The organism is Rhizobium sp. B21/90 (genome assembly GCF_019355815.1).
In the GTDB taxonomy this organism is placed as follows: domain Bacteria; phylum Pseudomonadota; class Alphaproteobacteria; order Rhizobiales; family Rhizobiaceae; genus Rhizobium; species Rhizobium rhododendri.
In genome coordinates this window covers 514,056-569,687 of the sequence record NZ_CP072162.1, presented here as the reverse complement: position 1 = coordinate 569,687, position 55,632 = coordinate 514,056, and the positions used below count along the sequence as shown (strand labels likewise).

The window sequence follows — 55,632 nt, the reverse complement described above, 5'->3', positions numbered from 1 at the left end:
GGCCGGCCCAGGCGATCATCACGGCATTGTCGGTGCAAAGATGCAGCGGCGGAGCGATGAAACGGAAGCCCTGCTGGTTGCATAGCTCCTGCAGGGTCCGGCGCAATTCGAGATTGGCAGCAACACCGCCGGCAACGACCAGCGCCGGAAGATCAACGGACTGCGGAAACTCGGCCTTGAAGCGTTGCAGCCCGCGCCCGATGCGATCCTTCAGTGTCCGCGAAATGGCCTTCTGGAAGGAGGCGCAGATATCGGCGATATCCTGATCCGAAAGCGGCGCGATCTCCATTGCGGCCTGCCGCACGGCAGTCTTCAGGCCGGAAAAGGAAAAATCGAGCCGCGCTTCACCGACCAGCGGCCGGGGAAAGACGAACCGGTCGGCATTACCGGTTTTTGCCGCCTTTTCCACCGCCGGACCGCCGGGATAGGGCAGGCCCAGCAGCTTGGCCGTCTTGTCGAAGGCTTCGCCGAGCGCGTCGTCGATCGTCGTGCCCCAGCGCTCATAGACGCCCACGCCGCGCACCAGGATCAGTTGCGTATGGCCGCCGGAGACCAGCAGCATGAGATAGGGAAAGGCCAGCCCATCGGTCAGGCGCGCCGTCAGCGCATGTCCTTCGAGATGATTGATGGCATAGAGCGGCTTGCCCGAGGCACGCGCCATCGCCTTCGCCGTCATCAGCCCGACCAGCAGACCGCCGATGAGGCCGGGGCCGGACGTGGCGGCAATAGCATCGACGTCGGCAAGCGACACATTGGCGCGTTTCAATGCTTCTTCGATGAGCGTATCAAGCGCCTCGACATGGGCGCGGGCCGCGATTTCGGGGACCACGCCGCCATAGGCGCTGTGCTCCTCCATCTGGCTGAGAACGACGTCGGACAATACAGAGCACTGCCCGTCCGAACGGCGTTCGACAAGGGCAGCGGCGGTTTCGTCGCAGCTTGTTTCGATGCCGAGAATGCGGAGAAAGGGCGTCATGGAACCTGAACGTCGGATTGCGGTGCAGTCTAAACCTGTTTACGAGAACTGTCGGTAACAACGGATCAATACGGATGCAAACGAAACCTTTCCGGATCGGCACACGCGGTAGTCCGCTTGCGCTGGCCCAGGCCCACGAGGCGCGAGACCGGCTGATTGCCGCCCATGGCCTGCCCCCGGAAATGTTCGAGATCGTCGTCATGACGACGATGGGCGACCGCATTACCGACCGTTCGCTGGCTGAAATCGGCGGCAAGGGGCTGTTCACCCAGGAACTCGAACTGCGGCTTTTGACCGAGGACCTGGACTTTGCCGTGCATTCGGCCAAGGACATAGCCACCAATCTGCCCGAAGGCCTCTATCTCTCCGCCTTCCTGCCACGCGAAGATATCAGGGATGCCGTGATCGGCCGAACGGCGCCGAGCCTGATGGAATTGCCGCAGGGCGCAACGGTCGGCTCTGCCTCGCTACGTCGGCAGGCGCTGATCCGCCGCATCCGGCCGGATATCAATGTCATCGTCTTTCGCGGCGCAGTCGACACGCGGCTGCGCAAGTTGCACGAAGGCCAGGCCGATGCCACGCTTCTGGCCGTGGCCGGGCTGAAGCGACTGGGCAAGTTCGACGTGCTTACCGAGATACTCGACCCCGACGCCTTTCCGCCGGCGCCGGCGCAGGGCGCAATCGCCATCGAAAGCCGGGTCGGAGACATCAGGACCGACGCGTTGCTTGCGCCGATCAACGACATCCCCACCTTCGACACCGTCTCCTGCGAGCGCGGCTTCCTCGCGACGCTCGACGGCTCCTGCCGAACGCCGATTGCCGGCTACGCCACCTGCGACGGCGACAACCTGCGCTTTTTCGGCATGATTCTCACCCCGGACGGTCGCATCGAGCACAACATCACCGTCGAAGGCCGGCGCTCGGATGCCGAAGCCCTTGGCGCTGCCGCCGGCGAGGCGGTGCGCGACAAGGCCGGTCCGACCTTTTTCAACAGCTGGAGCTGACAGATGCGCGTGCTCGTCACCCGTCCCGCAGCATCGGGCGAGCGCACCGCGAAAAAGCTCGAAGCACGCGGCCATGAGGCGCTCCTTCTTCCGCTGACGGCAGCAGTCCACGATCCCAAGGCCGCATCGGCGGCACTGGACAACGCAAATGGCGCCATTGCCGTCACCAGCGCAGAGGCGCTCCGTGCATTGCAAGCCATCGGCCCGGCACTCTCCGCACATTTCGGACGACCGCTCTTTGCCGTCGGCAAGGCAACCGCCGAAAAGGCAGTCGCAGCCGGTTTCACCACTGTCCACCATTCCCGTGGCGATGGCGCCGAACTTGCCGATCTCGTGGCCAGCAAGAAATCCTTACTGGGTGATCGTCCGCTGACCTATCTCGCAGGCTCCCCCCGCGCGTCAGGCTTCGAAAAGCAGCTCTCCCTGCACGGCGTCCCGTTCGACTGCATCGAATGCTACCGCATGGAGCCGGTTGAGCCGCCTGAAACACTGCTGCAGCGCCTTTTCAGCGACGTTCCCGTCGATGCAGTGCTCTTCTACTCCAGCCACACCGCCAGACGTTTTTTCGGCCTCGATGCAGTATCCAGGCATCTGCAGCAGCTGAAAAAGACGCGGCTTCTTTGCCTGAGCGCGACGATTGCCACAATCGTCCCCTACCCGTTGCGATCAGCGGTCGAAATAGCGGAGATCCCGGAGGAAGACAGCATGCTCGGCCTTCTCGATCCCGATCCGAGCGCTAATTTGATCTAAGCTCTTTCCATAAACCGCTTCACTGTCTACCTTCTTCGCAGTGCATCACATGAGGACGCCATGATCCCCGGTAATCCGCCGCATCATACGAAGCCCGACGAAGAGCCCGTAACGATCGATCTGGAAGCCAACGAGGCTGACCGCCGCGAAGCCGAGATCGAAAGTCACAAGGACGAAATCGGCACCTCCGCCACGGACACAGTGGATATCAAGCCGCAGCCCGAGCCGGAACCGGAACAGGCATACGAGCCCGCCGGACCAACGCCGACAGAGCCACCGGCCCCGACAGCCACGGCACCCGCCAACAGCACCACGGGCCTGATTGCAGCCGGTATCGTCGGCGGTCTGATCGCGCTGATCGGTGCCGGAGCGCTGCAATATGCAGGCGTCCTGCCCGCCGCTTCCGGAAACGATAAGCAGCAATTCACGTCGCTGGACGCTGAGATCGACGGGCTGAAGCAGAGCGTCGCCAATCTGGCCACCTCTCCCGCAGCAACGCCGGATGCCGCGCTGGAAGCACGCATTGGCGCGCTCGAGACAGCCATGAAGAACAACCCGCAGGCGGCGACCGCCAACGGCGCCGTCGACACCGCCTCCGCCCAGAAAATTTCCGATCTGACGGCCGAAGTCGACCAGCTGAAAGCCAGCATGACGCAGACCACGCAGAGTCAGGCAACGACCGGCGCCGACATCAGCAAGCGGCTGGACGATGCTGAGAAAAAGCTGAACGACCCGGGCAAGGATGTCGCCGTTGCCCAGGCGATCGCTGCTGCCGGCCTCAAGGCGGCGATCGATCGCGGCGGGCCTTTCCGCGCCGAACTCGACACCTTTGCCGGCGTCTCTCCTAACGACCCGACAGTGGAAACCCTGGGCAAGTTTGCCGAAACCGGCGTGCCATCGCGCGCGGAACTGATCCGCCAGGTCCCGGATGTTGCCACCACCATCATCGGTGCGACAGAAAAGCCGGCTGAAACCCAGGGCTGGAGCGACCGCCTGATGGAAAGCGCCAAGTCGCTGGTGACCGTTCGCCCCGTCGGCAATATCAAGGGTGACGGAGTCGACGCCATTGCCGCCCGCTTCGAGGACAAGATCCGCAACGGCGACCTGCCGGGCGCTGTCAGTGAGTGGAATAGTCTCCCGGAAACCGGCAAGATGGCATCGGCGGCGTTCAAACAGTCGATCGAAGCCAGGATCAAGGTCGAGGATCTCGTCGGTGAAACCCTGTCGAAGGCGATTGCCGGCGCCGGCAAGCAGAGCTGAGGTAAGAACATGATCGTCAGACTGCTTGTCTTTATCGTCCTGATCCTTGCACTCGGCTACGGCTTCTCCTGGCTGGCCGACCGTCCGGGCGACCTGTCGCTGATGTGGGGTGGCGAGCTATATCAGACCAAGCTGATAGTCGCGGCCAGCCTTCTGATCGCTATCGTCGCCGCTGTCATGATCGTCTGGTCGCTGCTGCGGATGATCTGGACCTCGCCCCATGCCGTCAGCCGCTATTTTCGTGCCCGCAAACGTGACCGCGGCTATCAGGCATTGTCGACCGGGCTGATTGCCGCTGGCGCCGGCAATGCGCTGCTGGCCCGCAAGATGGCTGCTCGTTCGCGTGGCCTGATCCGCGCCGACCAGGAACCGCTGATCAGTCTTCTGGAGGCGCAGGCAGCGCTGATCGAAGGCAACCACGACGAGGCGCGCGCCAAGTTCGAGCTGATGGCCAAAGATCCGGAGACCCGGGAACTCGGCCTCCGTGGCCTCTATCTCGAAGCCAAGCGCCTCGGTGCCGATGAGGCTGCCCGGCAATATGCCGAACAGGCTGCAGACAAGGCACCCTATCTGCCTTGGGCGGCGCAGGCGACGCTCGAATATCGCAGCCGCGCCGGCCGCTGGGACGACGCTATCCGTCTTCTCGACCAGCAGAAGGTCGCAAGGGTCATTGGCAAGGATGAGGCGAACCGCCTGCGCGCCGTGCTTCTGACGGCACGCGCCACCGACCGGCTCGACGCGAACCCGACCGGTGCGCGCGACGACGCGCTGGCCGCCCTGAAGCTGTCCGACAATCTCGTGCCTGCCGCCCTGATTGCCGCCAAGGCGCTGTTTCGCGAAGACAAGATCCGCAAGGCAGCAGCGGTGCTGGAGGATGCCTGGAAGGTTTCTCCCCATCCCGAAATCGGCCGTGCCTACGTTCGCGCCCGCAGCGGAGACAGCGTGCTGGACCGCCTGAAACGCGCCGAGAAGCTGGAAGCGCTGCGACCCAACAATGTGGAAGCATTGCTGATCACGGCGCAGGCAGCGCTCGATGCAGGCAATTTTGCCGTCGCCCGCAGCAAGGCGGAAGCAGCCGCCCGCATGCAGCCCCGCGAGGGCGCCTTCATGCTGCTCGCCGACATAGAGGACGCCGAGACACGCGACCAGGGACGCACCCGCCACTGGCTCGCCCAGGCCTTGCGCGCACCGCGCGACCCGGCCTGGATGGCCGATGGTTTCGTGTCCGACAAGTGGCTCCCGGTTTCTCCGATCTCGGGCAAGCTCGATGCCTTCGAATGGCGGTCGCCTTTCAGCCAGCTTGAAGGCCCGGTCGAGGAAGGCACCGTCGCGTCTTTCGAGACAGCGCTCCGCAACCTGCCGCCACTGGCAGATCTACGTCAGACGCCTGCTCCAGTTTCCGCGCAATCTGCTCAGGACGCACCTGCAGCAGCCAAGCCCATGCCACCAGGACCATTGCCAGCCAGTTCACCGCCAGCCAAGCCCATGCCGGCCAGAACGCAGCCGTCGACGGCGCTGGTCACCGTGACAAAACCCGAAAGCCCGAAAAAGCCCGAGCCCCGCCCCTTCTTTGGCGGCGCCCCGGACGATCCGGGTGTCCGCACCACAAAGGCAGATCCGGAGCCCAAGACCCGGCTGAAGCTTTTTTAAGAATGAAACCGCATGTTTGAACGCTTCCAGGAATTCTTTCAAAGTCTGACGACAGATCATTCGAAACCCGGCCTTGCGCCCGACGATCCCCGGATCTCGGTGGCAGCGCTCTGCATCCAGGTGATGGAGGCCGACGGCAAGGTCGAGGCCAGCGAGAAGAAGGCGCTGCGCCGGTTGCTCAAGGACCAGTACGGCCTCGACGGCCGCGAGCTGGATGCGCTGATCGCGGCAGGCACCGAGGCCGAGAACGAGGCCGTCGACTATTTCCGCTTCACCTCGGATCTCAAGCGCCATCTTGACAGCGACCAGCGTATCGAACTGATCGGCATCCTCTGGGATATCGTCTATGCCGATGGCGAGCGCAGCGAGATGGAAGACGATGCCATCTGGCGCATCGCCGAGTTGCTGGGCGTGTCCGGCCGCGAGCGCATCATGAAGCGGCAGGAGGCAGCGGCACGGGTGCCGGGCCTCGCCGTGGAGGCTGACGATGCGGATTGAGGCGGCCAACAGCCGTCACCGGCGGCCGATCCTGATCGTGCTGCACCAGGAGCGCTCCAGCGCCGGCCGCGTCGGGCAGATGCTGCTGCAGAAGGGCTACGACCTCGATATTCGACGTCCCGTCCTCGGCGACCCCCTGCCGGAAACCCTTGAGGCGCACGGCGGCGCGGTCGTCTTCGGCGGGCCGATGAGTGCCAACGACCCCGATCCCTTCGTACGCTCCGAGATCAACTGGCTGGATGTTCCGCTGCGGGAGAACCGCCCGTTCCTCGGCATCTGTCTCGGTGCCCAGATGCTGGTGCGCCAGCTCGGCGGCAAGGTACAGGCCCGGCCGGATGAAAAAGCCGAAATCGGCTGGTATCCGCTGCATCCGACCGAGCGCGGACGTCAGCTGATGCGCTGGCCGCCTATGGTCTACCACTTTCACCGCGAAGGCTTCGATCTGCCCGCTGGAGCGGAGCTCCTGGCCAAGGGCGATACCTACCCCAACCAGGCATTCCGCTATGGCGACAACGCCTGGGGCCTGCAATTTCACGCCGAACTGACCCGTGCCATGATGCAGCGATGGGTCGTCCATGGTGCCCATCGCTTCGCACTGCCCAACGCCCAGCAGGGTCGAGATCATCTGGAGGGCCGTATGCTTTTCGACGGTGCGCTCAGGCAGTGGCTGTCGGAATTTCTCGATATCGTCTTCGAGACGCAGGTCGCGGTCGCGGCCTGAACCGATCAGGCTGACCCTGCGGCGTTTTCATCCGGGGCATCCAGCGCGTCGATCTTGCGCAGCTGCGGAAAGCCTATCGCCCAGATGATAGCCACTGCCAAGGTGCCGACACCGCCGATCACGACCGCCGGCACCGCCCCGAATACGGAGGCCATCGTCCCCGCACGGAATTCGCCGAGCTCGTTCGAGGCACCGACAAAGACCATGTTGACGGCATTGACCCGGCCTCGAACATGATCCGGCGTCCACAGGGCAATCAGGGTTTCCCGCACATAGACCGAGATCATGTCTGAAGCGCCCATGATCATCAGGGCGACGATCGACAGCCAGGGCGTGCTGGACAGGCCGAAAATCAGCGTACCCACACCGAACATCGCCACGCCGGCAAACATGTAGACGCCTGCCCGATGGCGTAGCGGATAGGTAGCCAGCAGCACCGCCGTGGCGATAGCGCCGACACCCGGTGCTGCCCGCAACAGCCCAAGGCCCCAAGGTCCGAGTGTCAAGATATCGCGGGCAAAGATCGGCATCAGCGCCACGGCGCCGCCGAGCAGCACTGCGAACAAGTCGAGCGAAATTGCACCGAGGACGACCTTCTCAGACCATATGAAGCGATATCCGGCGAGGATGGTGCTCCAGTTGGTTGCCATTCCCGTGCTCCGCTGGACGGGCTTGGCAATCATCTGGATCAGGATGGCCCCGAGAATGGAGAATACCGCGGCCACCGCATAGGCAAAGCTTGGCCCAAGACCGTAGAGCAGACCACCGGCAACAGGACCAACGATTGCAGCAGTCTGCCACGAGGACGAATTCCAGGCGACGGCATTCGACAGGTCTTCTGGCGGGACGAGATTGGGCGCCAGCGACTGTGTGGCCGGGCCAAGGAAGGCGCGTTCGATGCCCATGATGGTGAGAATGCCGAAGACCGGCAACGGCGCGAATGATCCCGTCGACGTCATCACCCACAGCGCCACGGCACAGAGCGCACCGACCAGCGTGCAGATTGCCACGATGTGGCGGCGGCTGTAGCGATCCGCGACCGAACCGGTGACCAGCGTCAGAAGCAGCGACGGCAGGAACTGCACGAGGCCGATAAGGCCCAGGTAGATGGCGCTGCCCGTCTGGTCGTACATCTGCCAGCCGACGGAGACACTGATGATCTGCGCGGCGAAGGAAACGAGAAAACGGGCAAAGAAGAAACGTGTGTAGGAAACATGGCGGAATGCGGCGAAGCGATCCGCAGACGAGATAAGCGACATGAACGGCTTTCCGTTAGCGACCGCCGTAGATCCCCCACGGCCGTTAAACATGATTCATCGTGCCGGCGGGCATACCACTTGCTCGCGCCTTCGCCAATGTCTACATGTCTGTCAATCGCGAAATGGAGACGTACATGTCCGGAATACTTCTGGCGCTCTTTCAAGTCATTGATATCGTCTTGCAGCTTTACGTCTACATCCTGATAGCCAGCGCCATCTTCTCATGGCTCTACGCCTTCAACGTGATCAATTCGAGCAACCAGTTCGTGAACTCGGTTGGCCGTTTCCTCTACAATGTCACCGAGCCGGTTCTCAATCCCCTCCGGCGCATCTTGCCGAACCTCGGCGGCATCGACATTTCGCCGATTGTCGTGTTGCTGATCATCTTCTTCATTCAGGCGGTCCTGCATAACACCGTCTACCCGGCCCTCCTTCAACTGACGATGTGAGCAGCGCCTGGCGCAAGCTTGCAGACCATGTCCGATTGTCCGTCCGGCTGACGCCGAATGGCGGCCGCGATGAGATAGACGGTATCGAGACCGGCGCCGATGGCGATGTCCATATCAAGGTGCGCGTCAGCGATGTGCCCGAAAAGGGCAAGGCCAACAAGGCGCTGATCGCCTTGCTGGCGAAAAGGCTCGGCCTGCCGAAATCCTCGATCAGCGTCACTTCCGGCGACACAGCGCGCAAAAAAATCCTCCGGATCGATGGCGACCCGGAGGAAATATGCAAGGCTCTCGATACTGTCGTAGAAGCCTGATCAGGCCTTCTTCTCGGCCGCATTGTGGCGAGCGATGGCTTCGAGGATCAATTCGCCAGCTTCCTTGGCACCCTTCCAGCCATAGATCTTCACCCACTTGCCTGGCTCCAGATCCTTGTAATGCTGGAAGAAATGCTCGATCTGCTTGATGGTGATATCAGGCAGGTCGGTGTATTCCTTGACCTTCTCGTAGCGCAGCGTCAGCTTCGGCGACGGGACGGCAATGATCTTCTCGTCCTTGCCGGAGTTGTCTTCCATCATCAGCACGCCGATAGGGCGAACGTTGATGACGCAGCCGGGAACGAGCGGCCGGGTGCTGGCGATCAGCACGTCGATCGGGTCGCCGTCTTCCGACAGCGTGTGCGGCACGAAGCCGTAATTGCCTGGATAAGTCATCGGCGTGTAGAGGAAACGGTCGACGACGAGCGTGCCGGCTTCCTTGTCCATTTCGTACTTGATCGGGTCGCCGCCGACCGGCACTTCGACGATGACGTTGACGTCTTCAGGTGGATTTTTACCAATGGAAATTGCGTCGATGCGCATGGGAGTCCCCTAAACTATGATAGCTGCCAGCCACTTAATCGGAAATAACCGGTAAGGCAACAGCGCTTCGAAAGCATGGCCTGCTTTGCGCCAAGGCCAAAAACCGCGACACCTACAAATGAATTGGCGGCGAAATTACGACGGCCGCCGCATTATGCCCGACCGCCGTGATCGCCAGCCGGTCTTACGGCCAGACAAAGCCGATCTTCTTCACCTGCTCGCCGCCAAAGGTCTCCAGCCCCTCGCAGAAATCGAGCCCGCCGTGGCTGCGATAGAAACGCTCGGCATTCTCGTTGTCTTCCAGGCACCAGACAACCATGCCCTTGCAGCCGAGCGACTTCAGCAGCCGCCGTGCCTCGCCGAACAGCAGACGGCCGAGGCCGATCCCTTGATATTCCGGACGGAGATAAAGCTCGTAGATCTCGCCTTCCTGCGGCAGCGCGCGCGCCCGGTTGAGGCCAAGTGTCGCATAGCCTGCAACGGTGCCGGCAACGTCGAGAACGAGCAGGGTCGCCGGTCCGCGCGTCGCCCGGCGCCACCAGGCTTCGCCGCGCCGCTCGATCATCTGCGACAGTGCACGGTGTGGAATGATGCCGGTGTAGGCATACTGCCAGGACAGCCGATGCGTCTCCGAAATGGCTCGGGCATCGTGCGGTTCAGCCCGCCGGACATCAATCGATAACGTTTTCATAACGCCTACTTTGGCCCGGCAACCGCAAATTAACCATCCAGCAATATTGCCGGAAACCATTTGCCCACAGGCTTTATGTGTGGACTAGCGCGAAACGTTAACTCTTTTTTAACGGATGTCACAAGAGGCCAAAAATCGAACATGTAAATAAAAAACCCCGATGCAAGCACCGGGGTTTGAGGTCTTCTGGGTGTCGAAAAGCCTTACGCGCTCTTCTTGCCGAAACGCTTGCGATCGTTCGGGTCCAGATAGGTCTTGCGCAGACGAATGGACTTCGGCGTGACTTCCATGAGTTCGTCGTCCTGGATCCAGGAGAGCGCCCGGTCGAGCGTCATACGGATCGGCGGCGTCAGGCGGACAGCTTCGTCCTTGCCGGCAGACCGGATGTTGGTCAGCTGCTTGCCCTTCAGCACGTTGACTTCGAGGTCGTTGTCACGCGTGTGGATGCCGATGATCATGCCGGCATAGACCTTTTCACCTGGCTCGATGATCATCGGGCCGCGATCTTCAAGGTTGAACATGGCGTAGGCCACGGCTTCCCCGGACTGGTTGGACAACAGGACGCCGTTGCTGCGGCCGCCGATTTCGCCCTTGAAAGGCTGGTAGCTATGAAACAGGCGGTTCATGATCGCCGTGCCGCGCGTGTCGGTCAAAAGCTCCGACTGGTAGCCGATCAGGCCGCGTGTTGGCGCGTAGAATACCAGACGCAGACGATTGCCGCCCGACGGACGAAGCTCGACCATCTCGGCCTTGCGCTCGGACATCTTCTGGACAACGATACCGGAATGCTCTTCGTCGACGTCGATGACGACTTCTTCGATCGGCTCCAGCTTGTTGCCGTTCTCGTCGTCATGCATGACGACGCGAGGACGCGACACAGCCAGTTCGAAGCCTTCGCGGCGCATGGTTTCGATCAGAACGGCAAGCTGCAATTCGCCGCGGCCGGATACGTAGAACGAATCCTTGGCTTCCGACTCTTCGACCTTCAGCGCAACGTTGCCTTCGGCTTCCTTCATCAGGCGGTCGCGAATGACGCGCGAGGTAACCTTGTCGCCTTCGGTGCCAGCCAGCGGGCTGTCGTTGACGATGAAGGACATGGTGACGGTCGGCGGATCGATCGGCTGGGCGTGCAGCGGCTCGGTAACAGCAGGATCGCAAAAGGTATCGGCAACCGTGCCCTTGGAAAGGCCGGCAATGGCGATGATGTCACCTGCGAAGGCTTCCTCGATCGGCTGGCGCTCGATGCCGCGGAACGCGAGGATCTTCGAGATACGGCCGGTTTCGATGGTCTTGCCATCAACGCCCATGACCTTGACAGGCTGGTTCGACTTGATCGAACCGGAATGAATGCGACCGGTGATGATACGGCCGAGGAACGGGTTGGCTTCGAGCAGCGTGCCGATCATGCGGAACGGGCCTTCGCCGACAGTCGGCTCTGGAACATGCTTGAGCACGAGGTCGAGCAACGGGCCAAGGCCCTGGTCCATCGGGCCTTCAGGAGCCGTGTTCATCCAGCCAGCACGGCCGGAACCGTAGAGGATCGGGAAGTCGAGCTGTTCGTCGGTGGCGTCGAGGGCAGCAAAGAGGTCGAAGACTTCGTTGACGACTTCTTCGTGACGCGCGTCCGGACGGTCGATCTTGTTGATCGCGACGATCGGGCGAAGGCCGACCTTCAGCGCCTTGCCGACCACGAACTTGGTCTGCGGCATCGGGCCTTCGGCAGCATCGACCAGCACGATAGCGCCATCCACCATCGAAAGGATACGCTCGACTTCGCCGCCGAAGTCGGCGTGGCCGGGGGTGTCGACGATGTTGATGCGAACATCTCTCCAGACGACCGACGTCGCCTTGGCCAGGATCGTGATGCCACGTTCCTTTTCGAGTTCGTTCGAATCCATCATGCGCTCAACGGTGCGCTGGTTGTCGCGGAACGAACCGGACTGCTTCAGGAGTTCGTCGACAAGCGTCGTCTTGCCGTGGTCAACGTGCGCGATGATCGCGATATTTCGCATAGACATATGGGCTACTCGGAGGGTTTGCGGGCAGCCAATAGCGCGGCCCTTATCTTCGGTTGAGGCGCTCATAGCCTGTTTTTCGCATTTGCGAAAGGGGGGGCGCGACAAAGCAGCGTCTTCCCTGCCCCGGCGCAATCGCATGGCTGGGACAGGGTATGCTGTTCAATTGATCAGCCGCCGGCACAAAGCCTTATGCGGCCAAGCCTTTTTGCGCCAGCATGGCATCCGGGCTCGGCAATTTGCCGCGGAACGCCCGGTAAGCATCTTCCGGGTCGATGGAGCCGCCGACCGAATAGATGTGAGCCTTCAGCTTCTCGGCCATCTCGGGATTGAAGGCGTCGCCCGTTTCCGTGAAGGCTGCGAAGGCGTCGGCATCGAGCACCTCGGACCACATGTAGGAATAGTAGCCGGCCGAATATCCGTCCCCGGCAAAGACATGCTGGAAATGCGGGCTGGCGTGCCGCATCACCATCGATTTCGGCATGCCGAGCGTGGCCAGAATCTCCGCCTGTTCCGCCATCGGATCCTCGACCGGCCCACGCGTATGGAATGCCATGTCGACGAGCGCCGACGATGTGAACTCGACGGTATTGAATCCGGAGTTGAAAGTCCGGGCGGCCAGAACCTTGTCGAGCAGCGCCTGCGGCATCGGCTCGCCGGTCTGGTAGTGCACGGCATAGGTCTTCAGGATATCGGGCACCGTCAGCCAGTGCTCGTAGAGTTGTGACGGCAATTCGACGAAATCGCGCGATACGCCTGTGCCGGCAACCGACGGGTAGGTGACATCGGAGAGCATTCCGTGCAGCGCATGGCCGAACTCGTGGAACAGCGTGTAGGCATCCCCCATCGACAACAGCGCCGGCTTGCCCTCGGCCGGCTTGGCGAAATTGCAGACATTGTAGATGATCGGCCGCTCGCCCAAAGCGCCGTTCTTCAACGGCAGCTTGTGCTGAGACTGGAAGGCACTCATCCAGGCGCCGGAACGCTTCGACGGCCGGGCAAAATAGTCGCCGAGGAACATCGCGATGAGCTTGTTGGAACGGTCGCGGATTTCAAAGACGCGGACATCCGGATGATAGGCGGGCGCATCGTGGATCTCGACGGCATGAAGGCCGAAGAGGCGGCCGGCAACGTCGAAGCAGGCTGCGATGATCTTGTCGAGCTGCAGGTAGGGCTTCAGTTCGGCCTCGGAAAAATCAAACCGCTCCGTGCGGATCTTTTCCGAATAGAAGCGCCAGTCCCAGGGCATGACATCGTGGTTGCCGCCGCCTGCCTTGATCAAGGCGGCAATATCCGTCTCTTCTTCCCGCGCCCTGGCGACAGCCTTGGCCCAGACCGTGGTCAGCAGATGGTTCACCGCCTCGGGCGTCTTGGCCATGGTGTTGTCGAGCTTCAGTTCGGCATAATTGCCATAGCCGAGCAACTTTGCCTTTTCGAAACGCAGCGCCAGCGTCTGGCGGATGATGTCGCGATTGTCCGTCTCCCCGCCGTTGCGGCCGCGCGCCACCCAGGCCTCAAACGCCTGCTCGCGCAGGTCGCGACGCTCGGAAAAAGTCAGGAACGGCTCTATGATCGAACGCGACAGCGTCACCGCATACTTGCCTGTATCGCCACGCTCAGTTGCAGCTGCCGCCATGGCCTCGGTGACAAACCCCGGCAGGCCGGCAAGATCGGCCGCGTCGGACAGCACCAGCGCCCAGCCCTTCTCGTCGGCCAGCACGTTCTGGCCGAAACTTGCGCCCAGGCCTGCCAGCGTCTCGTTGATTGCAGCAAGCCGCTCCTGCTCCGGTTTTGCAAGCTTTGCGCCAGAGCGCACGAAACCTTTCCAATGGCGCTCAAGCACGCGGCTTTCCTCGAGCGTCAGGCCGAGCGTATCTCGCATTTCCCAGAGCGCGTCGATCCGGGCAAACAGCGCGGCGTTCATGCCGATCTTCGAATAGTGGCGCGACATCTTGGGCGCGATCTCGCGCTCCAGGCCCTGGATCACGTCGTTGGTATGGGCACCGGCCTTGCTCCAGAACAGCGACGAGACGCGCGACAACTCGTCGCCGACGATCTCCAGGGCGACGATCGTGTTGGCGAAAGTCGGTGGCTCCGGATTGTTGGCAATCTGGTCGATCTCGCCGTCGTGCAGTTCCATGGCAGCATCAAAGGCTGGCCCAAAGTCGGCGTCATGGACGCGGTCGAAGTGCGGCAGTCCCTCATGCCCTGTCCATTCGACGAGGGCGGGATTGACGGAGAGTTGCGATGACATGGGACATCCTTTCGGCATCAGATTGGTCACGGGCATATAAGAACGCCGGACCGGCAATGGTATGGTGATCGCAGCCTGTCAGCAAAACGGTGCGGTGGCGACATGTTGGAGAGGTATCAGGCCCTGCGCCACCCGAGCAGCCCCGGCGCGGAATGCCAGAGCGCCTGCGCAGCAAAACCCATGAACAAAACCCCGGAGAAGCGCACGATGACGCGTTCGTGGGACCGATAGAGCCGCCGCACGGCGCCGGCACCGATGATACCGATCAGAATGATATCGGCGACCACGAACCCGGCAAAGGCAACGCCTAGCAGCAACGGAAGCTCGCTGAACTGCAAGGCACTGGCCGAACCGGCGACAAGCGCCGTGAAGGTCGCGAGCGCCACCGGATATCCCTTTGGATTGGTGGCGCCGAAGATAAGGCCGCGTCGAAAAGGGCGCTCGACTGCGATCATCGCCGCACCGTCGACCCGGGGCTTGGCAGTTACCGCGTGCCAGCCGATCCAGGCGAGATAGAGGCCACAGAACAAGCCAAGCAGATCGAATACGAGGCTGCCGATGGTCCGCGCACCGATGATTGCGGTCAGGGCCAGGGCAGACCACATGAGATCGCCGAACAGATGGCCGCACATGAAAAGCGCCCCCGCCCTTCGCCCCTGGCCAGCACCTATTCCCAGCAGCGCCAGAAAAGCCGGACCGGGAATGAGCACGTAAAACAGTGCGGCGAGGAAAGTGCCGGCAATCAGGGAGGAGGTCATGGCACGGTTTCCGCTTGATTTGCAGCCAGCTTAACGCCGGCACTGCGGGCGTCAAGGCGCCCTTGTCGCCGGCAAAGATTCAATTGTGTTCGCGCAATAGAGTGATTAAGGAAAACCAGAGAGAACCGCGATAAAGAGCCGAGAAACGCAATGAGCATCACAATAGATACGGATACGCTCGCATTTCTCGTCGCCGATTGCGCCCGGCTGATGCGAATGGCTTTCGAGAAACGCATCTCGTCGGCCGGGCTCGGCATCACCGCCGGCGAGGCAAGAACCCTTGTTCAGATTGCTGCGGTCAACGGCAGCCGGCAGCTCGACATCGCCATACGCATGGGGCTGGAGCCGATGACGGTGAGCGCTTTCCTCGACCGTCTGCAGGCCCGCGGGCTGATCGAACGCCAGCCCGACCCCCTGGACCGCCGTGCAAAGCGGATACTCCTGTCGGACGCTGCGGAAGACATGATCCGCGCCATCAGCATCGAAATCGCTGCCGTCCAGCAGGAAGCAACGATGGGGCTGGACGAGCAGGCTTTGTGCGACGTGAGCAAGGCTCTCAAAAGCTTCCGGCTCAACCTCCAGAAAGTCGAACAACCCGCAATCGAAAACGCCCCGATCACAGACGGCTGACTTTTCCCGAAAAAGAGACCCGCCACCATCTGCGGTGACAGGCCCTGCTCAGGCTGGGCTCAATGGCTCAGTTCGACAGGTTGCGCTTGCCGAGCGTGCGCAGGCGAAGGGCATTGAGCTTGATGAAGCCTGCTGCATCCTTCTGGTCGTAGGCGCCCTGGTCGTCCTCGAAGGTGACCAGCTTGTCGGAATACAGCGACTTCGGGCTCTCGCGGCCGATAACCATGACATTGCCCTTGTAGAGCTTCAGCGTCACTTCGCCCTCGACATGCTCCTGGCTCTTGTCGATCGCCGCCTGCAGCATCTCGCGCTCCGGCGAATACCAGAACCCGAAATAGATGAGCTCCGCATAGCGCGGCATCAGTTCGTCCTTCAGATGCGCAGCACCGCGATCGAGCGTGATCGATTCCATCGTCCGGTGGGCAGTGAGAAGGATCGTGCCACCGGGTGTCTCATAGACGCCGCGCGACTTCATGCCGACGAAACGGTTCTCGACGAGGTCGAGACGGCCGATGCCGTTGTCCCGGCCGTAGTCGTTGAGGGTCGCCAGCAGCGTCGCCGGGCTCATCCGGACGCCGTTGACCGACACCGCATCGCCACGCTCGAAGCCGACCTTGATGATGGTCGCCTTGTCAGGAGCGGATTCCGGAGAAATGGTGCGCATATGCACATATTCCGGCGCTTCCTGCGACGGGTCTTCCAGAACCTTGCCCTCGGAGGACGAGTGCAGCAGGTTGGCATCGACAGAGAACGGCGCTTCGCCCTTCTTGTCCTTGGCAACCGGGATCTGGTGCGCTTCGGCAAAGGCCAGGAGATCGGTGCGGGACTTGAAGTTCCAGTCGCGCCAGGGAGCGATGATCTTGATATCGGGGTTCAGCGCATAGGCCGCGAGTTCGAAACGAACCTGGTCGTTGCCCTTGCCGGTCGCGCCATGGGCAATGGCATCGGCGCCGGTCTTGCGGGCGATCTCGATCAGGTGCTTGGAGATCAGCGGCCGGGCAATCGACGTGCCGAGCAGGTAGACGCCTTCATAGACGGCATTGGCGCGGAACATCGGGAAAACGAAATCGCGGACGAACTCTTCGCGGACATCCTCGATGTAGATTTCCTTGATGCCCATCATCTCGGCCTTCTTGCGGGCCGGCTCGAGCTCTTCGCCCTGGCCGAGATCGGCAGTGAAGGTGACGACTTCGGCGCCGAGTTCCGTCTGCAGCCATTTCAGGATGATCGAGGTGTCGAGACCGCCGGAATAAGCGAGAACGACTTTTTTCACGTCTTTGTGCGATACCATGATGATGAGGTCCGTTTTTATGCGCGCGGCGCCGGACGCCGCAAATCTTGATGTCGCGGCACTTTTATCGAGATTAGCGCCATGCGCAAGAAAAACTGAAGCCTGCATTCAGCGCAGATGCGCAGTAATATTCATACGTTGATGCAGGATACGAATGATTGTGACCGCGCGCGCATCGGCTTTGTAAACGATGAAATGCGATTCGAACGGAAGAATGAAATAGCCGGTGATTATGTGGTCGATATTGCGGCCCTGCCTGGCGCCACGCGCCAGTTCCGGAAAGCATGACGTCAGCCGCCTTTAGTAGTCATTGGCTTGCTGAAGCGACCATTTTCGAGCGTGTATCTGAAAATTCCGTCCAGATCCCGGCGTGCCTTCGGCAGAAGCCGAAATTGGCGTCGCCTATCGGACATGTTTACGATGCATTTCGCTCAGAAATTCCCCGGTGTCGAATGGCTCGGCCTGGCCCGATTGCTCCCCTTCGATGATGGCAGCACGGATGGCATTGATTTCTGCTTGCTTGCGTAGAAGTCTCAACCCGGCGTCGATGACAGCGCTTGGGGAAGCAAAGTGGCCATGGTTCACCTGTTCGTCGACGAAATCCTCCATCTGTTCATCCAGCGTGACAGACTTGAGTTTAGACATGGCGTCCTCCGTCGTTTGACTTGGCTGGGCAAATTACCATATCTCGCAACATCATAACAAGGGCTGGAGAGGGTAGGCAGACCATGGCAAATATCGAGGACGTCTTCAAAAGTTCCAACGTCGCCGTCATCACCGGCGGCGCTTCCGGCATCGGCTTTTCCGCTGCCAAAAACTTTGCTGCGCGCGGCATGAGCGTCGTCTTGGCAGACCTCGGTGGCGACCGGTTGGCAAAGGCAAAGGAAGAGATCATCGCCCTTTCCAATGGTAGCGACGAACATGTCATGGCCATCGAGACCGATGTCAGTGACAAGGAATCGCTGGACGCCCTGGAGCGCACCGTCATCCAGCGCTTCGGCCGCGTCCATGTACTGATGAACAATGCCGGCATCGGCCCGGAGACATCGATCTTCAGCCCGCAGGCCGGCTGGGACAACATCCTCGGCGTCAACCTGATGGGCGTCATCAACGGCACGCGCACGTTCGGACAGCACATGATCGGCCATGGCGAACCTGGCATGATCATCAACACCGGCTCCAAGCAGGGCATCACCACGCCGCCGGGAAACCCTGCCTACAATGTCTCCAAAGCCGGTGTGAAGGCTTTCACCGAGGCGCTGCAGCATGAACTCCGCAACACGGAAGGTTGCCGGATCACCGCCCACCTGCTGATACCGGGCTTTGTCTACACACCTCTCACAAAGGGCGACCGCACGGAGAAGCCCGCCGCCGCCTGGACGCCGGAGCAGACCGTCGATTTCATGATGAAAAGTCTTGAGCGCGACGATTTCTACATCCTCTGCCCCGACAACGATGTGCCCCGTTCACTGGATGAAAAGCGAATTCTCTGGGCCGCTGGCGATATCGTCGAAAACAGGCCTCCGCTGTCGCGCTGGCACGGGGGGTACGATGACGCATTCAAGGCCTTTGTCGCCGGCAAGGGCTGATTGGCAATCGCCGCTAAACAAGGTAGGCATCCTGGAAACCTATGATCCGAGGAGCCTGCCATGGACTTCCTGCCGAGCTTTGCGACGGCGCTCGCCTTTGTCGCCGCAAGCCTTCTTCTGGCCGCGACGCCAGGCCCGGACATGACGCTTTCGATCAGCCGCGCCCTGTCGCAGGGCAAGACGCCTGCGCTGTTTGTCGTGCTTGGGACCAGCCTCGGAATCGTCGTCCACACGATGCTGGTGGCATTTGGGATATCGGCCCTGATCACGGCCTCTCCGGTTGCCTTCACCATCCTGAAGACCGGCGGCGCGGCCTATCTCCTGTGGCTCGCTGTTCAGGCCATCCGCTTCGGCTCGAAACTCAGCGTCAATGCTGTAGAAGAGCCGAAAGTGTCGCCGCTGTCGAACATGGCGAGCGGGTTTTGGGTCAACCTCCTGAACCCGAAGGTCATCATCTTCTTCATGACCTTCCTGCCGCAGTTCGTCACTGCCGGCGATCCGGCCGTCACCCAGAAGCTGCTGTTCTTCGGTTTTCTGTTCATTTCCGTCGGCATGCCGGTCAACGCCCTGGTCGTGCTCGCCTCCGACAGGCTGGCATCATGGCTGCAGAACAACAGGAAGGTCTTGCGCGGCATGGACTATACCTTCGCCGGCGTCTTCTCGATCTTCGCGGCGAAGATCCTGTTTACCCACGCGCGCTAGGTACGTCGCGTGGTCGGCCATCCCTGCGGGTGATATAGATCAACGCATCCGAGCGCACCGACCACGAAGATCGCAATTGCAATCCCGTCGAAATTGGTGGCCGTCAGTTTCGTCTGCTCGTTGCAAACGACTTCGCCCGTCGACCGTCAGTCTTCGCCGTGGTTGGCGATCATCATGGCTTCGAAGGCGAGGCGGTCGGTCTTGCGCATGCGCTCCGAATCCGATTTCAGCTGGCCGCAGGCGGCGAGAATGTCGCGTCCGCGCGGCGTACGGATTGGCGAGGCATAGCCGGCCGCATTGATGAAATCGGCAAATTTCTCGATCTGCTCCCAGTCCGAGCACTGATAGTTGCTGCCGGGCCAGGGATTGAACGGGATCAGGTTGATCTTTGCCGGCACGCCCTTCAACAGCTGGATAAGCCCCTTGGCATCTTCGAGACTGTCGTTGACGTCCTTCAGCATCACATATTCGAATGTGATGCGGCGGGCATTCGACAGGCCGGGATATTTGCGGCAGGCGTCGATCAGGTCCTTCAGCGGATACTTCTTGTTGATCGGCACCAGGATGTCGCGCAGATCGTCGCGCACAGCGTGCAGCGATATCGCCAGCATGACGCCGATTTCGTCGCCGGTACGGAAGATTTCCGGCACCACGCCCGAGGTCGAAAGTGTGATGCGACGACGCGACAGCGACAGGCCGTCACCGTCGGAGGCGATCAGCAGAGCGGTCTTCACGGCCTCGAAATTATAGAGCGGCTCGCCCATGCCCATCATCACCATGTTCGAGACCTTGCGGCCCTCGGCAGGCATGGCGGTACCCACAGGCGTATCGCGATCCGGGAAGTCGCCGAGCCGGTCACGCGCCAGCAGCAACTGCGAGAGGATTTCCTCGGCCGTCAGGTTGCGCACCAGCCGCTGGGTGCCGGTGTGGCAGAAGGAACAGGTCAGGGTACAGCCGACCTGGCTGGAGACGCACAGCGTCCCCCGGCCCTCCTCAGGGATATAGACGGTTTCGATCTCGACAGGTCGTCCTGCACCGCGTGCCGGAAAACGCATCAGCCATTTGCGTGTACCGTCGTTGGACACCTGCTCCTCGACGATCTCCGGGCGGGCGATGGTAAAATGCTGCTTCAGCATTTCACGCATGTCCTTGGCGACGTTGACCATGGCATCGAAATCAGACACGCCGCGCACATACAGCCAGTTCCACAACTGGCTGACGCGCATCTTGATCTGCTTTTCGGGAACGCCCTTTTCGCGCAGTGCCTGCCCCATCTCCTCGCGCGTCAGGCCGATCAAAGACGGCTTCGGTAGAGCTTCGCCACCGCGCACGACGGGCGCCGAAGCGGGCTTGGCAATGGTCATGGCATCTATCACGGACATGGGATCATCCAAAAGGTTGATGCCTGCCGTGCTTCGAGGAAGCTGCAGGCGCGATCTAGGGTATTGAAATTGAATTCGGTGACGGAAGGGGCGACAGTATCGCAGGCACATCCGCAGTTCGCGGCGGCAATAGCACTAATTTCGTCGCCCGTCATCCCCCTCAAAACGCCAGAGGCCGGCCAAAGGCCAGCCTCCATGATCTTGCGCCCGCGCTTTTCACACACGAAAAGCGGAAACCGGCCCAGCCTACTTGCAGCTCTCGATCTGCTTCAGCGAGGCGGAAATGCCAGCCAGCGAGTAGGTGTAGGACGTGCCCGTACCCTTCTTCGACGTTGCAGTGACGGTCAGGGAGTGGCCGGTCTTCATGGCCGAGACCAAAGCCGGCTCCTGTGCGGCGTTCTCGACCCATGCAGCCTTGTCCTTGGTGAACATGACGAAGGTCTTGTTGTCGATGGTCACGTTGACCTTGGAGTTTTCCTTCAGCACATAGCCCATCATCGCCTGGGGCTCGTAGGAGATGTTCTGGCCGGGGCGCTGGGTGACGATGAAGAAGTTGTCGCCGTGGTCGATGCCCGTTGCCGGCAGCTTTGCCGTCGGCACCGACAGGACGTAGCACACCTTGCCGGTTCCCGACTGGTAGGAATAGGCACCCCAGGCATCGAACTGCTTGATGCGGGTCGGCGCTGCAGATTGCGTCTGGGCGGCAGCCGCAGGCGCGGCCTTTGGCTTGGTTTTCTGAGCGGATGCGATGCCGGCGGTGGCCAGAACGAGCGTGAGGGCGATTGCGGAGCTTTTTACAAACATGATTTCCTGCCGGTTTCTTGCGATCCAGAGCCCGACGTGAATTTCGTCGGGAGATGCGTATTCACGAGGCGCCTTATTTTGGCGTAATTTCGGTTACCAAACCGTCAATGGGATGGGCGATTGCCTCTTAACTGTGCCAATTCAGTCAAGCTATGATCGAAAGATTGTCGAAACTTCTGAAGATAGATGGACCTGATTGGCGAGATCGCCAGCCTTTATAGCGATTTAAGACAGAAAGATTCAGGCAAGAGTTTGACGTTTATAAAATCCGCTGTACCTCATAAACCATTCGGACGACGGTTGCGAGTTGCAAGAGCTGGGGGGCAGGTGGAGGGGAAATGGATGCGAAGGAAAAACAGCGCTTTGCTGTCCTCGCCAGGGCCGTTGCCGAGCGCCGTGACCAGACGGCGTTTTCCCATCTGTACGACTACTTCGCGCCAAGGCTGAAGTCCTGGCTTTTGCGGCAGCGCATGGCCGATGGAGAGGCAGAGGAGCTTGTCCAGGAGGTGATGATCGTCCTCTGGCACAAGGCTGGGCTATACGACCCGGCACGCTCTTCGCTGTCGACCTGGATTTTCCGTATCGCCCGCAATCGCCGCATCGATATGCAGCGTCGATCAAAAATTCGTGTGCTCGACGATAATGATCCGGGATTGCAGCCAATCGGCGAATTGGCGGCCGACGTCGTCATGGAATACGAAGACCGCGATGCACAGGTGCGCGCTGCAATGGCCGAGTTGCCGCACGAACAGCAGGAGCTTCTGCGCGCCGCATTCTTCCTCGGACAATCGCACTCGGAGATCGCTGCCATCACCGGCCTGCCGCTCGGGACTGTCAAGTCGCGCATCAGGCTGGCTTTCGGCAAGCTTAAGAAACGGCTTGAGGCAGTCTAGGTCGCCGTCTGCCTGCGCTCACCTGCTAGGCCGGCTTGCCGGCATCCAGTTCATCCGCCAGCGCCCGGTCGGCGGCATCGTAGTGACTTTCGTTGATATGCCCGCTGACCATGCGAAACGCTGCCGTCAGCACCGCTATGTCATCCGTGTAGCCCACGACCGCCATGAAATCCGGAATGATATCGAAGGGCATCACGAAATAGGCAAGCGCTGCCAGCAAGATGCCTCGCACGCGCGCAGGCGTTTGCGGATCGAGAGCGCAGTAAAAGGCAGCAACCATGTCGCGCGCAAACGGGACGTAGCGGATTGCCTTGCGAAGTGCCGGCCAGAACTTGCGGCGCACGGTCTTCTCCCGGCTTTGACGGGTATCGTCATCGCCTGGAAGAAGAATCTCGCCGAACTTGATATCTTGCATTGCTGGAAAATCCTGTGGGACCCTTGAGGCACACATATGGAAGCGGCGGCTCGAGCAATCAACCGATACGGCCGGCCGCAGCCTTGTCCATCGCTTTCGCCATGCGAAAATCCTGCTCCGTCAATCCGCCGGCATCATGGGTGGTCAGCGTCACCTCGACCTTCGAGTAGACGTTGAACCATTCGGGATGATGATCGAACTTTTCCGCCGCAAGCGCGCTTTCCGTCATGAAACCGAAGGCTTCGCGAAAGTTGGCGAATTTGAAGCTTCTGGTGATCGATTTCGCGTCCCCCGCAAGCGTCCAGCCGTCAAGGCCGGTCATCTTTTCTTCTATGGCCGTCGCTTCAAGTTTGTCGTATTTCATGTCGGTGGCCCTCGTTTGAACAGTCGAAAGTTCGTATGCATCGTTTCAAGATCCTCTTCGTCTGCATGGGCAACATCTGTCGCTCGCCGCTCGCCGAAGGAATTTTCAGACATATGGCAATAAACGCCGGACGCGCCGCAGAGTTCGATATCGACTCGGCCGGCACCGGCGGATGGCATCAGGGCAACCCGCCAGACCCGCGCTCGATCGCTGTTGCGGCTGTCCACGGCATCGATATTGCTGCCCAGCGCGCACGCCGCATCGTAGCTGCCGACTTCGATCGTTTCGACCTGATCCTGGCGCTTGATCGTGACAATTTAAGGGTTCTCGAAAAGATGGCGAGTGGCGCAAACGCGGCCAAGCTGCATCTCTTCAATCGCTATGCTCTGGAAACCGGGGAAGATATCCCCGATCCCTACTACGGCGGCCGGGATGATTTTGACCGCGTCTACAGCATGCTCTTGACCGGCTGCAAGGCCTTGCTGGAAACCGCCGGGAAAGTTCGCACCTCGTGAAGCGGAAAAATCTCTTCCGTCAGATACGGACCGCCGCCAACCGATTCCCGAGACGATAGCAGCACAAAGCGTGACGCCGTGAACAGCGATGTCTGGAAATCGCCGCGGCCAGAGAGATAGTGCGCGACATCGTCCAGACGTGACGATTTCAACCGGGCCAGCGTAACGTGCGGCATGAATTTCCGGGGATCCGCCGACAGGCCGACCCGCTGGCAGATCCGCTCGATCTCGCCCTGCAGCGCATACATTTCGGGATTTGGCGTAACGCCGGCCCAGACCGAGTGCGGCTTCTTGGAGCCGAAGGCACCGATGCCATCCAGCTTGATCTGAAATTCGGGCCTTTCGATCCGGTCCAGGCGCTCGACGATTTCATCGGCGGTCCGGCCATCGACGTCCCCGATGAAGCGCAAGGTGATGTGGTAGTTCTCTACGTCAATCCACCGGGCGCCCGGTAGACCACCGCGCAACAACGACAGGCTCATCGCCGCGTTACGGGGAATTTCGAGGGCGGTAAACAGTCTCGGCATGGCGAGATCCCCGAATCTTTTGCAGATACATGCAGCGAATCACGCAATCAAATGCGGCGCAAGTGTCTATTTCTGCACCGCAGCGATCGTCCCAATGAAACTTGTCACCTGTGGCATAATCCGCTGCACCATGACATCGACCCCTTCCGGATTGGGATGCATGCCATCCTGCAGTTGCAACTTTGCCTGGCCAGCAACGCCGTCAAGGAAGAATGGGTACAACGGCAACTGGTACTTGTCGGCCAGCCGCTTGTAGATCGGGTTGAAACGGGCGGCATAATCCCCGCCCATATTCGGCGGCGCCAGCATGCCGGCCAGAAGAACGGGAATTTTGCGTTCCTTTAGCTTGGCGATGATCGCATCGAGGTTCTTCTCGCTCTCCTCCGGTGCAATGCCACGCAGCGCATCGTTGGCGCCGAGTTCGAGAATGACGCCATCGGTACCGTCTGGCACTGACCAGTCTGTCCGCGCCAACCCGCCGGAGGTCGTGTCGCCGGACACACCGGCATCGGAAACCGCGACATCGAGCCCCTTGGCTTTCAACGCGGCCTGGAGCTTTGCCGGAAAACCGTCCCCCGGTGGCAGCATGTAACCGGCCATCAGGCTGTCGCCGAGACCGACCAGCTGGATGGTTCTGGCGGCAGCCGGACCGCAGAGGCCGAACACAAGGGCAGCGGCAATGACGACGAATTGAAACCCGGCAACTTTAAAACGCATGATCGATTCCCTAGATTGCCTGCATTGGGCGCGCAGCAGCGACCCGTCTTCGCTTATATAGGGCAGTTCTCATTGGCTAAAACAATCATCGAGCTGAAGAAGGCGGATTTGACGCTGGGCAACGCCGCCGCGTCGGTGCATGTGCTGAAAGGCATCGACCTGACCATTTTCGAAGGCGAATCCGTCGGCATCGTCGGTCCTTCCGGATCAGGCAAATCGACGCTGCTGATGGTTCTGGCCGGGCTGGAGAGCCTCGACAGCGGCGAAATCATCATTCGCGACACTCCGCTGCATGCCCTCAGCGAAGACAAGGTCGCCGATTTCCGCGGCCGCAACATCGGCATCGTCTTCCAGTCCTTCCACCTGATCGCCAACATGACGGCGCTGGAAAATGTCGCGGTGCCGCTGGAACTGGCGAATGTGCGGGACGCCTTCGACATCGCCCGCCGCGAACTGGAGTCCGTTGGGCTTGGCGAACGTCTAACCCACTATCCCGGCCAGCTCTCGGGCGGCGAACAGCAGCGCGTGGCGATTGCACGCGCTCTCGCCCCCTCGCCGGCCCTGATCATCGCCGACGAACCGACCGGCAACCTTGACACAGACACCGGCCGGCAGATCGCCGACCTGCTTTTCGCAAAGCAGGCCGAGCGCGGCACCACGCTGTTGCTGGTCACCCACGACAACGCGCTGGCGGCCCGCTGCTCGCGCCAGATCCGGGTGCGCTCCGGCGCAATCGACAGCGACAACACGAAGGCGTCCGACCAGCAGGCAGTTTTCGCATGACGCTCGGCGGCGCCCGCCTATCCCTCGCCTTCCGTCTGGCACTGCGCGAACTGCGCGGCGGCCTGCGCGGATTTTATATCTTCCTCGCCTGTATCGCGCTCGGCACCGGCGCCATCGCCGCCGTCAATTCCGTTTCGCGCTCGATTACCGACGCCATCGCAACGCAGGGGCAGACGCTGCTGGCCGGCGACGTACGCTTTGAAATCAACAATCGCGAGGCGACGCCTGAAGAGATGTCCTATCTCAAAGGCCTCGGCACGCTTTCTGCGTCGACAGGTGTGCGATCGATGGCGCGCCTGCCGGATGGTACCGACCAGTCGCTGGTCGAGGTCAAGGCCGTCGATCAGGCCTATCCGCTCTACGGGAAATTCGAAGCCGAACCGGATCAGCCGCTTTCGACGCTTCTGGCGGAAAAGGACGGCACCTATGGCGCCCTGGTAGCGCCCCTGCTGCTCGATCGCCTTAACCTGAAAATCGGCAGCGAACTGCTGCTGGGCAGCGCCAAGCTGCGGATTTCAGGCACGATCAAGAACGAACCGGATGCGATTTCCGAGGGCTTTGCCTTTGCGCCGAGATTACTCACCAGCGCCGATGCCCTGACAGCCTCCGGCCTGGTGCAGAACGGCAGCCTCGTCGAGCATGGCTACAAGATCCGCATGGCAGACCCTGCCAATGGACTGAAAGGCATTGCAGACCGCGCCAACAAGGCATTTCCGCAAGCCGGATGGTCGATCCGCACCAGCGACAAGGCGGCACCGTCGCTGGCCGATAACATCACCCGCTTCTCACAATTCCTCACCCTCGTCGGCCTGACGGCACTGATCGTCGGCGGCGTCGGTGTGGCCAATGCCGTGCGCGCCTTTCTCGACAGCAAACGCACGACCATCGCTACCTTCAAATGCCTCGGCGCGCCCGCCTCCGTGGTAGTGATGATCTATCTGATCCAGATCGCCCTGATCGCGCTGGCCGGCATTCTTGTCGGCCTTGTGATCGGCGCGATAGCCCCGATTTTCGCGTCTCAGTTCATGGCGCAGTTCCTGCCGGTCTCGACAGCGCCGACCCTCTACCCGGGAGCGCTGACGCTGGCCGCGCTGTTCGGCCTCCTGACCACGCTCGCCTTCGCCATCCTGCCGCTCGGCCACGCCCGCGAAGTGCCGGCGACCGCGCTGTTCCGCGAGCAGGGCTTCGAGACCCGCAAGCTGCCGTCCTGGCCCTATCTCCTCGGCGCAGCGTTGCTGCTCGCAGCCCTCTCCACGCTGGCCATCTTCACCGCCTATGACCGCTTTATCGCCATCGTCTTCATCGTTGCCATCGCCGTGGCCTTTGCAGTCCTGCGGCTGGTTGCCTGGGGCCTCGCATGGCTCGCAAGGCGCAGTCCGCGCGTCAACTCGCCGGCATTGCGGCTTGCTATCGGCAACATCCATCGGCCCGGCGCGCTGACCGCATCGGTCGTGCTGTCTCTCGGCCTCGGCCTGGCACTGCTGGTGACGCTGACGCTGATCGACAGCAACATGCGGCGCGAACTGACCGGCCACATGGCAGACCAGGCGCCGAACTTCTTCTTCGTCGATATCCAGGGCAGCGAACTCGAGGGCTTCAAGACGCTGGTCACAGCGCAGGCGCCGAAGGGCAAGCTGACCGAGGTGCCGATGCTGCGCGGCCGCATCACCGCCTTCAACGGCGAGGATGTCACCAAGCGCCAGGTCCCGCCGGCCGGCCAATGGGTGCTGCGCGGCGACCGAGGCATCACCTATGCCGAAACGCCGCCGGAAAATGCCGCCATCACCGAAGGCAAGTGGTGGGACAAGGGATATACCGGCGAACCGCTGGTGTCGTTCTCGCAGGAGGAAGGCAAGGCGCTGGGCCTGAAGCTCGGAGACACCGTCACCGTCAATGTGCTCGGGCGCAACATGACGGCCAAGATCGCCAACTTCCGCAAGGTGGAATGGCAATCGCTGTCGATCAATTTCGTCATGATCTTCACCCCGAACACCTTCAAGGGCGCGCCACACGCCTGGCTGGCGACGCTGACAGACCCGTCCGCGACGGCCGAGCAGGAGGCGACGATCCTGCGAACCGTGACCAATGCCTATCCGACTATCACCAGCGTCCGCGTCAAGGATGCGCTCGATATGATCAACTCCCTCGTGGCCCAGCTTGCGACGGCCATCCGTGCCGCCGCCTCGATCGCGCTGATCGCCTCGGTGCTGGTGCTCGCCGGTGCCCTTGCCGCCGGCAACAGGGCCCGCACCCACGATGCCGTGGTGCTGAAGACGCTGGGGGCGACCCGCGCCATGCTGATCCGCGCCTTCACCTACGAATACCTCATTCTCGGCGTGGCAACGGCGATCTTTGCGCTCACTGCCGGCTCAGTCGCGGCATGGTACATCGTCAGCCGGATCATGCATTTGCCGTCAAGCTTCCTGCCGGACGTCGCCTTTTCGACCATCGTCATCGCCCTGGTGCTGACGGTCGGTATCGGCCTCATCGGCACGTGGCGCATTCTAGGCCAGAAAGCAGCACCCGTGCTGCGCGAACTCTAGGGTCCGCCATTAACCCAAGCGGCCAAAAGCCCCGAGGTTACATCGATTTAACCCGATTGCAGATCGTTGGCTCTTGTACGCGCGCCTCGAAAGCCTCATATTCTCGTCAGGCATGCTGGAGCTCCGCAGCGGCGCCCGGGACTGAAGTGCCCGACACCGTCATCCACTCGGAGCTTGAAAGAGGAAAACATGGCTGACTTTCGTAATTTCCCCAACCGGGCAACCGGCGCGCAATCGGGCGCAATGATCGACGAGGGCCTTCGCAGCTACATGCTGAAGGTCTACAACCTGATGGCACTGGGTCTGGTGCTGACGGGCGTCGCCGCCTACGCCCTGATCGCGCTCACCACGACCACTGACCCGACACAGGCAGCGGCCAATTTCCACGGCGTCATGCTGACCAGCGCCGGCGTTGCCGTCTACGGCTCGCCGCTGAAGTGGGTCATCATGCTGGCGCCCCTGGCTGCCGTGTTCTTCCTGAGCTTCCGCATCAACAACATGAGCGTGTCCGCTGCTCGGACGACATTCATGGTCTATGCGGGCCTGGTCGGATTGTCGCTGTCGTCGATCTTCCTGGTCTACACAACCGGTAGTGTCGTCCAGACGTTCTTCATCACGGCTGCCGCCTTCGGTGCGCTTTCGCTCTACGGCTACACGACTAAGCGCAGCCTGTCGGCGATGGGTTCGTTCCTGATGATGGGCCTGTTCGGCATCATCATCGCCTCGGTCGTCAACATCTTCATGCAGTCCTCGGCCCTGCAGTTTGCCATCTCGGCAATCGGCGTGCTCGTGTTTGCCGGCCTCACCGCCTACGACACGCAGCGGATCAAGGAACTGTATTTCGAAGCAGACGATGACGTCGTTGCCGGCCGCAAGGCCATCATGGGCGCCCTGACCCTGTACCTCGACTTCATCAACCTGTTCATGTTCTTGCTGCAGTTCATGGGCAACCGGAAGTGACAGAGACGCAATCGGCTCTTGCCGATAGGTCGGATTAGTTTGACGAAACGGGGGCACGCTTGCCCCCGTTTTTTGTATTTTTTCAGCTCTATTACCGATGAGATCGCGGTCGTCACGCTGTGATGGTCATCACCAGCCAGTCTTGATCGGTGATCTCTGCCAGCATTGCCTGTGCGTCGGCAAGGGCATGGCTCTCTTTTAAAAGTGACCACGCAGCCAGGGCCTGGTCGTCGGCGTGTGGCGAGATGCCGACAGCCAATTGATCGAGACGTTTCTTCAACGCCTGCACGGTGCGTCCCGGCGTCCAGCCACCGGTGTCGCGATAGCCGCCTTGATCGAGAGTCTCAGCCGACGCCGCGTAGCTTTCCAGCATCACCTCAACCTGATTTCCCCTGAGAAGGAAGTTGATGTCCTCCGACGACCAACCCAGCAGGGGCAGCTGCGTCTCCAGCAGGTGATGGTTGGCATCGTTGCTGGCGCTAAGGCCAGGAATCCGAAGGAAGGCGCCGGCCAGTGTAGTCAGGGCAGCGAGCCCCGGGCTTATGAACTGTGGCTGCATCCGCGACGAAACAACTCCCTCTTGATGAAGCCGGAACGCCGATCGCAGATCTTCGCGCTCTGCCAGCGAGCCGTACCCGGCCAGCGCCAAGGTTGAAAGCTCTCGGTAGTCGCGCCGGCTCCATGCGGCCAGAAGTGTCGAAACCGTCTGGTCGAATTCGGCCGTAGCTGGACAACGAAAGGCGTGATGAAGAATTGCCATGCGGGACTCCCATTGGGAAGCCGCCAGGCAAGGTTGCCCAGCGGCGAAACACTTTTACCAGAAGAACTCAGATCTACCGGGAAACCTTCAGCGCATGCAATTTTGCTGCGAGCCATTGATGACCGTTACGCCGAAATTATTGGCATTGAAGGCGAGATTATGAAAGCCCAATGCCGCGACCCTGGAGGCTGTATTGTTGGAGGGAGGAGGCTGGGGCACGATGTTTACCATTTCGCCCTTGCCGATGTTCCAGTGGCCTGGCGGCACATTGTCGAAAACGATTCTCCATGGAAAAGGCAGAGGATTGTTCGGACCGCCGATGGCAACGCTCACATCGCCGGCGATATCCTGGGCATTTTGCAGCGGATGAGCAACGGTATTGGCAAGATGGACTTTAACAAAGCATTCATATCGGGGCAAAAGTTGCTGCGCCTCGACGTCGCTAGCGGCGTAAAAAAACGACAGGTTCGGGTTGACGCCGCTGACACCGAAGCTCGCCAGGCTCCAGTCCACGGCGCCATTCGCGGCGGCATGTACCGTATGATAGACGTCATAGGCCTGGGCATGGTTCGCGAGACCGATGGTGGTGAAAGAGGCAAGCATCGCTGCCAACAGGCTGTGACGCAGTTTGTCGATTTTCATTGGACTTTCCTTTTCACAATAAGGGAGTGGTCGCTCGTCGCACCATGCGCAGAGCGTTGCCGGAAATGCAGAAGCGGTGACGGGTCACCGCAATGTTTGGGGGGCTAGGCAGAGCGTGCTTGGGACGCTCCGAAGTCTGTCAAAGATGGGCGTTGCCATCTCAGGATCTGCGGCAGGTTGCCCGCAGAGGTCCGGGACGGCGGCAACAGGGCCGCCGTCCCGAAGATCAGGCTGTGGTGATCAGATTGTTCAGGCCGAGCGTGGCCGTCCGCGATGTCAGCGCGCCGCCGTACGTCACCTCGACCGCCGAGCTGATGTCCTCGATGTCCATGACGTCGCCCGTCGTGTAGTTGCCGAAGATCACCCAGTAGTTTGGATGCGGCGTGAAGACGGCCGTCATGTTCGGAGCCGCCTGGACGGCGTGGGTCCCGGATCCCGCCATGCCGATGCCAACAGACGTGTAGTTGGGCTGGACGTTGGACAGCTGCTGGATCGTCAGGGAGCCGATTGCACCCGTACCGGCGGGATTGGCGAAGGTGGTGGCACCGAAACTGTCTTGCGTCAGCTGCACGACGTTCTGCCCGTTCGGATCGGCTGCGACATTCTGTGTTGCGGCAAAGTTGATGCCGGGCTGCAGCAGGCCAGTCTCCGACCAGACGAAGCTGTAGTCGAGACCCCAGGTAAAGGTGACTTTGCTGGACACGGCCGTCGGCCGGGCGAACCAGGCCAGCGAAAAGATGTTGCCGGGAATGGTCATCGGTGGTGGCTTCTGGAAGATCGCGAAGCTGCCGGACATCTGCGAGTTATTGATACATGTCAGAGAGTAAGTCGTCATTGTCGTCGCCTTTCGTTGCAGAAAATCCCCTGTGATCAAGAGGCCGGCGCCGCCCAAGGGAGGATGCGGTGCCGGCCCGCCTCGCCGCTCCAGTCGTGCGGAGCATGGAGACGGCGAGGATGCCCGGCTCGGTGGCGGAAGCCGGGCAATCGGAAATTGCAGCTAGCCGAGCTGGACGATCTCGTCGGTCACTCCGACCGAGATCTCTGCGGTTGCGAGCGGGCCGCTGCTCGAGGTCCCCGGCTGGAACGTCACCAGCATCGGTTGGCTGACATCGGAGACAGGCGGTGGCGGCAGCTGAAAGGCAGTACCGAACGACACCGTTGCAACCAGAGACATGTCGGGCGTCAGGGTGAGTACTGCTTGGCCCATCGCTGGCCGAACCAGGATCGATCCTGGACCCACCACCAGGCCGAGCTTTGTGCCAGGAGGGACTTCGGCGCTGAACGACACCTGGATGCTGCCGGTTAATCCGCCGGCTGCGGGGGTGATCGTGAAAGCGCCGGCCGCCCAGTCGACGACCACGGTGTCGCCCAGCGCAACTGCGGTGCTAGGCGAGGTGACGGGGCTAGCTCCGGCCGTGACGGCAAACAACGACAGCGCACCGTTACCGCCTTGCCATGTCATCGTTGTGGATTGCCCTTTGCTCGTCGCATCGGAGACCAGAGCGACAAGGGTCTGGGCTTTGGCGTCCAGATTTGTCAGTATCGGTGGATAGACGTTGAAATAATTCTGCCCCGGAAGGCTGGAGTCGTTGGTGGCCTTCAGCTCGAAGGTGGTGCCGGCGCCCGCTTGTGCATCGATCGACATTGTATCGTTTCCTGTCGCTATTCGTTTGAGAACAATTGAATTGCTTCGGCTTTCTCGGTTGTTGCTGTGGATATTAGCGATCCCCTCCTGGTTGTCCTTGGATGCCCGTCCCGCAAACTTGGACAGGCGTCCCAAATCACGAACCTCGTCAGCCGGTGCCGAGCATGAGAAGCCAATCGGAAAAGGAGGGGACGGGACCCGGCGGCAACTTCAGGCCCTTCAAACTGCTGTCGCCGGCGCGCGCCGCCGCTCTGATGTCGCGCGGCGATTGCCCGAAGGTCTGCCGAAACAGCCGGCTGAAATGCGCCTCGTCGGAAAAACCCATTTCGTAGGAGATGTCGGCGATCCTGGCATCTGCGCGTCGTGGGTCGGCAAGCGCCTGCAATGAGCGCCGTAATCGCCGGCCACGGATGTAGGTGTCGACACCGCCGCTCGCCTCGAACTGCCGATAGAGCTGACTGCGGGATACGCCGATCTCGCGCGCCAGCCGCGAGGCAGTCAGGTCTGCCCGGTCGATATTCTCCTCGATATGACGGCGCAGCCGCCGGCCGAGATCGCCCCTCGTCGTTGCCGCCGAAACCGCGGGAACGGTCCCCAGGCACCAGCCGAGCAGGTCGGGAAAGCAGGCACCTAGGGCATTGACCTCGAGCGCGCTGAAATAGCGGGAAGCGTTGGAGAGGCTTTCGAGGATACCCCGCAGGAAAATACCCATTGCGGTGTCGCCATGGAAAACACGGCATGGCATTGGCGAAAGGGACGCCACGGCACTGGGCAAACCGGCGCGCGGAACGATCAGATGCAGCGCGTCGGCCGCCACCATGGCAAAACGCATCGGCGAGGAAAGATCGACGACCGTAACGTCTCCCGGCCGCAACCGCCTCGCCTTGCCGCCGACAGCGATCCCTCCGCTCAACACCGAGGAGACAACGACATGGTCCAGATCGTCTGAACAGACCCGCCGATGGTCACGAAGAAAGCGCCCGCTGCCCGCAAAGCTGCGGCAAAGCAGGAACGTCCCGAAATGCTGGACAACAAGATCGGCCTTGAACCCGCTAGGGGGAATTTTCTGGGTCTGCGTGGCTTCGAACAGCGTGGCGAGGACTGCACGCCAGGCGGCAAAGGGTGCATCGTTATCAGCCGTGGAAAAGCGAAAGCCGGCGACCTCGCCTCGCCCTTGGGCATCGGACAGCGGTTCTGATGTTGGCGCCACGGCCTGATTCCATGGGATCATAGATCGTAGGATTACAATCCTACTTCATGGATATCAAGGGTAGCATTTTAAATAAATACAATTCAAGGTAATTGGCATCATACCGTCAGCTGCTGGGGTGCCAGTCCGGGCTTTATCCCGGGGGAGCGCAACTTCTTCTAAAAAAATAGAGATTCAGCATTGGTTTCAGCGGATTGCGCCGAGCTCCAGACAACACTTCGACAAAAAATAGTTCAATCAGCGCGAACGAGCTCAAAAATAGGATTTAGGTCCTGCCCTACGAATGACAGGCCCTTCACGGGGAAGCATGAAAAAAGACTGTCGCCGCCGAAACTCTTTGTCCCGCCCCGACGTACCCACACCTGCGGTAGAAACATCCACGGAGATACGTATTGAAAATAGGCATTTTCCTTTTGAGCATTTCCACGGTGATGTGTTGGGGACTGGCGTTTTACATGGTCTATCGCACGCATTAGCTACGAAAAATTGGAGGGTATCCGGCAGAGTGCAGCAGCACCGCCGCACTGGCCCTCCGCTCCAGACCGCTACTACAGATAGCAGAACCCCCCTCGGAGCGATTACTTCTCGACCAGTTTCAACGTCTTGTCGAAAATCTTCAGCACCTGGCGCAGATCGTGCCCGCGCTTCAATATCATACCGTTTGTGTTGATGACGGCGTAGGCACCCTGCTTGGCGGCAAGCTTCGGATCCTTCTCGATGCGAAACAACGGCAACTCGCCGGAGCGTTTGAAAACCGAGAAAATCGCCTTTTCCTTGGTATGGTCGATGGCATAGTCGCGCCACTCGTTCTCGCCCACCATACGACCGTAGATCCACAGTATCGCATCCAGCTCCCGCCTGTGAAACGTCACTGGCAGGATATCCTTGCTCTGTTTATATTGAGTAATATCGACGACAACGGAAGAGTTGCTATCGACGCCGTTGCTTTGGCCGCGTCGCAAATCCGGCTGATCAGTCATCAATTCCTCGAAGCCTCCGCCCATGACAGCAGGGTGACAGTGTCGCCCCGCCGCAATAAAATTGCAAGATGCCGCGCATCCGGATTTGCGCCGGTGCAGATTTCACCGGGCATCCAGCGTGGAAGACACTTGCGATAGCGAAGATCTGGCGCCGCTAGTCGTCTGCACCCATAGTCATGACGGTGGCCCCGATGATGGCTGCCGGATCTCCCGTGGCCGTCGAAGACTGCAGCATGATGGCAAGCCCCTTGCGGCCGGCCTTGTCCATTACGTTCGCAGGCAATGTCAGGTGCATCGGCTTGCCCTCCCACATGCCGACAGTCTCGACGTCCGAAACGCTGTGCATGTAGGCGATCTGCTGGCCGGTATTTTCGCCCTTGGTGACGTCGACGCGCTGTTCCCGGTCAAAATAGGCAACTACCACGTTGGCCTTGCCCATGCCTGCCGCGATGTCGATTTCCAGTTCGTCGCCCTTCATCGCGGCGCTGACCGGAACGGTCAGTCCCTGTCCGGCACGCGAAAGATCATCCAGCTTGACGTTGATAGCCCCGAGATCGGCGCCGTTCAGATGATCCCGGCCATTCAGCACGGCCTGCGGCGTGTAGACGCTGCTGCGGCCGAGTGTCCGCGCATAGGCATATTGCCGGGCGGTATTGTCCTTCGACGACATGGTGTCGTTCCAGCCGAGATAGTTCCAGTAGTCGACGTGATAGGCCAGCGCCACGACATTGCCCTGCTCGATCAGTTGCTTGAGCGCGGCGTCCGCCGGCGGACAGGAGGCGCAGCCCTGCGAGGTGAAGAGCTCGACGACGCCCTTCAGCTTGCCCAAGTCCTGGGCATGCGCCGCGCCCGTCAACGCGACACCGGCCAGCAGGGATATCAGGAACCGAAGGGACATGGGGCAACACCTCTTTCAGACCTTGTTAGCCAAAATCCTCGGCCTGCATCAAGCCTGACAAATCTGAAGCAAGAGATAATGGCTCGCAGCAGCCGCGCAAAGTCACGAACGGGTGAGGCAACGCGGCAACAGCGGACAACGATACACTTCACCGTGAAAGAACAACGCCGCCGGAGATTTCTCTCCGGCGGCGCCTGTCTGTGGCCTGCATTGTCTATCAGGCAGCGAGATCGCGCAGAACCGTCTGCAGGATGCCGCCGTTGTTGAGGTAGACAACCTCATCGAGCGTATCGACGCGGCAGATGAGCGGCACGTTCTTCACAGTGCCGTCGCCGTAAGTGATGACGGCAGTCTTCTTCTCGCGCGGCTTGATGTTCTCGAGGCCTTCGATGGTGACGGTCTCGTCGCCCTTCAGTGCCAGCGAGGCCCAGGTCGTGCCTTCTTCGAAGACGAACGGGATGACGCCCATGCCGACCAGGTTGGAGCGGTGGATACGCTCGAACGACTGGGCGATGACGGCCTTGACGCCGAGCAGGTTGGTGCCCTTGGCAGCCCAGTCACGCGACGAGCCGTTGCCATATTCGACACCGGCGAAGATCACCAGCGGCACGCCTTCGGCCTTGTACTGCATGGCCGCATCGTAGATCGATTCCTCTTCCTTGGACGGGTAGTGGATGGTGTAGCCACCTTCCTTGCCGTTCGGGCCGAGCATGTGGTTGCGGATGCGGATGTTGGCGAAGGTGCCGCGCATCATCACTTCGTGGTTGCCGCGACGCGTGCCGTACTGGTTGAAGTCGGCAACGCCGACATGGTGCTCAAGCAGGTAGGCGCCGGCTGGCGACGCTGCCTTGATTGAGCCGGCAGGCGAGATGTGGTCGGTGGTGATCTTGTCGCCGAACAGGCCCAGGACGCGGGCACCCTTGATATCGGAGATGCCGGAGCCGCTCTTGCCCATGCCGACGAAGTAGGGCGGGTTCTGGACATAGGTCGAATTGTCGTCCCAGGCGTAGGTCTGGCCCGGAGGAACCTGCACGGCCTGCCAGTTGACGTCGCCCTTGAAGACGTCAGCATACTTGCTCTCGTACAGTTCGCGGGTGACGTATTTCAGGATGAATTCCTGGATTTCGTGCGAGGTCGGCCAGATGTCCTTGAGGAACACCGGATTGCCATCCTTGTCTTCGCCGAGCGGTTCACTGGTCAGGTCGATCTGCACCGAGCCCGCCAGCGCGTAGGCGACGACCAGCGGCGGCGATGCGAGGTAGTTCGCCTGCACATCAGGCGACACGCGACCTTCGAAATTGCGGTTGCCGGAAAGAACGCCGGCTGCAATCAGGCCCTTGTCGTTGATTGTCTTGGAGACCGGCGCCGGCAGCGGGCCGGAATTGCCAATGCAGGTGGTGCAGCCGAAGCCGACGAGATTGAAGCCGAGCGTGTCGAGATCGGTCTGCAGGCCGGACTTCGACAGGTATTCGGCAACGACCTGGCTACCGGGTGCCAGCGATGTCTTTACCCAGGGCTTTGACTTCAGGCCCTTGGCAACGGCGTTGCGGGCGAGCAGGCCGGCGGCGATCAGCACCGACGGATTGGACGTGTTGGTGCAGGAGGTGATCGCGGCAATTGCCACGTCGCCGTGGCCGAGGTCGTAGTCCGTACCCTCGACAGCATAGCGCATGTCGATCTGGCCCGGCTTCTTGTAGTCGGCTTCGAGAGCAGCAGCGAAACCGGCGGCGATGCTTTCCAGCGGCACGCGGCCTTCGGGACGCTTCGGCCCGGCCATGGCAGGCACGACGTCGCCGAGATCGAGTTCCAGCGTGTCGGTGAAGACAATCTCGGACCCGTCATTGTCGCGCCACATGCCTTGCGCCTTCGAATAGGCTTCGACGAGCGCGATCCGGTCGGTGGTGCGGCCGGACATGGTGAGATAGTTGATGGTTTCGCTGTCGACCGGGAAGAAGCCGCAGGTCGCACCGTATTCCGGGCCCATGTTGCCGATTGTGGCACGGTCGGCAAGCGACATGTTGTCGAGACCGGCACCGAAGAATTCGACGAACTTCGAAACAACGCCCTTCTTGCGCAGCATCTGCACGACCATCAGCACGAGGTCGGTCGCGGTGCAGCCTTCCTTGAGCTTGCCGGTCAGCTTGAAGCCGATGACTTCGGGCAGGAGCATGGAAACAGGTTGGCCGAGCATGGCAGCTTCGGCTTCGATGCCACCGACGCCCCAGCCGAGAACGCCAAGACCGTTGATCATCGTCGTGTGGCTATCGGTACCGACGCAGGTGTCGGGGTAAGCCACCGTTTCCCCATCCTCTTCCTTCGTCCAGACAGTCTGGCCGAGATATTCGAGGTTCACCTGATGACAGATACCCGTGCCCGGAGGAACGACGCGGAAATTCTTGAAGGCCTGCTGGCCCCATTTGAGGAAGCGATAGCGTTCGCCGTTGCGCTCGTATTCGAGTTCGACGTTGCGCGCGAGTGCCGTCGGCGTGCCGAATTCGTCGACGATGACGGAGTGGTCGATGACCAGGTCGACGGGAACCAGCGGGTTGATCTTTTCCGGATCGCCACCCAGCGCCACCATGGCATCGCGCATGGCGGCGAGATCGACCACGGCGGGAACGCCGGTGAAGTCTTGCATCAGCACGCGGGCCGGACGGTATGCGATTTCGCTTTCAGCGGTGCCCTTGTCGATGAGCCAGGCGGCAACGCTTTCGATGTCCTTTTTGACAACCGAGCGGCCGTCTTCGTTGCGCAGCAGGTTTTCCAGGACGACCTTCATGGAATAAGGCAGCTTGGAAATACCGGAAAGGCCGTTTGCCTCAGCCTTGGGCAGGCTGTAGTAAACATAATCCTTTCCGTTCACGCTGAGCGTGGAGCGGCAATTGAAACTGTCGAGAGATTTAGACACGAGAGACCCCGTTTCTGATAGCCAACACAGTCGTGTGGACGCCTATGCACGTAATGCACATCAGGATGCGGGTACGGCCATTTCCGCTGTCCGCACGTGAGGTTGCCTTGAGACAACCGCAAGTTCGGCGCTAGGATGAAGTTCACGCCGACCGCTGGCGTGGTTGCAGGTCTTATAGATAATTTCCAAAAAACTTGCCATAGCAGGCAAGCCCAAAATCGGACAATTTTTTGCACATGCGTCATGCCAACCGGGAAAGCCTCCGCCAATGCATCTGAGTGCCGAAAACCTGGCTGCCAGGCGGGGCGAAGATCTGATTTTCGTTAACATTTCCTTTCACTTGCGAGCCGGCGAGGCCCTGATATTAACCGGCCCGAACGGCTCCGGAAAATCGACCCTCCTGCGTGTTGTCGCCGGTCTTCTGGCGGCCGAAAAGGGCAGGATCGTCTGCGTCGACGGGGCAGGAGAATCGGAGCGTCCGGTGGGCGAGGTCAGCCACTATTTCGGCCACCGCAACGCGATGAAAAACGAGCTTACCGTCGCCGAGAACCTGTCCTTCTGGCGCACGTTCCTCGGGTCTGACGGCGGGGTGTCCGTGGAGGAAGCAGCCCAGGCCGTCGGCCTTGCCGCCATCCTGCACCTGCCCTTCGGCTACCTCTCCGCCGGCCAGCAGCGCCGGATGGCCTTCGCCAAGCTGCTCGTCGCCCACCGCCCGGTCTGGATCCTCGACGAACCCACGGCAGCCCTCGACGCCAACGCCGACCTCCTGTTTGCCGACCTGATCACCAAGCACCAGCAGCGCGGCGGCATTGTCCTCGCAGCCACCCACCAGCCCCTCGGACTGGATAACACCCGCGAACTGGCGATGACCGGATTTGTCGGTGTGGATGAGGGAGTATGGGGTTGATGGTTCCAAGTTTGCCGCTGCCAAGCCATCCCGATGTTCACGCGCCACCTCCACAACAAGAGCGGGGTCACCGGACACGTACAAGTACCCCTGCCTTACCCTCTCCCCTCTTCCCTCATTCCTGTGCCCGTCACAGGAATCCAGCCACGGCGCGTCTGCGCCGTGAGACGACTCACTGTTGCTCGGCAAAGAGGCTTTCGCCCAAGGACTTGGGCGACTGGATTCCTGTGACAAGCACAGGAATGAGGGAGGTGGATGCAGCGCCCTCCCGAAACACTGGTCGCAATACACAAGCCAATCGGACTGGGCATCGCATGCGGGCCGGCGATGACAGGTTTTGCGGCCTTCGACGAGGATTCATGCGATTGATCGCCGGGATTCTGGTGCTCCCGACCGCCCTCCCTGACCGTGCGGCCTCTCCCCTACAAGGGCAGGCCCACAATATCTCCCTCATTCCCAACCCCCTCTTCCCTCATTCCTGTGCTTGTCACAGGAATCCAGCCACGGCGCGTCTGCGCCGTGAGACGACTCACTGTTGCTCGGCAAAGAGGCTTTCGCCCAAGGACTTGGGCGACTGGATTCCTGTGACAAGCACAGGAATGAGGGAGGTGGATGTAGCGCCCTCCCGAAACACTGGTCGCAATGCACAAGCCAATCGGGCTGGGCATCGCATGCGGTCCGGTGATGACAGGTTTTGCTGCTTCCGGAGAGGAGTCATGCGATTGATCGCTTGGCCCCTACCACTCCCAACCCCACACTCTGACCGTGCGGCCTCTCTCCCACACGTGCAGGCCCACTATATGTCCCTCATTCCCAACCCCCTCTTCCCTCATTCCTGTGCTTGTCACAGGAATCCAGCCACGGCGCGTCTGCGCCGTGAGACGACTCACTGTTGCTCGGCAAAGAGGCTTTCGCCCAAGGACTTGGGCGACTGGATTCCTGTGACTAGCACAGGAATGAGGGAGGTGGATGCCTTGCCCTCCGAAGCTTGCAACTGCCCTCGCCATGTCGGAGGCGGACAATGATCGCTCTCTTTCTTCGCGACCTCAAGCTTTCCGTTCGCTCTGGCGGCGGTGCGCTGATCGGGGTGCTGTTCTTTCTGACCGTCGTTGCCGTGATCCCCTTCGGTGTCGGGCCGGACCTGAAACTGCTTGCCCGCATCGGGCCGGCTATCGTCTGGATCGGTGCGCTGCTGTCGGCGTTGCTCGGCCTCGACCGGCTGTTCCAGGCGGAGCGCGATGACGGCTCGCTCGATCTGCTGTTGATGCAGGAAACGCCGCTGGTGCTGACCGTGCTCGTCAAATGCGCGGCCCACTGGACAGCCACGGGGCTGCCGCTGGTGATCGCCTCGCCGCTTCTCGGGCTGTTCATGAACATGAGCGAGACGGCGATCGGCGCCACCATGCTGACGTTGCTGGTCGGCTCGCCGGCCATCACGCTGATCGGCGCGGTCGGTGCTGCCGTTGCCGTTGCCCTGCCGCGCGGCGGCTTGCTGGTGTCGATCCTGATCCTGCCGCTGGCTATCCCGGTGCTGATCTTCGGTGTTTCCGCCACCTATGCCGCCGTCGAAGGCCCGGCCCCGTTCCTGCCGCCCTTCCTGATCCTCATCGCCCTGACGCTGTTCTTCGCGGTCCTCGGACCGGCCGCCGCTGCGCTGGCTCTCAGGAGCACGCCGGATTGATCGCCTTGCCAGCAGCCTTTGAATTGCAGGCTTCACAATATCGCGCTAAGGAAAATCGATGAGCGAAGTCAGCCCGACACTGAGCCGGTTTTCCGATCTGGCCAACCCGACCCGGTTTCTGGCGCTGGCAAGCCGCGTCATTCCCTGGCTGGCTGCGCTGACGGCGATGCTCTCGGTCATCGGAATATACCTCTGTTTCTCGACGGATGCGGACTACCAGCAGGGCGACACCGTGCGGATCATGTACATCCACGTGCCGGCCGCCTGGCTGTCGATGATGTGCTATACGGTGATGAGCGTGGCTGCCATCGGCACGCTGGTCTGGCGCCATCCGCTGGCCGATGTTGCCGCCAAGGCCGCGGCCCCGCTCGGCGCCGCCTTCACCCTGCTGGCGCTGGTAACCGGCTCGCTCTGGGGCAAGCCGATGTGGGGCACCTACTGGGTCTGGGATGCCCGCCTGACCTCCGTCTTCATCCTGTTCCTGATGTATCTCGGCCTGATCGCGCTCAATCGCGCCATCGACGATCCCTCGCGCGGTGCGCGGGTGAGCGCGGTGCTGATCCTCGTCGGCTTCGTCAACATCCCGATCATCAAGTTTTCGGTCGAGTGGTGGAACACGCTGCACCAGTCGGAAAGCATCATGCGACTAGACGGCCCGACCATCGCGCCGGAATTTCTCTGGCCGCTGTTCGTCATGGCGCTGGCCTTTACGCTGCTATTCTTCACGCTGCACCTGATGGCGATCCGCAATGAGATCTGGCGCCGCCGCATAGCCGCCCAGCGCCGCCTTGCCGCCCGCATGGCAAGCCGGGAGGGCTAAGACGATGGACCACGCCTTCTACGTCTATGGCTCCTACGGCTTTGCCGCACTGACCGTGATCGCACTCATCAGCTGGACCTGGATCGACGGTCGCCTGCGTCGCCGCGAACTGGCGGCGCTGGAAGCCTCCGGTATCCGCCGGCGCTCGCAGCGCAAGAAGGAAGCCACGTCCTGATGGCCGAAAGCACCGATCAGCACCCGGCGCCAAAGCCGCGCGGTCTAGGCCGCTATGCCGCAGCCCTGCTGCCATTGTTGGTGTTCGGGGTGATTGCCGGCACGGCTGGCAAGATGCTCTACGACCAGGATTTTCACGGCAAGGACATCGCCACCATTCCCTCGGCCCTGATTGGCCGGAAAGCGCCGTCGCTGGCGCTGCCGCCACTCGATGGCGCCAATCTGCCGGCGCTGACGGATGCGGCGATCAAGGGCAAGCTGACGCTGGTCAACGTCTTTGCGTCCTGGTGCATTCCCTGCCGCGAGGAACATCCGCTGCTGAAGGAACTGGCGAAAGACGGGCGGCTGAATGTGGTTGCCATCAACTACAAGGACCAGCCGGAGAATGCCTTGCGCTTCCTTGGCGAACTCGGCAATCCGTTCAAGGCGATCGGCATCGATCCGAGGGGCGCAGCCGCAATCGACTGGGGCGTCTACGGAATCCCCGAATCCTACCTCGTCGCACCTGACGGCACCATCGTCTACAAACGCGTCGGCCCGTTCGATGCTCTCAGCCTGAAGGAAGGCCTGTACCCGGCAATCGACAAGGCCCTGGGACACGGTTCGTAGCATCATACGCTTGCTATTGCCCGCACCGCGCAGCGGGCGACCGCTCGCACCTGGCTACCCCAAACGCGTCAGTCGCCGCCCTTTCCTCCCTCACCCCTGTGCTTGTCACAGGAATGAGGGGCGTGGGGTAACCCTTTGAAAACGAGATTTTACAGCGCAGCCTGCCAGACCTAAAGCGCCGCCTGCCAGGTCTTGACTGCGTCGACCGGCCAGACCAGCATCAGCACGTTCAGGGTGAGGTTGTCGCGGATCAGCCAGCCGGTGAGGAGTTCGAAGAAGATGGCGATGGCTATCGTCAGCCAGACGGGCGCCCGCCAGGCAAAGAAGAAGCCGACGGCCATGAACACGGTATCCATCGCCGAATTCAGGATGCTGTCGCCGACATAGGCGAGCGAGATCGTCGTCGCCCGGTAGCGGTCGATGATGATGGGCGAGTTTTCGAGGATCTCCCAACCCGATTCGATCAGCATGGCAACGAACAGCCGCATGGACAGGGGTTTTGCCCGCAGGATCAGATGCGTCAGGCCAAAAAACAGGAAGCCGTGGATGATGTGCGACGGCGTGTACCAGTCGGCAAGATGCTGCGAGTTGCCGCTGGAATTGACCGCAGGCTCGAACAATTTGACGTATCCGCAGGTGCAGATGGCAACCCGCCCCATCAGGTGCTCGGCAACGATCTGTACCAGCAGCACCGCCAGGCAAGCGACGAACCAAGCCGTATGACGGCTCGCCTGGCGCTGCGTGTCGCCGACGACCGTCATTTCTCCGCGTCCGTGGCAGCAGGCGGCTGCACCGTGTGCTTCATGATCAGCGGCATCTGCGAAAGCGTGAACAGGATGGTGATCGGCATCGTCCCCCAGACCTTGAAGGCGACCCAGAAATCATCGGAGAAATTCCGCCAGATGACTTCGTTGAGCACGGCCAGGAACAGGAAGAACACGCCCCAGCGCACGCTCAGCTTGCGCCAGCCCTCGGCATCGAGCTGGAAGGCGGCGTTGAAGACATAGCCGAGCAGCGACTTGCCGAACAGCAGGCCGCCGAGCAACGCGCAGCCGAACAGCGCATTGATGATCGTCGGCTTCATCTTGATGAAGGTCTCGTCCTGCAGGTAGATCGACAGCGAGCCGAATACCAGCACGACGATGCCGGAGACGAACGGCATGATCGGCAGGTGGCCGAGCACGAATTTCGAGACGATCAGCGACAGGATTGTTGCGGCCATGAACAACCCGGTGGCGACAAACAGCGGACCGCCCAGCGCTGAAAGCGCCGGGAACTGCGCCACCAGCCAGGGGCCGCGCAGGTTGGCAAAGAAGAACACCATCAGCGGCCCGATCTCGAGCGCCATCTTCAACATCGGATTCTGACGATCCGCCGTGCTGGGTGTTACGTCGCTTTCGCTGCTCGTCATTATCCGTCCTGACCCTGGTCCAAAATCCCGTTGCGCCATGATCGGCGTCGATGGCTTATCTATGGCGCCGGTTGCTATCCGTCGATCCCCGCAATCGCCTGGGCGAACTCCTCGGCCTCGAACGGCTCGAGATCGTCCACCCCCTCGCCGACGCCGATGAAATAGACCGGCAGCTTATGCTTGGCCGAGATGGCGACAAGAATGCCGCCGCGGGCGGTGCCGTCAAGCTTGGTCATGATAAGACCGTTAACGCCGGCGACATTACGGAAGATCTCGACCTGGTTGAGCGCATTCTGGCCGGTCGTCGCATCCAGCGTCTGCAGCACGGTGTGCGGCGCCTCGGGATCGAGCTTGCCGAGCACGCGGACGATCTTTTCGAGCTCGTCCATCAGCTCCTTCTTGTTCTGCAGCCGGCCGGCAGTGTCGATGATCAACACGTCGGTGCCATCGGCTTTCGCCTGCTGGAAGGCGTCGAAGGCGAGACCGGAGGCATCGGCACCGATCTTGGTGCCGACAAAGGTCGACTTCGTGCGGTCGGCCCAGATCTTCAGTTGCTCGATGGCCGCAGCGCGGAACGTATCGCCGGCAGCAACCATCACCTTCAGGCCGGAGCCCGACAGTTTGGACGCCAGCTTGCCGATTGTCGTGGTCTTGCCGGTTCCGTTGACGCCGACCACGAGGATAACGTGCGGCTTGTGGCTGAGGTCGAGCTGCAGGGGCTTGGCCACCGGCTTCAGCACCTTGACGATTTCGGCCGCCATGATGCGGCTGACATCCTCGCCGGACACATCCTTGCCGTAGCGCTCCGAGGCCAGCGCATCGGTGATGCGCAGCGCCGTCTCGACGCCGAGGTCGGCCTGGATCAGAAGGTCCTCGAGGTCCTGCAGCGTCTGGTCGTCGAGCTTGCGCTTGGTAAACAGCGCCGTGATCTGGCCGGTCAGCTGCGACGAGGTCCGCGACAGGCCTGCACGCAGGCGCTGGAACCAGGTGGTCTTCGGGGCTTCGGGGACGGGCGCGACAATGGCGGGACCGGTGGAAAAGCCCTTGGGGAGAATGGGAGGGGACGGGATGGTTGGCTGCGGCGCCAGAGCGCCCCCCTCTGTCAGCTTCGCCGACATCTCCCCCACGAGGGGGGAGATTGGCGCCGGAACGGCCTCGGATGTGAAATCAGCCAGGCTGTCGAGGATTGTCGTCGGAGCCGCGCCACTCTCCTTCTGATCTCCCCCCTTGTGGGGGAGATGTCCCACAGGGACAGAGGGGGGTGTCGCCCCACCCTCGGGAATCTCAGCCTCGGCTTCGAGCAACGCCAGTGGCGTCACGCCGAGATCGTCCAGCGCAGTGACGACCGGCAGGATCGGCGGCGTATCGTCCTCGGCATCGCCAACGATCCCATCGGCCGCAGGCCCACCGGCTGTCTCCATTTCCGCCGGCAAGACCGGATCGGCAGCCTCGGGCAGATGCTCCTCGCGGCTCTTCGGCTCCAGCTCTGCGGCAAGACCCTTGTCTTCGTCCGGCAGCAACTCGGCCGGAACCTCGTTGAAGCCCGGCTGGTCGTGGCGGAAGGTGAAGACTTTTTTGATGAAACCGATCGCCATGAAAATTCCGTCAGTCAGGCCGCGTTTGCGGCGTCAAGTTGTATATCGAGGCGCTTGCCGTCGTGGCCGGTGATGACGGCCGGGACTAGCGCACGAGGCGCAAGGCCAGGAGCCGCGACAAGCGTGAAGTTTTCCGTATGCGCCATACCGTTGTTTTCGACAAGCAGCCATTGCATCGTGCCGACCATGCCATCCAGATGGGATTGCTGCAGCCGAAGACCAGTGGCACGCAGCCGGGCTGCCCGCTCCTTGACGACGGCCCGGTCGAGCTGTGGCATGCGCGCTGCCGGCGTCTCCGGCCGCGGACTATAAGGAAACACATGCAGATGGGCGATCCCGGCTTCTTCCGCCATACTCACCGCATTCTCGAACATCGCTTCTGTCTCGGTCGGGAAGCCGGCGATCATGTCGGCGCCGAGGCTGATACCCGGCCGCAGCCGCCGGACCTCGGCGCAGAAGGCGAGCGCCTCGGCACGCGAATGGCGGCGCTTCATCCGCTTCAGGATCATGTCGTCGCCATGCTGCAGAGACAGGTGCAGATGCGGCATGAAGCGCGGCTCGTCGGCGATCAGGTCGATCAGGTGCCGGTCGGCCTCGATGCTGTCGATCGACGACAGCCGCAGCCGGCGGATTTCGGGCACTTGGCGCAAAAGGGTCTTGGCCAGCATCCCCAGCGTCGGCCGGCCCGGCAGGTCGCCGCCATAGCTGGTGGCATCGACGCCCGTCAGCACGATCTCGACATAGCCTGACGCCACAAGCTGGCGTGCCTGCTCGACAACTGATCCCATCGGCACCGAGCGGGAATTGCCCCGTCCGTAGGGGATGATGCAGAAAGTGCAGCGGTGGTCGCAGCCGTTCTGCACCTGGATGAAGGCGCGGACATGCCCGTCGATGTGTTTGACCATCTGCGGCGCCGTGTGGCGGACGCTCATGATGTCGTTGACGCGCAGCTTTTCTTCCGCCGAAACGCCGAAATCAGGCAATGCCCGGTAAGAGGTTTGGGCCAGCTTTTCTTCGTTGCCGAGCACCATGTCGACCTCGGGCATCTCGGCAAAGGTCTGCTTCTCGGTCTGGGCAGCACAACCTGAAACGATGATGCGGGCATGCGGATTGTCGCGTCGCGCCCGCCGGATCGCCTGGCGCGCCTGGCGAACTGCCTCGCCCGTCACCGCGCAGGTGTTGACGAGGATGGCATTGTTCAGCCCGGCCTTCTCAGCCTCGCCTCGCATCACTTCGGATTCGTAGGTATTGAGCCTGCAGCCGAAGGTAATGACCTGCACGCCGCTCACCGCACCGACGCCACTTCGGAGTGTTCGTCGCGCGAAAACACGCCCGTCGCCGGATCAACCCTGCCCGACCACTCCCATTCGGCCGGACCCGTCATGACGACGTGATCGTCGTCGCGCCATTCGATCTGAAGCTTGCCGCGCGGCACGCTGCTGGCAACGTCGATCTCGACGGTGCGACCGGTGCGGCCGGTGCGCGCAGCACTGACGCCGGCGGCACAGGCGGCAGATCCGCAGGCAAGCGTCAGCCCGGCGCCGCGCTCCCAGGTGCGGGTGATCATAGACGACGGCGAGGTCACCTGCGCCAGTGTGATATTGGCCTTTTCGGGAAACATCGGATGGTTTTCGAGCATCGGTCCGAAACGGGCGAGATCGTAAGACATCACGTCGCGCTCGACCCAGAAGATCGCGTGCGGATTACCCATCGACATCACGGCAGGCGAATGCAGGATCGGCGCGTCGATCGGGCCTATCTGCAGTTCGATACGGCTGGTGTCGAAGAACTCTTCCGACAGCGGGATCCTGCCCCATTCGAACACCGGCTTGCCCATGTCGACCGAAATCGTCCCGTCGTCGTGCTCGACTGCATTGAGGACGCCGGCGACGGTCTGGAAGGTGAAAACCTTGCGGCCGGTCTCCGACGACAGCGCCTGCACGACGCAGCGCGTACCGTTGCCGCAGGCCTGCGCCTTGGTGCCATCGCAGTTGAGGATATCGATCCAGGCGTCGGTGCCCTGGGCCTTCGGGTCGTGGATGGCCATGATCTGGTCGAACTGCGTGGCCGGATCGGCATTCAGCGCAATCGCTGCCGCCGGCGTCACCTTGTCCTTGCGACCGCGCATGTCGACGACCAGGATCTTGTTGCCAAGCCCGTTCATCCGCGCAAATTCGACCGTGTCACCCATCAGACGTTCCATTGTTGGAGCCTGTATATGGCGGAAATGGCCGCGAATTACCAGTCTCGGCTCAAGACAGGCCGCCTACCTCGCCAAGCTTGACCAATAGCAACCTAAGCGAGCACATTGAGCCTATGACCGGCTACACCTACATCGTCACGAACCACAAGCACGGCACCCTCTACATCGGAGTGACCTCGGACCTCGCACGCCGCATCCACGAACACCGCGAAGCCCTCACCCCCGGCTTCACCGCCACATACGGCTGCCGGCAACTGGCCTGGTACGAAGAGCACTTCAACATCCAGGACGCCATCCAGCGCGAAAAGTCCCTCAAGCGCTGGTATCGCCAATGGAAGATCGATCTGATCGAAAAAACCAACCCGGATTGGAGGGACCTGTATTACGAGCTGTGGTGAACATGGTGGTCCTCGGGTCGAGCCCGAGGATGACGAATTGTGGGGGCTTGGCTTTGTCGATGCAAGGGCTGCGTTTGAGGCGCCAACTTCAGAATGACGGTCATCCGCTAAAGCCTGTCGACAAGCCCGCACCAACCACCCAGCACCACCGCCCCATACCGTCCACACGCACCACCTTCAAACGGCAACCCCACCCACGGGGTTCCTCATCCTCGGGCTTGACCCGAGGATCCAAACGCAAGCCACCGCCGGAGGACGACGAACCCCAAGGGCTGGGCTTTCCCAAAACAAGCACAGCCCCCCGGAATTACCCATCCCGCACTCGCGACGGGGCAATTTCCTCGCCGATCTTGACTTTCCCGCCCAATTGCTGTTTACCGCGCCCATCTGCGACGAGCTCAAGCCTCCTAGCCGCCGACCGGGACCCCGCAAGGGAATTGGATCCCGGAGGTCAACACCCGACAGCGCGATGCGCCCTCGGGTGCTTTTTGGCTTTGCGTCTTGTTTTCGTCAAGGAAAAGAACAAAGTTTCCGGCCGACGCCGCGCGATGCCCTGAGGCGATATGCGGTCAAAAAACCGGAAGCGAGAAGGAAGAGCTGATGTTTGAAAACCTCCAGGACCGACTTGGCTCCATTCTGAATGGACTGACCGGCCGTGGCGCTTTGTCGGAAGCCGATGTTTCCGCAGCGCTGCGCGAGGTTCGCCGTGCTCTTCTCGAAGCCGACGTGGCGCTCGACGTCGTGCGTGGCTTTACCGATCGCGTCCGTGAAAAGGCCATCGGCGCCGAAGTCCTGAAGTCGATCAAGCCCGGCCAGATGGTCGTCAAGATCGTTCATGACGAGCTGATCGAGATGCTCGGTGCCGACAGCGTCGGCGTCGATTTGAATGCGCCGGCCCCCGTCGTCATCATGATGGTCGGCCTGCAGGGCTCGGGCAAGACCACGACATCGGCCAAGATTGCCCACCGTCTGACGACACGGGACCGCAAGAAGGTGCTGATGGCATCGCTCGATACGCGGCGCCCGGCCGCCCAGGAGCAGTTGCGCCAGCTCGGCGTGCAGGCCTCCATCGACGTGCTGCCGATCATTGCCGGCCAGTCACCGACAGACATTGCCGCCCGCGCGGTGCAGGCTGCCCGCCTTGGCGGCCACGATGTCGTCATCCTCGACACCGCCGGTCGCACCCATATCGACGAGCCGCTGATGGTCGAGATGGCCGAGATCAAGCGCAAGTCCAACCCGCACGAAATCCTGCTGGTCGCCGATAGCCTGACCGGCCAGGACGCGGTCAATCTTGCCCGGAATTTCGACGAGCGCGTCGGCATCACCGGTCTTGTGCTGACCCGCATGGACGGCGACGGCCGTGGCGGTGCGGCCCTTTCGATGCGCGCCGTCACCGGCAAGCCGATCAAGCTGATCGGTACCGGCGAAAAAATGGGCGAGCTGGAAGAGTTCCATCCGCGCCGCATCGCCGACCGCATTCTCGGCATGGGCGACATCGTCTCGCTCGTCGAGCGTGCCGCCGAGAATATCGACGCCGAGAAGGCGTCTGCCATGGCCGCCAAGATGGCCAAGGGCAAGTTTGACCTCAACGACCTCGCCGACCAGCTGCGCCAGATGCAGAAGATGGGCGGCATGGGCGGCATCATGGGAATGATGCCCGGCATGTCGGGCATGAAGGACAAGATGGCCGCCGCCGGCCTCGACGACAAGCTGTTTGGCCGCCAGATCGCCATCATCCAGTCGATGACCAAGGCCGAGCGCGCCAATCCGGATATCCTCAAGCATTCCCGCAAGAAGCGCATCGCCGCCGGCTCCGGTACCGATTCCGCCGCTATCAACAAGCTCCTGAAGATGCACCGCCAGATGGCCGACATGATGAAAGCCATGGGGGCTAAGGGCAAGGGCGGCATGATGAAGCAGATGATGGGTGGCCTTGCCGGCAAGATGGGCCTCGGCGGCATGGGCGGAATGGGCGGCATGCCCGATCTTTCCAGCCTCGATCCGAAGCAGCTGGAAGCCCTGCAGAAGCAGGCGGAGGCGGCTGGCCTCGGCCGTCCCGGCAGCATGCCCGGGCTTGGTGGCATGGGCGGTGGAATGGGTGGCCTGCCGGGTCTCGGCGGCCCCAAGCTTCCCGGCCTTGGCGGTGGTTTTCCTAGCCTGCCCGGCCTGCCGAAGAAGAAGTAAGGGAGCGCCCTAATGACCGATAACGACGTCAAGACCCAGCTTTCCGGCTACCGTCAGTCGATCGACAACATCGACGCCGCGCTGGTCCACATGTTGGCCGAACGCTTCAGCTGCACCAAGGCAGTCGGCGTTCTCAAGGCCAAGTACAATTTGCCGCCGGCTGATCCGGCGCGCGAGGAATACCAGATCGAACGTCTGCGGCGGCTTGCCAAAGATGCCGATCTGGACCCGGATTTCGCCGAGAAGTTTCTGAACTTCGTCATTACCGAAGTCATCCGGCACCACGAACAGATCGCCGCCGAATTCAAGGCATGATCGACAAGAACTGAAAGACAAAAGGCCGCCCGCCAAGGCGTCCTGACAACACTCTGAAGGAGTATGATACAATGGCACTGAAAATTCGTCTCGCCCGCGGTGGCTCCAAGAAGCGTCCTTACTACCACGTCGTCGTTGCCGACGCCCGTTCGCCACGCGACGGTCGCTTCCTCGAAAAGGTCGGCTCGTGGAACCCGATGCTCGCCAAGGAAGATGCCAAGCGCGTCGAACTCGACACCGCCCGCATCCAGCATTGGATCGACCAGGGCGCCCAGCCGACCGACCGCGTCCTGCGCTTCCTGTCTGAAGCTGGCGTTGCCAAGCGCGATCCGCGCAGCAACCCGGAAAAGGCAAAGCCAGGCAAGAAGGCCGAAGAGCGTATCGCTGAACGCGCCCAGAAGGCTGCCGACATCGCCGCCGCTGCCGAGACTGCTGCTGCCGAATAAGCCGTCACAGGCAATCACCGGGGCGGGTGGCATGGAGACATGCCGCCCGCTTTTTATTTGCCATCGTTCTCCGTTCCTCTATGAGAAGAACGATGTTCACCCTCATTCGATCTGCGGCATAGTCATGGCGAAACTCCAAAACCCCATTCTGATGGCCACACTTGGCGGCGCGCAGGGCCTGCGCGGCGAAGTCAGGGCGCGCTCCTATACGTCCGATCCGATGGCGCTTGCCGAATACGGCAATCTGCACGCCGCCGATGGCCGCACGTTCGAGGTGCTGGACATCCGCGCCAGCAAGACTGTCGTCATCATCCGGTTTCGCGGCATCAACGACCGTGAGGCTGCCGAGGCGCTGAACGGCCTCGAGCTGTTCGTCGAACGCGAGGACCTGCCGGACGACGAACTCGACGACGACGAATTCTTCTACGCCGACCTCGAGGGTCTGGAAGTCGTCGATGCCAAGGGCGTCGGCTACGGCGTCGTCAGCGGCGTCTACGATTTTGGCGCCGGCGACCTGCTGGAACTGAAGGGGCCGGGCAAGCGCCCCGTGCTGATCCCCTTTTCCGAAGCAGCCGTGCTGGAGATCGACCTCGAGAACCGCAAGGTGCTGATCGACCCGATGGCTGCCGGTCTGATTGACGATCCGACCGACATCGGCCAGCCGCCGAAAACCGACCGCCCGAAGAAGTAGGTCAGATGAGTTTCCGGGCGACCATCCTGACGCTCTATCCCGAGATGTTTCCCGGCCACCTCGCGACATCTCTTGCAGGCAAGGCGTCGGCGCGCGGCCAGTGGTCGCTCGACACGCTGCAGATCCGCGATTTTGCCACCGATCGCCACCGCACCGTCGACGACACGCCGGCCGGCGGAGGCGCCGGCATGGTGTTGAAGCCAGACGTGCTCGCCCGCGCCATCGACCACGCCGGATCGGGAGATGGTCGCCCCCGCCTGCTGATGAGCCCGCGCGGAAAGCCCTTGACGCAGCAACGCGTCCGCCAGCTGGCGGCGGGGCCGGGCGTCGTCATCGTCTGCGGCCGCTTCGAGGGCGTCGACCAGCGTGTGATCGATGCCCGCGACCTCGAGGAAATCTCGATTGGCGACTACATCCTCTCCGGCGGCGAACCGGCAGCGCTGGTGCTGCTGGATGCCATCATCCGCATCCTGCCCGGCGTCATGGGCAACGACCTCTCCGGGACGCACGAGAGCTTCGAAAACGGCATGCTGGAGCACCCGCATTATACGCGCCCGCAGCAATGGGAAGGCCGCGAAATCCCGGCTGTCCTGACATCGGGCAACCACGGCGCCATCGCCAGGTGGCAGGCCGAGGAGGCCTTGAAGCTGACACGAGCGCGCCGGCCCGACCTGCTCGACGATGCCGACGTGTCCGGCCGCTGATATCGGCCCCATTGCCGACAGCCCGGATCGAGAAAAATACGGCGCGAGGGATGACAAACCTTGCATTTTGGTGTAACTGCCCACGCGGACATGGGGTCAACCCCGTCGACCAGCAAAGAAATAATAGTGAATTCGCCCCCGTCCGAAAGGACAAGATCCCGCGGCATCGACCTACGGATACTGGCAGGGCGCTCTGGCTGTTTCAGAAGAACTCGAAAAGGTTAGACCAATGAACATCATTCAGGAACTGGAAGCCGAACAGGCTGCCAAGATCTTAGCCGTACGCAAGCTGCCGGAATTCTCCCCGGGCGATACGCTCCGCGTCAACGTCAAGGTAACCGAAGGTACGCGCACCCGCGTGCAGGCCTATGAGGGCGTCTGCATCGGCCGTTCGGGCGGTGGCATCCACGAGAACTTCACGGTTCGCAAGATTTCCTACGGCGAAGGCGTCGAGCGCGTATTCCCGATGTATTCGCCGATGATCGAAAGCGTCGACGTTGTCCGTCGCGGTAAGGTCCGTCGCGCCAAGCTGTACTACCTGCGCGATCGTCGCGGCAAGTCGGCTCGTATCGTTGAAGACACCGGTATCCGCGCCCGCAAGCTGAACGACGCCGAGCGCGCTGCAATGGCCGAAGAGAAGGCCCGCATCGAAGCTGAGAAGGTCGCAGCAGCACAGGCACTGGCCGCCGAGAAGGCAGCAGCCGAAGCCGCTGAAGCAAAAGCCGCCGACGAAGCAGCAAAGGCGAAGGCCGCTGAAGAAGCCGCCGCTGCCGCCGAACCTGCTGCAGAATAAGCCTTCAGGCTTTGACGCAAAAATAGTATCTGGAAAGGGCGGTCTTTGGGCCGCCTTTTCTGTTTTTATCGTCCCGGCCATGCCATTGCCCTTGCCAGCGACTTTGCACCTGTGACAATTTCGCGATTGGCCATTTGGGGAGATTTTCCATGACGTTCCGCCGCTCGTTCCTGCTGGGTCTGACCGCCCTCGTCCTGTCACCGCTCGCAGCCCTTGCCGCCGATCTTCCGGATCTGAAAGGCAAGACGGTCGTCGTCGTCACCGAGAATGCCTATCCTCCGCTGCAGTTCGTCGAGCCGAAGACCGGCAAGGCAATCGGCTGGGAATACGATGCGATGAACGAGATCGCCAAGCGGCTGAATTTCAAGGTCGAATACCAGAACACCAGCTGGGACGCGATGATCCAGGCGGTGTCAGACGGCCAGTACGCCATCGGAATGACCGGCATCACCATCAAGGAAGACCGTAAGCAGAAGGTCGATTTCTCCAACCCGTACATGCGCTCACAGCAATTCATGCTGGTGCGCGGCGACGAGAAGCGCTTTACCGACGCCAAGACGTTCGCCGCCTTCAAGGACGGCCTGGTCGGTGCCCAGCCGGGCACCACGCCCTTCTACACATCCGTATACGAAGTGCTCGACGGCAACGAGCAGAACCCACGCATCAAGCTGTTCGAAACCTTCGGCGCCACCGTCCAGGCCTTGAAGACCGGCGACGTCGATACCGTGCTGACGGACGGTACGGCTGGCAAGGGCTATGTCGAGAGTTCCGGCGGCGCCCTGAAGCTGATCGGCGGCCCGCTTGGCGTCGAGGACTTCGGTTTCATCTTCCCGAAGGGATCCGACCTCGTGGCTCCCGTCAACGCCGCCATTGCTGCACTCAAGGCAGACGGCACCTTCGCGGCGCTCGATAAGAAATGGTTCGTAGACTACAAGATGGGCGGCTGATGCTCGATACAGTGAAGTGCCGCCGGTGATTGCAGCCCAGCCCTCGCCGAGCGGCAAGGACAAGGGCGACTACCCCTGGTGGCTGGTCGCCCTGATCGTCATCTGCGTGGCGGTCGCCATCGTCATCGCCACCAGCGGCCTCTATACCCAGGTCTTCCTCACCGTCGTTACCGGCGCAACGATCACCGTCTTCGTGACTCTGGTCTCCTTCGTGCTGGCGACGCTGCTCGGGCTCGGCGTCATGCTTCTCGGGCGCGCCGACAACGTCGTCCTCAGGCAGGTCTCGCGCTTCTATATCGAGGTGATCCGCGGCATCCCGATGCTGGTGCTGCTGTTCTACGTCGCCTTCGTCGGCGCACCCGCCATCGTCGCTGCCTATAACATGCTGACCGCGCCGCTGGTGGCTGCCGGATGGACCGAGCCGCTGATGGTGCGCGAGCTGTCGCTGATGTGGCGGGCGATCATTGCCCTGACGATCGGATATGCCTCGTTCATCGCCGAGATCTTTCGCGCCGGCATCGAAGCGGTCGACCACGGCCAGATCGAGGCATCGAAGGCGCTCGGCCTCTCCCGCGTCCAGCGCTTCCGGCTCGTGGTCTTCCCGCAGGCGATCCGCGTCATCCTGCCACCGTTGTCGAACGACTTCGTCTCGATGGTCAAGGACTCGTCGCTGGTCTCGGTGCTCGGCGTTGCCGACATCACCCAGATGGGCAAGGTCTACGCCTCGGGCTCCTTCAGGTTCTTTGAAACCTATTCGATTGTCACCTATATCTACCTGATACTGACGGTTGGCCTGTCGCTGTTGCTAAGGCAGTTCGAGAAGCGGATGCGCCAGGTCAGGCGCTAGAACCCCAATGATTCGAATTGCCGTGCGCCAGAAAAATTGGTAAAGCCAGCCCCATGGAATCGAAGTTTAGATGCATCGGCGGAGAGACTTTCGTGCTGCAGGACCACAAGCGTCTGCCGGCCCGTTTCTTCGCGATAATTTCTGGCGCGCTCAACAGCCGGGTTTGCTGATCGAGCCCTGCGGCCGGCGAGCCCCTCGCCGCCCCATCATTTTCCGCGATACCCACTCCAATATGGATCCGCCGCCATGACAGCACCCCGCACGCTCTATGACAAAATCTGGGACGACCACGTCGTCGATACGCAAGACGATGGCACCTGTCTTCTCTACATCGACCGTCACCTCGTTCATGAAGTGACGTCGCCGCAGGCCTTCGAAGGCCTGCGCATGACGGGCCGGACCGTTCGCGCGCCGCAGAAGACGCTCGCTGTCGTCGACCACAACGTGCCGACCTCGCCGGATCGCCACCTCGGCATCAAGAACGAGGAAAGCCGCATCCAGGTCGAGGCGCTGGCCACCAATGCCGCCGAATTCGGCGTCGAGTACTATTCCGCCAGCGATATCCGCCAGGGCATCGTCCACATCGTCGGCCCCGAGCAAGGCTTCA

60 protein-coding genes (2 of these 60 running past the window's edge) are annotated in these 55,632 nt (G+C 61.5%); 31 read left to right on the top strand and 29 right to left on the bottom strand.

The features are described from left to right. Nucleotides 1–976, bottom strand: the 5' portion of a protein-coding gene (gene tsaD, locus J5278_RS02680; protein ID WP_209185261.1) for a tRNA (adenosine(37)-N6)-threonylcarbamoyltransferase complex transferase subunit TsaD. The gene continues 122 nt to the left of window position 1, outside the view; only the first 976 of its 1,098 coding nucleotides appear in the window; it begins with the start codon at nt 974–976; its stop codon lies beyond the left edge, outside the window. A 74-nt stretch (nt 977–1,050) separates the two neighbouring features. On the opposite strand from tsaD, the gene hemC reads away from it, so the two are divergent. From hemC to J5278_RS02650, 6 genes are read left to right on the top strand one after another with little or no spacing between them, the layout of a single operon-like run. Then, nucleotides 1,051–1,980 (top strand): hydroxymethylbilane synthase, encoded by a 930-nt coding sequence (gene hemC, locus J5278_RS02675; protein ID WP_209185262.1) that lies wholly within the window; start codon nt 1,051–1,053, stop codon nt 1,978–1,980. 3 nt (nt 1,981–1,983) lie between these two features. After that, entirely contained in the window at nt 1,984–2,730 is a 747-nt protein-coding gene (locus tag J5278_RS02670; protein ID WP_209185263.1) for a uroporphyrinogen-III synthase, read from the top strand. Nucleotides 2,731–2,790: 60 nt separating this feature from the next. Beyond that, entirely contained in the window at nt 2,791–3,990 is a 1,200-nt protein-coding gene (locus J5278_RS02665) for a COG4223 family protein (protein WP_209185264.1), read from the top strand. A 9-nt stretch (nt 3,991–3,999) separates the two neighbouring features. Then, entirely contained in the window at nt 4,000–5,640 is a 1,641-nt protein-coding gene (locus tag J5278_RS02660) for a heme biosynthesis protein HemY (protein WP_209185265.1), read from the top strand. 12 nt (nt 5,641–5,652) lie between these two features. Continuing rightward, on the top strand, nt 5,653–6,138 hold the full coding sequence (locus J5278_RS02655) for a TerB family tellurite resistance protein (RefSeq protein ID WP_142824695.1): 486 nt from the start codon (nt 5,653–5,655) through the stop codon (nt 6,136–6,138). Further along, the gene (locus J5278_RS02650) at nt 6,128–6,859 is read left to right on the top strand and encodes a glutamine amidotransferase (protein WP_209185266.1); all 732 of its coding nucleotides are present in this window, start codon (nt 6,128–6,130) and stop codon (nt 6,857–6,859) included. The genes J5278_RS02655 and J5278_RS02650 overlap by 11 nt, the downstream gene beginning before the upstream one ends. A gap of 5 nt (nt 6,860–6,864) precedes the next feature. Here the strand turns inward: J5278_RS02650 and J5278_RS02645 are convergent, their stop codons facing one another. Continuing rightward, complete coding sequence (locus J5278_RS02645; protein ID WP_209185267.1) at nt 6,865–8,118, bottom strand: MFS transporter; 1,254 nt, start codon at nt 8,116–8,118, stop codon at nt 6,865–6,867. A gap of 104 nt (nt 8,119–8,222) precedes the next feature. Here J5278_RS02645 and J5278_RS02640 point away from each other — a divergent pair, with 104 nt between their 5' ends. Both J5278_RS02640 and J5278_RS02635 read left to right on the top strand, forming a co-directional pair. Then, nucleotides 8,223–8,567, top strand: a complete 345-nt coding sequence (locus J5278_RS02640) for a YggT family protein (RefSeq protein WP_142824692.1) — start codon at nt 8,223–8,225, stop codon at nt 8,565–8,567. Then, the gene (locus tag J5278_RS02635; RefSeq protein ID WP_209185268.1) at nt 8,564–8,878 is read left to right on the top strand and encodes a DUF167 domain-containing protein; all 315 of its coding nucleotides are present in this window, start codon (nt 8,564–8,566) and stop codon (nt 8,876–8,878) included. Before J5278_RS02640 ends, J5278_RS02635 begins: the two co-directional genes overlap by 4 nt. Here the strand turns inward: J5278_RS02635 and ppa are convergent, their stop codons facing one another. The 5 genes from ppa to J5278_RS02610 all read right to left on the bottom strand — a co-directional run bounded on the left by ppa (nt 8,879) and on the right by J5278_RS02610 (nt 15,139). Continuing rightward, nucleotides 8,879–9,421 (bottom strand): inorganic diphosphatase, encoded by a 543-nt coding sequence (gene ppa / locus J5278_RS02630; protein ID WP_142824690.1) that lies wholly within the window; start codon nt 9,419–9,421, stop codon nt 8,879–8,881. A gap of 184 nt (nt 9,422–9,605) precedes the next feature. Then, nucleotides 9,606–10,112, bottom strand: coding sequence for a GNAT family N-acetyltransferase (locus J5278_RS02625; protein WP_209185269.1), 507 nt, complete (start codon nt 10,110–10,112; stop codon nt 9,606–9,608). A 203-nt stretch (nt 10,113–10,315) separates the two neighbouring features. Then, nucleotides 10,316–12,130, bottom strand: coding sequence for a translational GTPase TypA (typA, locus tag J5278_RS02620; protein WP_142824688.1), 1,815 nt, complete (start codon nt 12,128–12,130; stop codon nt 10,316–10,318). Between the two features lie 187 nt (nt 12,131–12,317). After that, on the bottom strand, nt 12,318–14,381 hold the full coding sequence (locus J5278_RS02615) for a M3 family metallopeptidase (protein ID WP_209185270.1): 2,064 nt from the start codon (nt 14,379–14,381) through the stop codon (nt 12,318–12,320). Nucleotides 14,382–14,497: 116 nt separating this feature from the next. Next, nucleotides 14,498–15,139: a LysE family translocator gene (locus J5278_RS02610; RefSeq protein ID WP_219258301.1), complete on the bottom strand. Its 642-nt coding sequence runs from the start codon at nt 15,137–15,139 to the stop codon at nt 14,498–14,500. Between the two features lie 150 nt (nt 15,140–15,289). On the opposite strand from J5278_RS02610, the gene J5278_RS02605 reads away from it, so the two are divergent. Further along, entirely contained in the window at nt 15,290–15,769 is a 480-nt protein-coding gene (locus J5278_RS02605) for a MarR family winged helix-turn-helix transcriptional regulator (RefSeq protein ID WP_209185272.1), read from the top strand. Between the two features lie 67 nt (nt 15,770–15,836). On the opposite strand, the gene J5278_RS02600 is transcribed toward J5278_RS02605, so the two are convergent. The 3 genes from J5278_RS02600 to J5278_RS02590 all read right to left on the bottom strand — a co-directional run bounded on the left by J5278_RS02600 (nt 15,837) and on the right by J5278_RS02590 (nt 17,705). Continuing rightward, nucleotides 15,837–17,060 (bottom strand): argininosuccinate synthase, encoded by a 1,224-nt coding sequence (locus J5278_RS02600; RefSeq protein WP_209185273.1) that lies wholly within the window; start codon nt 17,058–17,060, stop codon nt 15,837–15,839. 108 nt (nt 17,061–17,168) lie between these two features. Further along, on the bottom strand, nt 17,169–17,303 hold the full coding sequence (locus J5278_RS31565) for a type II toxin-antitoxin system RelE/ParE family toxin (protein ID WP_374108288.1): 135 nt from the start codon (nt 17,301–17,303) through the stop codon (nt 17,169–17,171). A 159-nt stretch (nt 17,304–17,462) separates the two neighbouring features. Beyond that, nucleotides 17,463–17,705, bottom strand: coding sequence for a type II toxin-antitoxin system ParD family antitoxin (locus J5278_RS02590; protein ID WP_209185274.1), 243 nt, complete (start codon nt 17,703–17,705; stop codon nt 17,463–17,465). An 83-nt stretch (nt 17,706–17,788) separates the two neighbouring features. Between J5278_RS02590 and J5278_RS02585 the strand changes: the two genes are divergently transcribed. Together J5278_RS02585 and J5278_RS02580 are read left to right on the top strand one after the other, a co-directional pair. Further along, complete coding sequence (locus J5278_RS02585) at nt 17,789–18,649, top strand: SDR family oxidoreductase (RefSeq protein WP_209185275.1); 861 nt, start codon at nt 17,789–17,791, stop codon at nt 18,647–18,649. A 60-nt stretch (nt 18,650–18,709) separates the two neighbouring features. Then, nucleotides 18,710–19,351 (top strand): LysE family translocator, encoded by a 642-nt coding sequence (locus J5278_RS02580; RefSeq protein WP_209185276.1) that lies wholly within the window; start codon nt 18,710–18,712, stop codon nt 19,349–19,351. A 146-nt stretch (nt 19,352–19,497) separates the two neighbouring features. Here the strand turns inward: J5278_RS02580 and rlmN are convergent, their stop codons facing one another. Both rlmN and J5278_RS02570 read right to left on the bottom strand, forming a co-directional pair. Further along, on the bottom strand, nt 19,498–20,733 hold the full coding sequence (rlmN, locus tag J5278_RS02575; RefSeq protein ID WP_209207509.1) for a 23S rRNA (adenine(2503)-C(2))-methyltransferase RlmN: 1,236 nt from the start codon (nt 20,731–20,733) through the stop codon (nt 19,498–19,500). Nucleotides 20,734–20,979: 246 nt separating this feature from the next. After that, nucleotides 20,980–21,537 (bottom strand): invasion associated locus B family protein, encoded by a 558-nt coding sequence (locus tag J5278_RS02570; protein ID WP_142824680.1) that lies wholly within the window; start codon nt 21,535–21,537, stop codon nt 20,980–20,982. 338 nt (nt 21,538–21,875) lie between these two features. Between J5278_RS02570 and J5278_RS02565 the strand changes: the two genes are divergently transcribed. After that, a complete protein-coding gene (locus J5278_RS02565) occupies nt 21,876–22,430 on the top strand; it encodes a sigma-70 family RNA polymerase sigma factor (RefSeq protein WP_142824679.1) in 555 nt (184 codons plus the stop codon). Between the two features lie 25 nt (nt 22,431–22,455). Here the strand turns inward: J5278_RS02565 and J5278_RS02560 are convergent, their stop codons facing one another. Both J5278_RS02560 and J5278_RS02555 read right to left on the bottom strand, forming a co-directional pair. Then, the gene (locus J5278_RS02560) at nt 22,456–22,845 is read right to left on the bottom strand and encodes a YkvA family protein (RefSeq protein WP_142824678.1); all 390 of its coding nucleotides are present in this window, start codon (nt 22,843–22,845) and stop codon (nt 22,456–22,458) included. Between the two features lie 58 nt (nt 22,846–22,903). Then, the gene (locus J5278_RS02555) at nt 22,904–23,209 is read right to left on the bottom strand and encodes a 4a-hydroxytetrahydrobiopterin dehydratase (RefSeq protein ID WP_209185278.1); all 306 of its coding nucleotides are present in this window, start codon (nt 23,207–23,209) and stop codon (nt 22,904–22,906) included. Between the two features lie 35 nt (nt 23,210–23,244). Between J5278_RS02555 and J5278_RS02550 the strand changes: the two genes are divergently transcribed. Next, nucleotides 23,245–23,724 carry a low molecular weight protein-tyrosine-phosphatase gene (locus tag J5278_RS02550; RefSeq protein WP_209185279.1) on the top strand — a complete coding sequence of 160 codons (480 nt, stop codon included), beginning with the start codon at nt 23,245–23,247 and terminating at the stop codon, nt 23,722–23,724. On the opposite strand, the gene thpR is transcribed toward J5278_RS02550, so the two are convergent. Together thpR and J5278_RS02540 are read right to left on the bottom strand one after the other, a co-directional pair. Beyond that, entirely contained in the window at nt 23,658–24,251 is a 594-nt protein-coding gene (thpR, locus tag J5278_RS02545) for an RNA 2',3'-cyclic phosphodiesterase (RefSeq protein WP_209185280.1), read from the bottom strand. The two genes, J5278_RS02550 and thpR, sit on opposite strands and share 67 nt — an antisense overlap. 66 nt (nt 24,252–24,317) lie before the next feature. Beyond that, the gene (locus tag J5278_RS02540; protein WP_209185281.1) at nt 24,318–24,968 is read right to left on the bottom strand and encodes an arylesterase; all 651 of its coding nucleotides are present in this window, start codon (nt 24,966–24,968) and stop codon (nt 24,318–24,320) included. A gap of 72 nt (nt 24,969–25,040) precedes the next feature. Between J5278_RS02540 and J5278_RS02535 the strand changes: the two genes are divergently transcribed. The 3 genes from J5278_RS02535 (at nt 25,041) to J5278_RS02525 (ending at nt 29,254) form a co-directional block, all read left to right on the top strand. Next, a complete protein-coding gene (locus J5278_RS02535) occupies nt 25,041–25,751 on the top strand; it encodes an ABC transporter ATP-binding protein (RefSeq protein WP_209185282.1) in 711 nt (236 codons plus the stop codon). Then, nucleotides 25,748–28,294, top strand: a complete 2,547-nt coding sequence (locus tag J5278_RS02530; RefSeq protein ID WP_209185283.1) for an ABC transporter permease — start codon at nt 25,748–25,750, stop codon at nt 28,292–28,294. The genes J5278_RS02535 and J5278_RS02530 overlap by 4 nt, the downstream gene beginning before the upstream one ends. A 189-nt stretch (nt 28,295–28,483) precedes the next feature. After that, a complete protein-coding gene (locus J5278_RS02525) occupies nt 28,484–29,254 on the top strand; it encodes a Bax inhibitor-1/YccA family protein (RefSeq protein WP_111219676.1) in 771 nt (256 codons plus the stop codon). 112 nt (nt 29,255–29,366) lie between these two features. On the opposite strand, the gene J5278_RS02520 is transcribed toward J5278_RS02525, so the two are convergent. The 8 genes from J5278_RS02520 to acnA all read right to left on the bottom strand — a co-directional run bounded on the left by J5278_RS02520 (nt 29,367) and on the right by acnA (nt 38,297). After that, the gene (locus tag J5278_RS02520; protein WP_209185284.1) at nt 29,367–30,014 is read right to left on the bottom strand and encodes a hypothetical protein; all 648 of its coding nucleotides are present in this window, start codon (nt 30,012–30,014) and stop codon (nt 29,367–29,369) included. Between the two features lie 87 nt (nt 30,015–30,101). Next, nucleotides 30,102–30,656: a hypothetical protein gene (locus J5278_RS02515; protein WP_209185285.1), complete on the bottom strand. Its 555-nt coding sequence runs from the start codon at nt 30,654–30,656 to the stop codon at nt 30,102–30,104. Between the two features lie 226 nt (nt 30,657–30,882). Next, nucleotides 30,883–31,491: a hypothetical protein gene (locus J5278_RS02510; protein WP_111219670.1), complete on the bottom strand. Its 609-nt coding sequence runs from the start codon at nt 31,489–31,491 to the stop codon at nt 30,883–30,885. Between the two features lie 162 nt (nt 31,492–31,653). Next, a complete protein-coding gene (locus J5278_RS02505) occupies nt 31,654–32,301 on the bottom strand; it encodes a hypothetical protein (RefSeq protein WP_209185286.1) in 648 nt (215 codons plus the stop codon). A 148-nt stretch (nt 32,302–32,449) separates the two neighbouring features. Further along, complete coding sequence (locus J5278_RS02500) at nt 32,450–33,511, bottom strand: helix-turn-helix domain-containing protein (RefSeq protein ID WP_209187644.1); 1,062 nt, start codon at nt 33,509–33,511, stop codon at nt 32,450–32,452. Between the two features lie 578 nt (nt 33,512–34,089). After that, a complete protein-coding gene (locus tag J5278_RS02495; RefSeq protein WP_209185288.1) occupies nt 34,090–34,491 on the bottom strand; it encodes a DUF2794 domain-containing protein in 402 nt (133 codons plus the stop codon). A 154-nt stretch (nt 34,492–34,645) separates the two neighbouring features. Further along, nucleotides 34,646–35,389, bottom strand: coding sequence for a thioredoxin family protein (locus J5278_RS02490; RefSeq protein WP_209185289.1), 744 nt, complete (start codon nt 35,387–35,389; stop codon nt 34,646–34,648). 217 nt (nt 35,390–35,606) lie between these two features. Next, nucleotides 35,607–38,297, bottom strand: a complete 2,691-nt coding sequence (acnA, locus tag J5278_RS02485) for an aconitate hydratase AcnA (protein ID WP_209185290.1) — start codon at nt 38,295–38,297, stop codon at nt 35,607–35,609. A 268-nt stretch (nt 38,298–38,565) separates the two neighbouring features. On the opposite strand from acnA, the gene ccmA reads away from it, so the two are divergent. From ccmA to J5278_RS02460, 5 genes are all read left to right on the top strand, one after another. Continuing rightward, nucleotides 38,566–39,204 carry a heme ABC exporter ATP-binding protein CcmA gene (ccmA, locus tag J5278_RS02480; RefSeq protein WP_209185291.1) on the top strand — a complete coding sequence of 213 codons (639 nt, stop codon included), beginning with the start codon at nt 38,566–38,568 and terminating at the stop codon, nt 39,202–39,204. 1,021 nt (nt 39,205–40,225) lie between these two features. Next, nucleotides 40,226–40,885, top strand: coding sequence for a heme exporter protein CcmB (gene ccmB, locus J5278_RS02475; protein WP_111219658.1), 660 nt, complete (start codon nt 40,226–40,228; stop codon nt 40,883–40,885). Nucleotides 40,886–40,943: 58 nt separating this feature from the next. Further along, entirely contained in the window at nt 40,944–41,705 is a 762-nt protein-coding gene (locus tag J5278_RS02470; RefSeq protein WP_209185292.1) for a heme ABC transporter permease, read from the top strand. Between the two features lie 4 nt (nt 41,706–41,709). Beyond that, nucleotides 41,710–41,880, top strand: a complete 171-nt coding sequence (gene ccmD, locus J5278_RS02465; RefSeq protein ID WP_209185293.1) for a heme exporter protein CcmD — start codon at nt 41,710–41,712, stop codon at nt 41,878–41,880. Next, nucleotides 41,880–42,488: a DsbE family thiol:disulfide interchange protein gene (locus J5278_RS02460; RefSeq protein ID WP_209185294.1), complete on the top strand. Its 609-nt coding sequence runs from the start codon at nt 41,880–41,882 to the stop codon at nt 42,486–42,488. The genes ccmD and J5278_RS02460 overlap by 1 nt, the downstream gene beginning before the upstream one ends. Before the next feature lie 170 nt (nt 42,489–42,658). On the opposite strand, the gene J5278_RS02455 is transcribed toward J5278_RS02460, so the two are convergent. The 5 genes from J5278_RS02455 to dapF form a co-directional block, all read right to left on the bottom strand. Next, nucleotides 42,659–43,249, bottom strand: coding sequence for a DUF2585 domain-containing protein (locus tag J5278_RS02455; protein WP_209185295.1), 591 nt, complete (start codon nt 43,247–43,249; stop codon nt 42,659–42,661). Further along, the gene (locus tag J5278_RS02450; RefSeq protein WP_209185296.1) at nt 43,246–43,899 is read right to left on the bottom strand and encodes a septation protein A; all 654 of its coding nucleotides are present in this window, start codon (nt 43,897–43,899) and stop codon (nt 43,246–43,248) included. The genes J5278_RS02455 and J5278_RS02450 overlap by 4 nt, the downstream gene beginning before the upstream one ends. A 74-nt stretch (nt 43,900–43,973) precedes the next feature. Beyond that, nucleotides 43,974–45,494 carry a signal recognition particle-docking protein FtsY gene (ftsY, locus tag J5278_RS02445; protein ID WP_209185297.1) on the bottom strand — a complete coding sequence of 507 codons (1,521 nt, stop codon included), beginning with the start codon at nt 45,492–45,494 and terminating at the stop codon, nt 43,974–43,976. A gap of 14 nt (nt 45,495–45,508) precedes the next feature. Further along, complete coding sequence (mtaB, locus tag J5278_RS02440) at nt 45,509–46,783, bottom strand: tRNA (N(6)-L-threonylcarbamoyladenosine(37)-C(2))-methylthiotransferase MtaB (protein WP_209185298.1); 1,275 nt, start codon at nt 46,781–46,783, stop codon at nt 45,509–45,511. Further along, nucleotides 46,780–47,685, bottom strand: a complete 906-nt coding sequence (gene dapF, locus J5278_RS02435; protein WP_209185299.1) for a diaminopimelate epimerase — start codon at nt 47,683–47,685, stop codon at nt 46,780–46,782. Before dapF ends, mtaB begins: the two co-directional genes overlap by 4 nt. Before the next feature lie 125 nt (nt 47,686–47,810). On the opposite strand from dapF, the gene J5278_RS02430 reads away from it, so the two are divergent. From J5278_RS02430 to leuC, 10 genes are all read left to right on the top strand, one after another. After that, on the top strand, nt 47,811–48,095 hold the full coding sequence (locus tag J5278_RS02430; RefSeq protein WP_209185300.1) for a GIY-YIG nuclease family protein: 285 nt from the start codon (nt 47,811–47,813) through the stop codon (nt 48,093–48,095). 600 nt (nt 48,096–48,695) lie between these two features. Further along, on the top strand, nt 48,696–50,282 hold the full coding sequence (ffh, locus tag J5278_RS02425) for a signal recognition particle protein (RefSeq protein WP_219258300.1): 1,587 nt from the start codon (nt 48,696–48,698) through the stop codon (nt 50,280–50,282). Between the two features lie 12 nt (nt 50,283–50,294). Then, entirely contained in the window at nt 50,295–50,597 is a 303-nt protein-coding gene (locus J5278_RS02420; protein WP_142824652.1) for a chorismate mutase, read from the top strand. A gap of 71 nt (nt 50,598–50,668) precedes the next feature. Further along, nucleotides 50,669–51,043, top strand: a complete 375-nt coding sequence (rpsP, locus tag J5278_RS02415; RefSeq protein WP_111219634.1) for a 30S ribosomal protein S16 — start codon at nt 50,669–50,671, stop codon at nt 51,041–51,043. A 124-nt stretch (nt 51,044–51,167) separates the two neighbouring features. After that, the gene (gene rimM / locus J5278_RS02410; RefSeq protein WP_111219632.1) at nt 51,168–51,734 is read left to right on the top strand and encodes a ribosome maturation factor RimM; all 567 of its coding nucleotides are present in this window, start codon (nt 51,168–51,170) and stop codon (nt 51,732–51,734) included. 5 nt (nt 51,735–51,739) lie between these two features. Then, nucleotides 51,740–52,438 carry a tRNA (guanosine(37)-N1)-methyltransferase TrmD gene (trmD, locus tag J5278_RS02405; RefSeq protein WP_209185301.1) on the top strand — a complete coding sequence of 233 codons (699 nt, stop codon included), beginning with the start codon at nt 51,740–51,742 and terminating at the stop codon, nt 52,436–52,438. 229 nt (nt 52,439–52,667) lie between these two features. After that, a complete protein-coding gene (gene rplS / locus J5278_RS02400; protein ID WP_142824650.1) occupies nt 52,668–53,231 on the top strand; it encodes a 50S ribosomal protein L19 in 564 nt (187 codons plus the stop codon). 149 nt (nt 53,232–53,380) lie between these two features. Further along, nucleotides 53,381–54,178: a transporter substrate-binding domain-containing protein gene (locus J5278_RS02395; protein WP_142824649.1), complete on the top strand. Its 798-nt coding sequence runs from the start codon at nt 53,381–53,383 to the stop codon at nt 54,176–54,178. Nucleotides 54,179–54,206: 28 nt separating this feature from the next. Continuing rightward, nucleotides 54,207–55,025 carry an amino acid ABC transporter permease gene (locus J5278_RS02390; RefSeq protein WP_142824860.1) on the top strand — a complete coding sequence of 273 codons (819 nt, stop codon included), beginning with the start codon at nt 54,207–54,209 and terminating at the stop codon, nt 55,023–55,025. Between the two features lie 246 nt (nt 55,026–55,271). Continuing rightward, nucleotides 55,272–55,632: the 5' portion of a 3-isopropylmalate dehydratase large subunit gene (gene leuC, locus J5278_RS02385; RefSeq protein WP_209185302.1), read on the top strand. The gene runs 1,049 nt beyond the window's last position; the window shows 361 of its 1,410 coding nt (coding positions 1–361); the start codon lies at nt 55,272–55,274; its stop codon lies beyond the right edge, outside the window.

Bases quoted from the DNA above. Each gene is read 5' to 3' on its own strand.
- hemC (WP_209185262.1), top strand. From the start codon at position 1,051: ATGCAAACGAAACCTTTCCGGATCGGCACACGCGGTAGTCCGCTTGCG.
- J5278_RS02670 (WP_209185263.1), top strand. From the start codon at position 1,984: ATGCGCGTGCTCGTCACCCGTCCCGCAGCATCGGGCGAGCGCACCGCG.
- J5278_RS02665 (WP_209185264.1), top strand. From the start codon at position 2,791: ATGATCCCCGGTAATCCGCCGCATCATACGAAGCCCGACGAAGAGCCC.
- J5278_RS02660 (WP_209185265.1), top strand. From the start codon at position 4,000: ATGATCGTCAGACTGCTTGTCTTTATCGTCCTGATCCTTGCACTCGGC.
- J5278_RS02655 (WP_142824695.1), top strand. From the start codon at position 5,653: ATGTTTGAACGCTTCCAGGAATTCTTTCAAAGTCTGACGACAGATCAT.
- J5278_RS02650 (WP_209185266.1), top strand. From the start codon at position 6,128: ATGCGGATTGAGGCGGCCAACAGCCGTCACCGGCGGCCGATCCTGATC.
- J5278_RS02645 (WP_209185267.1), bottom strand. From the start codon at position 8,118: ATGTCGCTTATCTCGTCTGCGGATCGCTTCGCCGCATTCCGCCATGTT.
- J5278_RS02640 (WP_142824692.1), top strand. From the start codon at position 8,223: ATGTCTGTCAATCGCGAAATGGAGACGTACATGTCCGGAATACTTCTG.
- ppa (WP_142824690.1), bottom strand. From the start codon at position 9,421: ATGCGCATCGACGCAATTTCCATTGGTAAAAATCCACCTGAAGACGTC.
- J5278_RS02625 (WP_209185269.1), bottom strand. From the start codon at position 10,112: ATGAAAACGTTATCGATTGATGTCCGGCGGGCTGAACCGCACGATGCC.
- typA (WP_142824688.1), bottom strand. From the start codon at position 12,130: ATGTCTATGCGAAATATCGCGATCATCGCGCACGTTGACCACGGCAAG.
- J5278_RS02615 (WP_209185270.1), bottom strand. From the start codon at position 14,381: ATGTCATCGCAACTCTCCGTCAATCCCGCCCTCGTCGAATGGACAGGG.
- J5278_RS02610 (WP_219258301.1), bottom strand. From the start codon at position 15,139: ATGACCTCCTCCCTGATTGCCGGCACTTTCCTCGCCGCACTGTTTTAC.
- J5278_RS02605 (WP_209185272.1), top strand. From the start codon at position 15,290: ATGAGCATCACAATAGATACGGATACGCTCGCATTTCTCGTCGCCGAT.
- J5278_RS02600 (WP_209185273.1), bottom strand. From the start codon at position 17,060: ATGGTATCGCACAAAGACGTGAAAAAAGTCGTTCTCGCTTATTCCGGC.
- J5278_RS02590 (WP_209185274.1), bottom strand. From the start codon at position 17,705: ATGTCTAAACTCAAGTCTGTCACGCTGGATGAACAGATGGAGGATTTC.
- J5278_RS02585 (WP_209185275.1), top strand. From the start codon at position 17,789: ATGGCAAATATCGAGGACGTCTTCAAAAGTTCCAACGTCGCCGTCATC.
- J5278_RS02580 (WP_209185276.1), top strand. From the start codon at position 18,710: ATGGACTTCCTGCCGAGCTTTGCGACGGCGCTCGCCTTTGTCGCCGCA.
- rlmN (WP_209207509.1), bottom strand. From the start codon at position 20,733: ATGTCCGTGATAGATGCCATGACCATTGCCAAGCCCGCTTCGGCGCCC.
- J5278_RS02570 (WP_142824680.1), bottom strand. From the start codon at position 21,537: ATGTTTGTAAAAAGCTCCGCAATCGCCCTCACGCTCGTTCTGGCCACC.
- J5278_RS02565 (WP_142824679.1), top strand. From the start codon at position 21,876: ATGGATGCGAAGGAAAAACAGCGCTTTGCTGTCCTCGCCAGGGCCGTT.
- J5278_RS02560 (WP_142824678.1), bottom strand. From the start codon at position 22,845: ATGCAAGATATCAAGTTCGGCGAGATTCTTCTTCCAGGCGATGACGAT.
- J5278_RS02555 (WP_209185278.1), bottom strand. From the start codon at position 23,209: ATGAAATACGACAAACTTGAAGCGACGGCCATAGAAGAAAAGATGACC.
- J5278_RS02550 (WP_209185279.1), top strand. From the start codon at position 23,245: ATGCATCGTTTCAAGATCCTCTTCGTCTGCATGGGCAACATCTGTCGC.
- thpR (WP_209185280.1), bottom strand. From the start codon at position 24,251: ATGCCGAGACTGTTTACCGCCCTCGAAATTCCCCGTAACGCGGCGATG.
- J5278_RS02540 (WP_209185281.1), bottom strand. From the start codon at position 24,968: ATGCGTTTTAAAGTTGCCGGGTTTCAATTCGTCGTCATTGCCGCTGCC.
- J5278_RS02530 (WP_209185283.1), top strand. From the start codon at position 25,748: ATGACGCTCGGCGGCGCCCGCCTATCCCTCGCCTTCCGTCTGGCACTG.
- J5278_RS02525 (WP_111219676.1), top strand. From the start codon at position 28,484: ATGGCTGACTTTCGTAATTTCCCCAACCGGGCAACCGGCGCGCAATCG.
- J5278_RS02520 (WP_209185284.1), bottom strand. From the start codon at position 30,014: ATGGCAATTCTTCATCACGCCTTTCGTTGTCCAGCTACGGCCGAATTC.
- J5278_RS02515 (WP_209185285.1), bottom strand. From the start codon at position 30,656: ATGAAAATCGACAAACTGCGTCACAGCCTGTTGGCAGCGATGCTTGCC.
- J5278_RS02510 (WP_111219670.1), bottom strand. From the start codon at position 31,491: ATGACGACTTACTCTCTGACATGTATCAATAACTCGCAGATGTCCGGC.
- J5278_RS02505 (WP_209185286.1), bottom strand. From the start codon at position 32,301: ATGTCGATCGATGCACAAGCGGGCGCCGGCACCACCTTCGAGCTGAAG.
- J5278_RS02495 (WP_209185288.1), bottom strand. From the start codon at position 34,491: ATGACTGATCAGCCGGATTTGCGACGCGGCCAAAGCAACGGCGTCGAT.
- J5278_RS02490 (WP_209185289.1), bottom strand. From the start codon at position 35,389: ATGTCCCTTCGGTTCCTGATATCCCTGCTGGCCGGTGTCGCGTTGACG.
- ccmA (WP_209185291.1), top strand. From the start codon at position 38,566: ATGCATCTGAGTGCCGAAAACCTGGCTGCCAGGCGGGGCGAAGATCTG.
- ccmB (WP_111219658.1), top strand. From the start codon at position 40,226: ATGATCGCTCTCTTTCTTCGCGACCTCAAGCTTTCCGTTCGCTCTGGC.
- J5278_RS02470 (WP_209185292.1), top strand. From the start codon at position 40,944: ATGAGCGAAGTCAGCCCGACACTGAGCCGGTTTTCCGATCTGGCCAAC.
- ccmD (WP_209185293.1), top strand. From the start codon at position 41,710: ATGGACCACGCCTTCTACGTCTATGGCTCCTACGGCTTTGCCGCACTG.
- J5278_RS02460 (WP_209185294.1), top strand. From the start codon at position 41,880: ATGGCCGAAAGCACCGATCAGCACCCGGCGCCAAAGCCGCGCGGTCTA.
- J5278_RS02455 (WP_209185295.1), bottom strand. From the start codon at position 43,249: ATGACGGTCGTCGGCGACACGCAGCGCCAGGCGAGCCGTCATACGGCT.
- J5278_RS02450 (WP_209185296.1), bottom strand. From the start codon at position 43,899: ATGACGAGCAGCGAAAGCGACGTAACACCCAGCACGGCGGATCGTCAG.
- ftsY (WP_209185297.1), bottom strand. From the start codon at position 45,494: ATGGCGATCGGTTTCATCAAAAAAGTCTTCACCTTCCGCCACGACCAG.
- dapF (WP_209185299.1), bottom strand. From the start codon at position 47,685: ATGGGTGACACGGTCGAATTTGCGCGGATGAACGGGCTTGGCAACAAG.
- J5278_RS02430 (WP_209185300.1), top strand. From the start codon at position 47,811: ATGACCGGCTACACCTACATCGTCACGAACCACAAGCACGGCACCCTC.
- ffh (WP_219258300.1), top strand. From the start codon at position 48,696: ATGTTTGAAAACCTCCAGGACCGACTTGGCTCCATTCTGAATGGACTG.
- J5278_RS02420 (WP_142824652.1), top strand. From the start codon at position 50,295: ATGACCGATAACGACGTCAAGACCCAGCTTTCCGGCTACCGTCAGTCG.
- rpsP (WP_111219634.1), top strand. From the start codon at position 50,669: ATGGCACTGAAAATTCGTCTCGCCCGCGGTGGCTCCAAGAAGCGTCCT.
- rimM (WP_111219632.1), top strand. From the start codon at position 51,168: ATGGCGAAACTCCAAAACCCCATTCTGATGGCCACACTTGGCGGCGCG.
- trmD (WP_209185301.1), top strand. From the start codon at position 51,740: ATGAGTTTCCGGGCGACCATCCTGACGCTCTATCCCGAGATGTTTCCC.
- rplS (WP_142824650.1), top strand. From the start codon at position 52,668: ATGAACATCATTCAGGAACTGGAAGCCGAACAGGCTGCCAAGATCTTA.
- J5278_RS02395 (WP_142824649.1), top strand. From the start codon at position 53,381: ATGACGTTCCGCCGCTCGTTCCTGCTGGGTCTGACCGCCCTCGTCCTG.